Raw genomic sequence first — 54,843 nt, forward strand, 5'->3', positions numbered from 1 at the left:
CCCGTGCGGGTCGCGGTGCTCGACGATACGTGCGGCAACCTCGTGCAGCTCATGCAGATGAAGTGACGCGTTGTCCACGAGGAGCCGCTCGGGTTCGTTTCAGTCGCGCCGGTCGATCATTTTGTGGGGCGTCATGATGGCGTGAAAGGGCGCAGGCACGACATCGGCGGAGTCGACCAAGAAAGTTTGTGTAGACTCGTGCTCGTTCAATGGAGCCAACATCATGCAACTTCTTGACCACGTGTCCATCGGCGTTCCGGATATCGACCAGGCCCGCCCCTTCTACGACGGTGTCATGGCCGCGCTGGGCGCGACCAAGGTTTATGACCGCGGCACCGCGCTCGGTTACGGCGAACGTTGCAGTGCCACCGACACCGCATCGACCTTTCTGGCGATTTATCTGGATCCCGCCGAAGTCGGGACGAGCAAGCGACACTGGTGCTTCAAGGCGGCTTCCCGCCAGCAGGTGCATGCATTTTTCGAGGCGGGGCTGTCCGCGGGCGGGCGGCCCGACGGCGACCCCGGCTTGAGGCCGCACTATCACGCCGACTACTACGCGGCCTTTGTCGTCGATCCGGCCGGCAACCGGATCGAAGCCGTGTGCCACGCTGCGCCAGCGGCGCACGAGCGGCCGTGACGACACTCGCCGACGACTGATCGCCCGCGGCACGGTGTCGTGCCGTCGAGTCGCGGACAAGCGCGCCGCCGGTCGCGTTTGCCGCGCGCGCGGCTCAATCGAAGTACGTCAGCCCCATCGCGCCCTTCACCTCGGCCAGCGTCGCGCCGGCCACCTCGCGCGCATGCATCGTGCCGCGCTTCAGGATCGCCATCACCTCCGCCTTGTCCGCTTCCAATTCGCGACGGCGCGCACGGATCGGCTCGATCAGTGCCTGCAGCCGCTCGTTCAGCACGCGCTTGACGACGCTGTCGCCGAGGCCGCCACGGCGATAGTGCGCCTTCAGTTCGTCGACTTTCTGCACGTCGGGCTCGAACGCGTCGAGGAACGTGAACACGACGTTGCCCTCGACCTGACCGGGATCGTTCACGCGCAGGTGGTTCGGATCCGTGTACATGTCCTTCACCGCTTGCGCGATTTCGTCGGGCGTCGAGCCGAGCGTGATCGCGTTGCCGAGCGACTTGCTCATCTTCGCCTTGCCGTCGATGCCCGGCAGCCGCGTGACCGCCGACAGCACGGCCTCGCATTCCACCAGCACGGGCTTGTCGACCGTCGCGTTGAAGCGGCGCACGAGTTCGTTGGTCTGCTCGATCATCGGCAGCTGGTCGTCGCCGACCGGCACGTGCGTCGCCTTGAACGCGGTGATGTCGGCAGCCTGGCTGACGGGGTAGGTCAGGAAGCCGGCCGGAATGTCGCGCTCGAAGCCGCGCAGGCGGATCTCTTCCTTGATGGTCGGATTGCGCTCGAGGCGCGCGACCGTCACGAGGTTGAGCAGGTATTGCGACAGCTCGGCGAGCTCGGGCACCTGCGACTGGACGACGATCGTCGAGATCGCCGGATCGATGCCGACGGCCAGGTAGTCGAGCGCGACCTCGATCACGTTCTCGGTGACGCGCTGGCTGCGGCCCATGTTGTCGGTCAGCGCCTGCGTGTCGGCGAGCAGCAGGAACTGCGTCGCTTCGTGCTGCATCTGCACGCGAGCGCGCAGCGAGCCGATGTAATGGCCAAGATGCAGCGGGCCGGTCGTGCGGTCGCCGGTGAGAATGATCGGTCGGGTCGGGTGCGTCATGGTGTGGATTGGCTCCGGGTTATCGAAGCCACCAGCCATGACGTGAGCGCAGAAACGACAATGCCGCCATGGCTGGCGGCATCACGTTCGGGACATGCAAAAGGAAACGGGCCGCCTGGGTCAGGCGCGCCACCAGCAATGCACGTTCGGCGAGGCAGGTTTGGTTTCCATTGCGCGAGTATAGCGTAGCGGCGGCGAGCCGTGCGTCAGCGCACGACCGATTCCAGCGCGAGGCGCGCGACTTCGGCGGACGGCCATAGCAGGTATAGCAGGCCGACCATCAGCAGCAGCGCGCAGACGCGCACCGCCGGCGTACGGTCGATCTCGCTCAGGGTGCGGATGTGCTGTTTCAGTTTCTTCATGCTTGCAGGCGCAACGTGCGCCACTTCAACGGTTGCTGCAACGGGGCCGGGTGGGGCGGCGCCGGGGGCTACGGGTTCAACGAGGGGCCGGGCGGGCGCGGTACGGAGTTCGCGCGAAGTTCGCGTGCGGACAGATAAAGGGCTCGATCATGAGGCCGATGGCGCATTGCATGAGGCGAGGCGACGCGCATGCTACCAGTTCGGGAGAGCGCATACCGTCAAGAATTGTCCGGCAACGGGCGGGTGGAGGCGCAGTTGCGCGTTGAGGTAAGGGGAATAGTCAATAAAATCAAAGGTCTGGTTTATCGATTTTCGCCGTGATTTCGTGCCGCATGATGTCAGGCGTGAAATTTCTCGGGTGCAAGTGGAACGGCGTTCGGTTCGACGGCAACACGTGGCATTCGGTGCAAGTGCTGGACTGCACGGGAAGCACGGTCGAAGCGCATGGACTCAAGGGGCTGGACGTGGATTTCACAGGCAGCTATTTCGAGCATCTGGCATTCGAGGACACGGAAATCAACGGCGGGCATTGACTCGAGCGCGTGACCTTACGGCCTCCCGCCGGAATGCGCGACGCGAACATCGGGCAGGCGTCGCACCCCCCAGCTTTTTTCTCGTCAACAACCACAAAAAACATCATTTCGCCCACGCGGGCCTGTCAGCAGAATGTCTCCATTCCCACTCGCGCAACGACACGAGCGTCGCAGCGAGCCGCACTTCAAGGAGACAGCCGTGGCAGTGGAAACAACCTCAATCGATACGCTGGTCGTCGGAGCCGGCCAGGCCGGCGTGGCCATGAGCGAGCACCTGGGCAAGCTCGGCGTGCCGCATCTCGTGCTGGAGCGCGACCGCATCGCCGAGCGCTGGCGCACCGGGCGCTGGGATTCGCTGGTCGCGAACGGCCCCGCGTGGCACGACCGTTTTCCGGGGCTCGAATTCGACGGCCTCGATCCCGATGCGTTCGCATCGAAGGACCAGGTCGCCGATTATTTCGAAGCCTATGCGCGCAAGTTCAATGCGCCGATCCGCACCGGCGTCGAAGTGAAGAACGTCGTGCGCAACACGGGCAAGCCGGGTTTCATCGTCGACACCTCGGACGGCACGATCGAGGCGAACCGCGTGGTCGTCGCGACGGGCCCGTTCCAGCGCCCGGTCATCCCGCCGATCGCGCCGGACGATGCCGGCCTCATGCAAATCCACTCGGCCGATTATCGCAACCCGGCGCAGTTGCCCGACGGCGCGGTGCTGGTGGTCGGCGCGGGTTCGTCGGGCGTGCAGATCGCCGACGAGCTGCAGCGCGCGGGCCGGCAGGTCTATCTGTCGGTCGGCCCGCATGACCGCCCGCCGCGCGCGTATCGCGGCCGTGACTTCTGCTGGTGGCTCGGCGTGCTCGGCGAATGGGACAAGGAAGTCGCGACGCCCGGACGCGAACACGTGACGATCGCGGTGAGCGGCGCGCGCGGAGGCCACACGGTCGATTTCCGCGCCCTCGCGCACCAGGGCGTGACGCTGGTGGGGCTGACGAAGGCATTCGACGGCGGCGTCGCGGTGTTCGAGCGCGATCTCGCGATCAATCTCGCCCGCGGCGACGAGAACTACCTGGCGCTGCTCGATGCGGCCGACGCGTATGCGGCGCGCAACGGCCTCGACCTGCCCGAAGAACCTGAAGCCCGCCGCATCCTGCCGAATCCGGATTGCGTCACGCGGCCGATCCTCGCGCTCGACCTCGCCGGTGCCGGTGTCACGTCGATCGTCTGGGCGACGGGCTACGCGGTCGACTACGGCTGGCTGAAGGTCGACGCGTTCGCCGCGAACGGCAAGCCGCAGCACCAGCGCGGCGTGTCGAAGGAGCCGGGGATCTATTTCCTCGGTCTGCCGTGGCTGTCGCGGCGCGGCTCCAGCTTCATCTGGGGCGTGTGGCACGACGCGAAACACATCGCCGACCACATCGTCACGCAGCGCAAGTACCTCGACTATCACGACGCGTCGCAACGCCGCGCGCAAACGCGCACCGGGCACGACGACACGTCGCATGCGGGGCAGGCCGATGCGCGCCCGCTGGTCGACGCGATCGGCTGATACGCGCTCGCGGCACGTGCCGCGCCCGGCAATGCGCCCGGACGCGGCGACCCCGCTACAACCGGAACCCGCCGCGACCGCTCCCGGCGCGGCGGGCGAACCCACCGTCATTCGAAGGACCTCGATGAGCCAGCCTACCCACACCCGTATCCGCATGTTCAATACGAAGGATACCTACCCGAACCAGACGCTCGACAACGACCTGTGCCAGGCCGTGCGCGCCGGCAACACCGTCTACGTGCGCGGCCAGGTCGGCACCGATTTCGACGGCAACCTGATCGGCCTCGGCGATCCGCGCGCGCAGGCCGAGCAGGCAATGAAGAACGTGAAGCAGTTGCTGGAGGAAGCCGGCAGCGACATCACGCACATCGTGAAGACGACGACCTACCTGATCGACCCGCGCTATCGCGAGCCCGTGTATCAGGAAGTCGGCAAGTGGCTGAAAGGCGTCTACCCGATTTCGACGGGACTCGTCGTCTCGGCGCTCGGTCAGCCGCAGTGGCTGATGGAGATCGACGTGATCGCGGTGATCCCGGACAACTGGCAACCGAACCGCGCATAGGAGGCGACATGACTTTCTCCATCGTCGGGCGCTGTCCGGAAACGGGGCAGCTCGGGATCGCGATCAGCTCGTCGAGCATCGCGGTGGGCGCGCGCTGCCCGTGGGTGCGCGCGGGCGTCGGCGCGGTCGCCACGCAGAACGTCACGCTGCCGGCGCTCGGCCCGCAGATCCTCGACCTGATCGAGCACCGGCAGCTCGCGCCGGCGGCCGCGCTCGACCGCGCGCTCAGCGCGAACGGCTGGAGCCAATATCGGCAGGTCACGGTGATCGACGGACAGGGGCAGACCGCGTGCTTCACCGGCAAGGAAGCGCTCGGCACGCACCATGCGGTTGAGGGCGAGCAATGCGTGGCGGCCGGCAACCTGCTGGCCGCGCCGGGCGTGATCGACGCGATGGCGCGTGCGTTCGAGCAGTCGCCCGGGCTGCTGGCCGACCGCTTGCTGGCCGCGATGCACGCGGCGATCGCGGCGGGCGGCGAGGCCGGACCGGTGCATTCGGCGGCACTGAAGGTGGTCGGCGATGTGACCTGGCCGATCGTCGACCTGCGCGTCGACTGGGCCGATGCCGATCCGATCGGGCAACTGGATGCGCTGTGGCAAGCGTATCGCCCGCAGATGCAGGATTACCAGACACGCGCGCTGAACCCGACGGCCGCGCCGAGCTACGGAGTGCCGGGCGATGAGTGACACGTCGAGCCGGGCATTGCTCGAACGGTTGATCGGCTTCGCGACGGTCAGCCGCGATTCGAATCTCGCGATGATCGAATTCATCCGCCATTACCTCGACGGCCTCGGCGTCCCGAGCGAGCTGTTCTATAACGCGGAACGCACGAAGGCGAGCCTGTACGCGACGATCGGGCCGCGCGATCGCGGCGGCATCGCGCTGTCGGGCCATACCGACGTGGTGCCGGTCGACGGGCAGGCGTGGACGGTCGAGCCGTTCCGGCTGACCGAGCGCGACGGCCGGCTGTACGGGCGCGGCACGGCCGACATGAAGGGCTTCATCGCGTCGGTGCTCGCGGCCGTGCCGGCGTTCGTCGCGCGGCCGCTGAGCCTGCCGGTGCATCTCGCGTTTTCGTATGACGAGGAAGTCGGCTGTCTCGGTGTGCGGCCGATGCTCGATGCGCTGGCCGTGCGCGAGCACCGGCCGCGCCTGTGCCTGATCGGCGAGCCGACCGAACTGAAGCCGGTGCTCGGTCACAAGGGCAAGCTCGCGATGCGCTGCCACGTGAAGGGCGCCGCGTGTCACTCGGCATACGCGCCGCTCGGCGTCAACGCGATCGATTACGCGGCGAAGCTGATCGGCCGGCTCGGCGAGATCGGCGCGGCGCTCGCGCGGCCCGAGCATCACGACAGCCGCTTCGATCCGCCGTTCTCGACCGTGCAGGCCGGGTTGATCAAGGGCGGCCGCGCGCTGAACATCGTGCCGGCCGAATGCGAATTCGATTTCGAAGTGCGGGCGCTGCCGGCGTTCGACGCACATGACGTGCCGAGAAAGCTGCAGGATTATACGGAATCCGAACTGTTGCCGAAGATGCGCGCGGTGCAACCCGATACCGATATCCGACTGCAACCGCTCGGTGCGTATCCGGGGCTCGCGACGTCGCCGGACAGCGAGGCCGCGCGGCTGCTCGCGATGCTGAGCGGCTCCGACGCATTCGGCACGGTCGCGTTCGGCACCGAGGGCGGGCTGTTCGGGCAGGCCGGCATTCCGACCGTTGTGTGCGGGCCGGGCAGCATGGACCAGGGGCACAAGCCCGACGAGTTCGTCGCGGTCGAGCAACTGAACGGATGCGACGCGATGCTGGGCCGTCTCGCGGCGTATCTCGCTTCGGATGACTGATCAGGCTGCGGAGCCGCATGCCGCATCTCGCACGCCGCCGCTTCGCGGCGCGTGCGGTTTCCTTGTTGCTATCGCGCCGATTCCGCGACGATCTGCGCCAGCCGCTCGCGGCAGAACTCAACGAACGACTGCGCCTGCTTCGTCAGCTGACCGCGCTTCAGCCGCGCGCTCACGAGCCCCGACGGGCTCACCGTTTCGCTGAGGGCGATCGTCACGACGCGCCGGCCGTCGTACGTGTATTCGGAGTGCGGCCGCGTGACGAGCAGCGAGAAGCCGAATCCCTGGCCGACCATGCCGCGCACCATTTCGATCGACGGCGACGCGAACACGATGTTCGGCGTGAGCCCGAGCTCGCGAAACAGGCTGACGAAGTATGTGCGGCTCGGCAGCACGTCGAGGAGAATCATCGGCTCGACGCTGAGGTCGTGCAGCGATACGTGCGACTGGCCCGCGAACCGGTGGTTCTCCGGCAGCAGCACGTATGGCTGCTGCGGCGGCATCAGCGGCTCGGTTTCGATCGTGCCGTCGAGATCGTGGTCGTAAAGGAACGCGAGATCGAAGGTGCCGGCCGTCAGGCCCTGCACGAGCTCCTGCTGGTCGCCGTCGCGCAGCCGGATGTTGACGCCCGGATAGCGTTCCCGAAAGCCCGCGATCAATTGCGGCAGGTAGAGCGGCGCGACGGTCTCGAAGCAGCCGATGTCGATCTGCCCGGTGATCACGTCGTTGTCGGCGAGCGCGTTCTGTTCGAATTCGTGCGCGATGCGCAGCAGTTCCTGCGCCTTCCGGTAGAAACGCGTGCCGGATGGCGTCAGCGACACGCCCTGCGCGTGATGACGGATGAACAGCTTCACGCCGAAGCTCTCCTCGAGCCCCTTGATCGCGCTGGAGATCGACGGCTGCGCGATGAAGAGCTGGCGCGACGCCTCGGCGACGCTGCCGGATTCCACCGTCGTCACGAAATATTTCAGTTGCCGCAAAGTGTAGTGAGCCACAGGCACCTCTGATACTCGGCCCCGGCGCACATGCGTCGCCGGAGCGCGTAATCGGTCCATCGTTTCGGGTAGCACCTTACCTGAAGAAAATCGGCGCCGACATTTCCGCTGCAGAGCTTTTTCGTATGTCTCGGAAATATTTTTAGTATTTTCCGGGCGCCGCATGCGTGGCGCACCATCGTCTCCAATCCGGATCGCGACAAAAGCGCGCATGCGCGCGGCGAACTGCCGCCAGCGTATCCGGACCCGATTGCAGGCGCACGCTTCGGCGCGCGCCGGCTGACACGGCACGCGCGCATCGCCGCGCAGGACAGGAGACTTCGCCATGACGACCGCGGACCGCAACGCGTCCCCCATGATAGAGAAACACACGATCGGCTACGTGCCGCCCGCAGAACGCCACGGCAAGGTGCGCGACCTGTTCACGCTCTGGTTCGGCGGCAACATCGCGCCGCTGCCGATCGTGACCGGCGCGCTCGGCGTGCAGCTCTTTCACCTGAACCTGATGTGGGCGATCGTCGCGATCGTCGTCGGCCAGGCGGTCGGCGGCGTGCTGATGGCGCTGCATTCGGCGCAGGGGCCGCAGATGGGCATCCCGCAGATGATCCAGAGCCGCGCGCAGTTCGGCTCGTGGGGGGCGCTGCTGGTCACGGTGATCGCGGCGGTGATGTACGTCGGCTTCTTCGCATCGAACATCGTGCTGGCCGGCAAGTCGGTGCACGGCATTGCGTCGTCGGTGCCGGTGCCCGTCGGCATCGTGATCGGCGCGGTGGGATCCGGGCTGATCGGGATCGTCGGTTACCGATTCATCCACATCCTGAACCGGATCGGCACGTGGGTGCTCGGCATCGGCATCGTGGTCGGCTTCTGGATGATCCTGTCGCACGTGAGCACCGCCGATTTCCTCACGCGCGGCGGCTTCGACTTCGCCGGGTGGCTGGCGACGGTGTCGCTGTCCGCGTTGTGGCAGATCGCGTTCGCGCCGTACGTGTCTGACTATTCGCGTTACCTGCCGGAGGACGTCGGCGTCGCGTCGACGTTCTGGGCGACCTATCTCGGCTGCACGATCGGCTCGACGCTCGCGTTCATCTTCGGCGCGGTCGCGGTGCTCGCGGTGCCGGCCGGTGCGGACACGATGGATGCGGTCAAGCAGGCGACCGGCCCGCTCGGCCCGCTGATGCTGGTGTTGTTCCTGCTGAGCGTGATCAGCCACAACGCGCTGAACCTTTACGGCGCAGTGCTCGCCGTCATCACGTCGGTGCAGACCTTCGCGTACAAGTGGATTCCGACCGCGAAGACGCGCGCGGTGGTGTCGGTGGTGATCTTCATCGCATGCTGCTACGCGGCGATCGGCGCGTCGACGAACTTCGTCGGCAATCTCGTCGATCTCGTGCTCGCGCTGCTCGTCGTGCTGGTGCCATGGACGGCGATCAACCTGATCGACTTCTACGTGATCCACAAGGGCAAGTACGACATCCAGTCGATCTTCATGGCGGACGGCGGCGTATACGGCCGCTTCAATCCGCAGGCGTTGCTCGCGTATGCGATCGGGATCGCCGTGCAGATTCCGTTCATGAACACGCCGATGTATGCGGGCCCGATTCCCGCGCATCTCGGCGGCGCCGACCTGTCGTGGCTCGTCGGGCTGGTGCTGACGTCGCCGCTGTACTACTGGCTCGCGACCCGCGACAGCGCGTACCGGCGCCGCCAGACGGGCGCGCAGCTGCCGTCGTCGGCGGCGCGGTAAACGGATCGTCTCTCGACGTGACGAAAGGAAGCGGCCGCCGCATCGGATGCGACGCGGCGGCCGGGAGAGGGGGAAGAGGGGCGGCGAGCCGGTTCAGGCGCGCGGCATGTCGTACCGGACGTCGCAATCTCGCCCGCGCCGCGAATCACACACCCACGGAACGCGCGACCCGCACCGGCACCGACTTGTACGACGGCGTGCCGCTTTCCTTGTCGATGTAGTCGAGCGGCACGAGCACGTTCGCTTCCGGGTAATACGCGCCGACCGACCCCGGCGCGATGTCGTACTCGATCGCGGTGATCTTCTCGAGACGCAGCGTGCGGCCGGATGCGGTGATCGTCTCGACGTCGACGAGGTCGCCGTGTTCGAGCCCGTACTTCGCGAGATCGGCCGCGTTCATGAACAGCACGTCGCGCCGCCCGAACACACCGCGATAGCGGTCGTCGAGCCCGTAGATCGTCGTGTTGTACTGATCGTGGCTGCGCAGCGTGATCAGCCGCAGCACCTGCTCGGCGCCGAGCACGTTGGCGTCTTCCTTCACGCCCTTGTAGACCGAGAATGTCGCCTTGCCGGTCGGCGTGGGCCACACGCGCTCGGTGGGCGGCAGCGGCAGGCGGAAGCCGCCCGGCGTGCGGATCCGTTCGTTGAACGCCTCGAAGCCGGGCACCGTGCGATCGATCAGGTCGCGGATGCGGTCGTAGTCGGCGATCAGGTCGAGCCATGCGACCTTGCTGTTCGGCAGCGTCGCATGCGCGATTCCGGCGACGATGGCGGGCTCCGAGCGCAACTGGTCGGACGCCGGCTTGAGCTTGCCGGCCGATGCATGGACCATCGACATCGAATCCTCGACGGTGATCGACTGCCGGCCGCTCGCCTGCATGTCGAGCTCGGTGCGGCCGAGCACGGGCAGGACGTAGGTTTCCTTTGCCACCAGCAGATGCGAGCGGTTCAGCTTCGTGCCGAGATGCACGCTCAGATCGAGCTTCGCCATCGCGGGGAACGACAGCTCGGGATCGGGCAGCGCGACCGCGAAGTTGCCGCCGAGGCACAGCAGCGCCTTGGCCTGGCCGTCGATCATGGCCTGCATCGCCTGCACCGCGTCGTGCCCGTGATGCGCGGGCGGCTTGAAGCCGCACACGTCCTCGATCTTCTGCAGGAATTCGGCCGATGGCTTCTCGGTGATGCCGACGGTGCGATTGCCCTGCACGTTGGAGTGGCCGCGCAGCGGGCATATGCCTGCACCGGGCTTGCCGAAGTTGCCGCGCATCAGCAGCAGGTCGGCGATCAGGCGCACGGTCGCGGTGCCCTTGTTGTGCTGCGTGACGCCCATCCCGTACGTGACGATCGTCGCGTTCGACTTCGCGTAGGCGAGCGCGACCTGTTCGAGCTGCGCCTGGCTCAGGCCGCTCGCGCGCTCGATGTCGCCCCACGACGTCGCCTGCAGGTCGGCGGAGAACGCGTCGAAGCCGTCGGTGTGCTGCGCGATGAAGTCGCGGTCGAGCACGTCGCCGCGCTCGGTCTCGAGCCGCAGCAGCGCCTTCATGATGCCTTTCAGCGCGGCGGCGTCGCCGCCCGCGTCGACCTGATAGTACGTCGAAGCGATGCGTGTCGAGCCGAACGACGCCATCTCGATCATGTCCTGCGGATCCGCGAAGCGTTCGAGCGCGCGCTCGCGCAGCGGATTGAACACGATGATCGGCACGTTGCGGCGCGAGCACTCGTGCAGCGTGCCCATCATGCGCGGGTGGTTCGTGCCGGGGTTGTGGCCGATGGAGATGATCAGCTCGCAGTGGTCGAAATCCTCCAGCGACACCGTGCCCTTGCCGATCCCGATCGACTGCGGCAGGCCGACGCTGGTCGGCTCGTGGCACATGTTCGAGCAGTCGGGGAAATTGTTGGTGCCGAGCTCGCGCGCGAAGAGCTGATACAGGTACGCGGCTTCGTTTGACGCGCGGCCCGACGTATAGAACTCGACCTGCTCGGGCGGCAACGCGCGCAGCACCTCGCCGATGCGCGCGAATGCGTCGTCCCATTCGACTGCGCGGAACGTGTCGGTCACGCGATCGTAGACGAGCGGATGCGTGAGCCGGCCCTCGTTCTCCAGCTCGTAGTCTGACAGTCGCAGCAGCGACGACACCGTGTTCGCCGCGAAGAACTCGGGCGTCACGCGCTTGGTCGTCGCTTCCCACGTGACGGCCTTCGCGCCGTTCTCGCAGAACTGGAACGTCGACTTGTGTTCCTTGTCGGGCCATGCGCAGCCGGGGCAGTCGAAACCGTCGGGCTGATTCGTCCGCATCAGCACGATCGGCGCCTCGATGGTTTCCATCTGCGTGCGCACGGCATCGGCTGTCGCGCGAAGCGCGCCCCAACCGCCGGCGGGTCCATCGTACTTTCTGATGCCCGACACTTCGCGTCGATTTGTCATGTGACTCTCCATGAGCCGGACCCGCTGCAGGGTGGCTCGGGTTGCGCCGCGTCGCGGCATGGGGCGGTCCCGTCCCGCGGACGGAGCCGGTCATGCGGGCCCGTGCATCCGGGCCCGTCGGGTTTCAGTGCGCGTCCATCCTCGCACCGGACGACGTCTTGCCGAATGCCTTCGCGACCGGTCGCGTTCGACGCCAGCAACGCCGGCGCTTCGCGGAGCCCGCGGCATTGCTTCGACTGCGTTCAAAATAGCGAATCGGCCCGGGGCCTCCAAGACACAGTTCCGCATCGGCGCGGCCGCGAATTGCACCCTCACATGCATGTGCTCGGGAGATGCAAGGAGTACAGACGAGCGCGCACGCGGGTGCGGCGTGCGGGATACGAAAAGGTGGCGGCGAAGCGGCGTCAGTCGGAGAGCGTCATCGCAAGTCGCTGTCGTGCGATCTGCTTCACGGCGGATGACAGGGCTGCATCCTGCAGATCGTTGGCCCAGACGGAGAATGAATCCTCGATCAGGTTGCGGGTGTCGGGCGGCAGCTCGGCCAGCATCAGCGCCACCACGGTGAAGAGCACGGCGGTGTCGCCGGCGTGGCGGCTCGCGTTCGCGTCGACGGCCTGCTTCAGGCTGTCGACCGACGCTTGCAGCGCCTGTAATGCGTCATTCGATTCGCTCATTTCACGCCTCCATTCAGGATGGTGCGGCGACGACGAACGTACGGCCGGCAACGCGGCCGGTGCACGCGATGCCCGGCAGGCATCGCGCGCGGGCGGGACGTCAGGTCGCCGCGGTGGCCTGCGGCGCCACGGCCACCGATGCCTCGCTCGTCAGCATCAGGAACGTGAACGTTTCGCGCAGGTACAGGCGAACGACCGTGTCGGTGTGACTCGTGTAGCCGATCGACACGTCTTCGCCGAGGTGCAGTTCATAGTCGCCGCCGCGGGTGGACAGCACGCAGCCGCCGCTGATCGCCGGCGCCCAGATGATCTCGCCGCTGACGATGCGCTTGATGTGGCCGAGGACCGGGTAGCCCTGGTCGCGCGCTTCGCTCAGCGCCGTATAGGCGTCCGAACCGAGCACGACCGAGTACGGGCCGTCGACGCCGGCGAGCCGCAATGCTTCCAGCGCATCGCTGATGGCGTCCGGGTACGCGCCGACGTCGGCCGGCAGCGTGAGCTTGCGGTTCGACGTGCCTTCGCGGATGCCGACGATGTCCGCGGCCAGGTAGCCGTCGAAGATTGCGCCGTCTTCCGCGAATGCGAGCCGTTGCGCGGCGTCCTTCGCCGGCTGCCAGTCGGCGTCGCGCGCGCCGCGCTCGACGCTGTCGATCGCATCGCGACTCAATTCGAACGGCACCGTGAGCTCGACGATCGTACGCACTTCGCGTAACCGTGCGCTCACCTGCTCGCGCGGCGCGGCGACCTCGCGCAGATGCCCGGTGCCGACGGCCGACAGCGCGGGGCCGGCCGGGCCCTCGACGTCGACCACGCGGCGCCCGGCCACCGAGCGCTTGAAGGTGCGTGCCACTTCCTCCTCGATCTGTTCCCAGGCGGCGGCGGAAACGGGCGCGAGTTCGCGGTGCAGGTTATTCATGGGCTTTGGCTCCTTTCAGCGATCCGATGTTCAGCGAGCCGTCACGGCGCGACTCGGGGGAGGTGGGGGCCGGCTGCGAGGGGGCAGCGGCGTCGGCGGCCGGTGCGGCGCGATCGGCGAGCGCTTCGAGCAGGTCGGCCGACGGCACGAAGAACAGCGAGCCGGTGACCGCGCGGCTGTAGTCGAGCAGCCGGTCGTAGTTGCCGGGCGGGCGGCCGACGAACATGTTCTCGAGCATCTGTTCGATCGGCGCCGGCGAGCGCGCGTAGCCGATGAAATAGGTGCCGAATTCGCCGTAGCCGGGGCGCCCGAACGGCATGTTGTCGCGCAGGATCTTCACTTCCTTGCCGTCTTCGTCGAGCGTGGTCAGCGAGCTGTGCGAACACGACGGTTTCACGTCCGGCGCGAGCTCGATGTCGGACAGCTTGGTGCGCCCGATGATGCGCTCCTGCGTCTCGACCGCGAGCGCGTTCCAGCCGGCCATGTCGTGCAGGTACTTCTGCACGATCACGTAGCTGCCGCCCGCGAATGCCGAATCCTCGTCGCCGATCACCGTGAAGTCGACCGCCTCGCGGCCTTCCGGGTTCTCTGTGCCGTCGACGAAACCGATCATCGCGCGCTGGTCGAAGTTGCGGAAGCCGTGCACCTCGTCGACGACCGTGACCGCGTCGCCGAGCGCGCCGAGCAGTTGGGTGGCGAGTTCGAAGCACAGATCCATCGCCTCGGCGCGGATGTGCAGCAGGATGTCGCCCGGCGTCGCGACCGCGACACGCTGGCCGGCGCCGAATTCGCGGAACGGATGCAGCGACGCGGGGCGCGGATCGCCGAACAGCGCATCCCATGCGTCGGCGCCGAAGCCGCACACGCAGGACAGGTTGCCGCCCGGCACGCGCTTGCCGACCGAGCGCACGAGCGCGGCGATGTCGCCGCACCACGCGCGGATCGTGTCGGCGCGGTCGGGGCCCGGGTTGACGGTTGCGACGAGGAAGATCGCGCTGCGCGTGATCGGACTGTGAACGGCCTGGGAGAGCGGGGGAAGGGTTTGCATCGCGGCCTGCCGGTCAGTCATGTCGGGACGGACGGGCCGCGAATGCCGCGGCGCGCGAAGACGAACGGTTGGACTGTGTCATGCGACTGTTCTCTTTGTGACATGCGGATGAAGGACGTTCGTTGCGCATGCGTCGCGCAACGGGCCACGGCGGCGGCCTGCCGCCCGGGCGCAACGGGTGGCAGGGGTGGCCGCGCATTCGCCCGGCGCGTGACCTTGCCGCACCGCGTGACGGCGTCGAGCATGCAATCTAGCAGCTTCGGCGGGTCTTTGGAACACGTATCGGCGAACTGTCATTCGAATGGATTGATCGGGGTCCGATTTCGCGCAGCGGGCGTGCAGCTGTACTCCTGAAGCGCGCGGCGCTGTGCTCTTGAGCGGGCGTGGCGCGTGCAGTAGATTGGATTCGCTCCGCCCGCCGACGAGAACCATCATGATGAACCTTCTGGAAGAGACGCGTATTTTCGGTGCAGTGATCGAGCATGGCGGGGTGGCCGGCGCGGCGTCCAGCCTGATGCTCAGCAACGCGCAGGTGAACGCGCGGCTCGATCGCCTCGAACGGTATCCCGGCTACCGGTTGTCGCCGGACCGCACGGGCGACGAGATGCCTGCGTCGCGTTCCATGAGTGCTATCGCCCGGATAGATGCGTGCGCAACCGTTCATCCTCGCGAAACCATCCGCCGTGTCGATGGAGTATCGATCGCGGCGCCTAAGCCATTGCACGGGTCATCGTTTTGAATACGTCCACTGTTTCCGCCGATACGGCCGCCGAGCGCATCCGCCGCCGCTTCGGACACTTCCTCCATGCGGCCGAGCTGGCCGGGCTGATCGTGATCGGTCTCGCGACCGCTTTCGCGATGACGCAGGAAGCGTGGAAGGTTGTGCTCGCGGGCGAGGTGTCGCTGACCGACCTGCTGTTGATGTTCCTGTATCTCGAAGTGCTCGCGATGGACGTGCGTTACCTGCGGCTCGGCCGGCTGCCGGTGCGCTTTCCGCTGTTCATCGCGATGACGTCGCTTGCGCGCGACCTGATCCTGCGCGGCGCCACCGACAGCCCCGAGCGAATGCTGATGACCACGTTCGGAATCGTGCTGCTCGCGGTAGGCGTACTGATCCTCAGTTTCGGTCAGCATCGTTTTCCGGCGGAAGTCGACGATGTCGAGGAAGATGCGCACACGCGTCGGTAACGCCGCCCGCGTGCGCGTGGCCGGCGCCGTCGGCGAAGAACGAAGGATTCCACATCGATAGCAGTGTCATCGTTGAAATGGCCGCAGCCGGCAAGCTCGCCGTGTCCGGCCCGCCCGGGATGCTCGCCAGGCCGCACGCCGTACACGGCATGCGGATTGCTTCGCCCGCTTGACACCCGCGCACGCGTATCCAGCGTGTTGCGCCGCAACGTCGATGACGTTCCGCGCCGGTTGCGGATCGCGTACGAGCGGTGGTTCGCGTTTGCGTGCGCCGCGGGGTCGTCCGCCCCTGCTCTTTTCAGGAAGGACGCCGATAATGGGATCGTTACCTCAGCCGGGAGCCGCGCCATGTCCGGAAGCGACGCATCGTCTTCACGCCCCGATCTTGCGCAGGGCATTTCGCTCGATGACATCGCCGACGGCGCGATGATCGAGGGCCAGGTCGGCGACGACGCGGTGCTGCTGGTGCGCCGCGCCGACGCCCTGTTTGCCGTGGGCGCGCAATGCCCTCACTACGGCGCACCGCTGGCCGATGGGCTGCTGGTCGGCGACACGATTCGCTGCCCGTGGCATCACGCGGCGTTCTGCCTGCGCACCGGCGAACGGCTGCGTGCGCCGGCGCTCGACGGCCTGACATGCTGGCGCGTCGAACGTCGAGACGGCCGCGCGGTCGTGCTCGGCGCGCAGCCTGCCGCGTCGCCGCCCGTGTCGAATGCGCCCGGATTGCCCGAATCGGTGGTGATTGTCGGCGGTGGGGCGGCCGCGATCTCGGCGGCCGTGACGCTGCGGCAGGAAGGCTATCCGTACGCGATCACGCTGCTGAGCGCGGACAGCGAGCCGCCGTACGATCGACCGAACCTCTCGAAGGACTATCTGGCCGGCACGGCCGAAGCCGACTGGTTGCCGCTGCGCGGCGCGTCGTTCTATACCGACCAGCGCATCGACGTGCGCTGCGGCACGCGCGTCGCGCGGATCGACCCCGCGCAACACGCGGTCGAACTCGCGGACGGCAGCCGCGTCGGCTACGGCGCGCTGCTGCTCGCCACCGGTGCCGAGCCGAACCGTCTGAGCGTACCGGGCGCCGATCTTCCGCACGTGTGCGTGCTGCGTTCGCGTGCCGATTGCGATGCGCTGATCGGCAAGCTGAAGGCCGCGCGGCGCTGCGTCGTGGTCGGCGCGAGCTTCATCGGCCTCGAAGCGGCCGCCGCGCTGCGCACGCGCGGGCTCGACGTAGACGTGGTCGCGCCCGATGCGCGGCCGATGGCGCGCGTGCTCGGCGACGCGCTCGGCGATACGATCCGCGCGCTGCACGAGTCGCACGGCGTGGCGTTCCATCTCGGCGCGACGCCCGCGCAGATCGCGTCGGATCGCGTCACGCTGTCGAACGGCGACGTGCTGCCGGCGGATGTCGTGCTGGTCGGCATCGGCGTGCATCCGAACGTCACGCTTGCGCAGGACGCGGGGCTGGCCGTCGATCGCGGCGTGACGGTCGACCGTTTCCTGCAGACGAGCGCGCCGGACATCTACGCGGCCGGCGACATCGCGCGCTGGCCCGATCCGCTGACGGGCGAACGCATTCGCGTCGAGCACTGGGTCGTCGCGGAGCGACAGGGGATCGTCGCGGCGCGCAACATGCTCGGCCGGCAGCAGCCGTTCGACGCCGTGCCGTTCTTCTGGAGCCAGCACTACGACCTGACGGTGCGCTATGTCGGACACGCGGAGCAATGGGATCGCGTCGAGATCGACGGCGACCTGCGCGCGCACGACGGTTCGGTGACGTACTGGCACGGCAACGCACGGCTCGCGGTCGCGACGATCGGCCGCGATCTCGATTGCCTGCGCGCGGAAGCGGCGCTCGAGCAGCAGGGCGCGACGCACGCGTGAGCGGGCTGGCGACCGTGCGTTGACGGATGCACGCTACGGTCAACGCGTTGCGTATGCAACGGTCGTTGCAGCGTCGCGACAAGCGCGGAGGCCGGCGTACCGCGACTCCCGTTGCGCCATCGACGCGTTCGCGACGACGAACCAAAACGCGAACCGCCCGGTGTTCCCCTCGCCGACGGGCGCGCGCCTTGCTCGAACAGCGCGACGGTATCCACACCGTTTCCGCTTTCGACAAGGAGGGCCTGACATGAAAGCAGTCGTATTTCACGGCATCGGCGATATTCGCATCGATACGGTACCCGACCCGGAAGTCGCCGACGTGACCGATGCGGTCGTGCGCCTCACGGCCAGCGCGATCTGCGGCACCGACCTGCACATGGTGCGCGGCACGCTCGGCGGGATGAAGCCGGGCACGATCCTCGGCCATGAGGGCGTCGGCATCGTCGAGACGGTCGGGCGCGACGTCCGCAACCTGAAGCGTGGCGATCGCGTGCTGATTCCATCGACGATCGCGTGCGGCAGCTGCGTGTACTGCCGCGCGGGCTACACCGCGCAATGCGACGTCGCGAACCCGGGCGGGCCGCGCGCGGGCACCGCGTTCTACGGCGGACCGGCCGACACGGGGCCGTTCGACGGGCTGCAGGCCGAATACGCGCGCACGCCGCTCGCGAACGCGAGCCTGATCCGGCTGCCCGACGCGATCGACGACGACCGCGCGATCCTGATGTCCGACATTTTCCCGACCGGCTACTTCGGCGCGCAGCTCGCGGAGGTCAAGCCGGGCGACACGGTGGCCGTATTCGGCGCCGGGCCGGTCGGTCAGTTCGCGATCGCGAGCGCGAAGCTGATGGGCGCCGGGCGCGTGATCGCGATCGACCGCATCGCGTCGCGGCTCGAGATGGCATGCGCGCAAGGCGCCGAGACCATCGACTTCTCCGAGGAGGACCCGGTCGACACGGTGCTGCGGCTCACCGGCGGGATCGGTGTCGATCGTGCGATCGACGCGGTCGGCGTCGACGCGATGCGCGCGACGCACGGCCTGGCCACCGCCGATCGCGACGCGGCGCGCGCGTTCGATGCGGAAGTCGACGCCGTCGCACCGCGCCGCAAGCCGGACGGCCGCTACTGGATACCCGGCGACGGGCCGTCGCAGGTGCTGCAATGGGCGGTGCGCGTGGTCGCGAAGGCCGGCACGGTCGCGATCATCGGCGTGTATCCGCCGCAGGCGCGCGTGTTCCCGGTCGGCGAGGCGATGAACCGGAACCTGACGATCAAGATGGGCAACTGCAATCACCGGACCATCACGCCGCGGCTGATCGAGCTCGTGCGCAGCGGGGCGTTCGACCCGGCGTCCGTGCTGACACGCTGCGAGCCGCTGACGAACGCGATCGACGCGTATCGCGCGTTCGACGTGCGCGAGCCTGGCTGGATGAAGGTGAAGCTGACGCCATGACGATGCGAACCGGAAGGAGGAGGGCAGTGATGAACGAGATCGACGATCGCTACGACAACTGCATGGCCGCATGCGACGCGTGCGCGCATGCGTGCGACGCATGTATCGCGGGATGCCTGGCGGAACCCGAGGCGCACACCCTGACCGCCTGCATCGCGCTCGACATCGAGTGCGCGCAGCTGTGCCGCCTTGCATCGGGCGCGATGGCGCGCGCCAGCGTGCTCGCGCCCCAGGTGTGTGCGCTTTGCGCGCTTGCATGCGATCTGTGTGCGGCCGAATGCCTGCAGCACGCGCACGACCATTGCCGGCGCTGCGCGCTGGCATGCGATACCTGCGCCGCGATGTGCCGCGCGATGGCCTGAACGGTCAGCGCGTGTCGTGAACCTGGCGGGCGACGCGCTGCAGCAGCGCGTCGAGCACCGCCATCTCGACGGGCTTGACGAGGTGATCGTCGAAGCCCGCGCTCGCGGTGCGTGCGAGGTCGGCCGGGCTCGCATGGCCGGACAACGCGACGCAGGTCGTGTCGGCCAGCACGTCGATCGCGCGCAGTTCGTGCAGCAGCGTGAAGCCGTCGACGTCGGGCATCGAGAGATCGACGAGCATCAGGTGCGGAACGACCTCGCTCGCGAGCGCCAGCGCGTCGCTCGCGTTGTACGCGACGTGCGGCGCGTGACCCTTGACCTGCAGCAGCACGGCGAGCGTGTCGGCGGAGTCGCGGTTGTCGTCGACGATGACGATGCGCAGCGGCGCACCGGCCGGCTGTTCGGCTGCGCGCGGTGCGGGCGCGTCGCCGGGCGCCGCGCGCGTCGCGTGCTCGATCGGCAGCCGCACCGTGAACGTCGCGCCATGGCCGGGGCCGCTGCTTTCAGCGGCGATCATCCCGCCGTGCAGCTCGACGAACGACCGGCAGATCGCGAGGCCGAGCCCGAAGCCGTCCGACGGGCGCCGGCCCGACGCGCCTTCCTGTTCGAACAGGTCGAAGATCGATTCGAGCGCGCCCGGCGCGATGCCGACACCGTGATCGGTTACGCGGATCGCGACGGTCGGCCCTTCGGCGCGCGCGCAGACGTCGATGCGCCCGCCCTGCGGCGAGAATTTCGACGCGTTGTCGAGCAGGTTGTGCAGCACCTGGACGAGCCGCGCCACATCGCCGCGCACCACCAGCGGATCGGCCGGCAGGTCGACGCGAATGTGCTGCTCGCGCACGGCCAGCTTCGGCTGGATGCTTTCCACGCCGCGGCAGACGAGGTCGCGCACGGTCACCGGCGCGTCGTCGAGTTCGACCTTGCCGGCGGTGATGCGCCCGACGTCGAGCAGATCGTCGACCAGCCGCGTCAACTGTCCGACCTGGCGGTGCACGGCGTCGCGGCATTGCGCGAGCGCGGGCGCCGGATCGGGCAGGCTCTGCAGCACGCCGACAGAATGGCGCAGCGGCGCGAGATGGTTGCGCAATTCGTGCGCGAGCATCGCGATGAACACGCTGAGCCGGTGCGTCGACACTTCGAGCTCGGCGAGCCGCTTGCGCTCGGTCATGTCGCGCGTGATCTTGATGAAGCCGGCCAGCTGGCCCGCATGGTCGCGCACGGCCGTGATCGTCACGCTGGCCCAGAACAGCGAACCGTCCTTGCGCACGCGCCAGCCTTCGTCCTCGAAGCGACCGTGCGCGACGGCTTCCCGGAGCGCGAATGCGGGCCGCCCGGCGGCGATCGCGTCGGGCGGATAGAAGCGCGAGAAATGGTGGCCGACGATGTCGGCCGTGCGATAGCCCTTGATGCGCTCGGCGCCCGCGTTCCACGTCGCGACGTTGCCATGCGTGTCGAGCATGAACACCGCGTAGTCGGTGATCGCACCGACGACGGTCTCGAAGCGAAACTCGGCGAAGCGGTGCAGCAGATCGCGCGCGTCGTTGTGTCCGAGCGGCGGGGGCGGATCGGAAATGGTGTCGTTTGTCTTCATCGTCACGGCAAGTCGGATGCGGGCGGAAGAACGCCGCCCCGCCGCAGCCGGCCCGGCCGGCGGCGGCCATTCAAATCGGATTGACACGCCCGAAAGCATAAGGGAGGTCAATTCACCTGATCAATGGGGGCGCATGGCCTGTGCCGCGCGGCGCGCGCGGTGCGAAATCCTGCCGGCGGACGGCCGGGCGGCGGCGGTGCGGCATGGCGATTGCATCGCCGTCCGGTCCGCACGCCGCGACGGGACGGGCGCGAGAGCCCCGGCCGGGAGCGGTGCGACGCTTTGCGGCTACACGAGGGCATCGACATGAACAGCACACTGAACCCCGACAACGAACCGGCCGGCCCGGACGACGACAACGCGCGGCGCGGGCGCGACGGCCGCGCCCTGGGGCCGAGCGACTCGTCCGACAGCGGCAGCGACACGGCGGGCGCGCGGCGCCATCCGTTCGACGTCGATTCGCCGCTCGACGAACACGCGCTGGAGCGCGGCGACGCGGCCCTCGATAGCGATACGGACCGCGCGGGCACCGGCGAGCGCGCGTCCGCGGATGGCGACGCGGGGCTCGAGGAAGGCGCCGACATCGAGCCGGATCGCACGGAACGGCTGAGCGAGCCCGGCGGCGTCGACGATCCGGACGCGCCTGAGGAACCCGGCACGGGCGACGTATAGGGTCGTTGCACGGCGACCGGCCGCGCAAAATCTGCAATCCCGTTGCAGATAGGGAGGCCCGGCAAGGGACATTCGGCGACGAGTGACCGGTCAGCGTCGCCCGTCCGTGGGCATCGGGCGCGAGATACGGCGATCACGGCGTGGACCGGACTATTGACGTCGGCGCGCCGCCTCTGCGCGACCGCCGGCCACGCGGCACGTGACTTGCAACCGGTTGACCGACGCGCGCCGCGACGCGACATGGGGCCGCGCGCGGCACAGCCGCGAACAAGGAGGGACACGATGCAACGACGATATCCCGGACGGCAAGCCGAACGGAGCGGCCCGCCCGACTGGCAGGAGCGCAGCGCACGCGCGTACCGGGACACCGGCGAGCGCGATCTGCGCGGCGACGAATCCCGACGGCAGGATGCCGACTACGAATCCGCGTACCGGCGCTTCGCGAGCGAGGACGTCGGCCCGGAAGACTGGGGCAGCGAATGGAGCGAGCGCTCGGCACGCTCGTCGGCCGAACAGCGCGGTGCAAGCGGTGACTGGCGCGACGCCCCGGACGGCGCGCGCGATCCGGCATGGGAAGCCGAACGCGGCTATGGCGACCGAGGCCGTCGCCCGGAAGACGGCAACGGTCGTCCCCGCCGCTACGGCGGCGACCAGCAGGGGTTCCGTGGCCATCACCGGATGGCCTGGTATGGCGGCGAGCGCGATTACGATTCTCGCGATCCGTCGCGCTTCGGCAGCGATGCGCAACGCGACACCATGCGCCACCGTCGCGGCCCGAAAGGCTATACGCGCTCGGACGAGCGGATTCGCGAGGACGTTTGCGAGCGACTCGCGCATGCGCTCGACATCGACGTGAGCGACGTTTCCGTGCAGGTGCGCGACGGCCGCGTCGAACTCGACGGGACCGTGCCGTCGCGCTGGATGAGGCACGACATCGAGGACATCGCCGATAGCTGCATGTGCGTGCGCGACGTCGAAAATCGTGTGCGCGTGCAACGCAACAACGGCGACCACGATACGGGCATGGTGCTGCATCCGTCCCAGCGCACGGTCACGCCGACGCAGCCCGCGGTGCGCGAGCCGGAACCGGGCAGCGGTGCCGGCCGCGATCGCGACACGCGCCGTTAAAGCGCCGTTGACCGCCGATACGAGGATGATTCAACCGCGGACACAGGCATCGCGCGCATGACGACCGGCACTGACGACCGGCCACGTGACGATCGCGACGCACGCGGCCTTCGCGTGCGCTTCGCGCCGAACGCGCCGAACGAAGTGGGCGACATGGCTTTCGTGCAGGGCACGCAGCACACGGCCGCATCGTTTACGGTGCGCACGTTCGGCCATCTGCACAGGCTCGGGCGCGCGCTTTCATTCGCGGCACGATGACGATCGATGATCTCGTGCTGATCAACGCGTACATCATTCGGATCAACCTGCCGCTGAACGCGCTCGGCTTCGTGTTCCGCGACGCTCCGTGCGCTCGCGTTTTCCTCTGGAGATATCCATGCCGAACCTTCCGAACCCGGCGACATCCGAAGCCCTGACCGAGCGTCGCGCCGGTAGCGCGTTCGCCAGTCGCCAGGCCGCGGTCGCGGCCGTCGAACTGCTGTTGCCGACGTTGTCGGCCGCGCTGGAGAGCGACTTCGTCGGCGACAGCGGTTGCCTGCACATCGTCATCATGGATCCGGCGCTCGGGCCGCGCGACGCGGCGTTCGAGGACGCGATCCTCTATGAGTTCTCGCTGCCCGACCCGAAGGACTGGGACGCCGACTATCGCGCCTATGCGCGCGCGAAGGCGCGACTGTCGTGGGAAACCGGCCGCGACGGCCACGTCGTGCAGGCGCTGGAGCCGTACCGGCTGCGCGCGGGCGACACGAACCTGTGGGGCGGCGTCGCGCAGCACGGGATCGTGGTCGGCGTGTCGGGCGCGCAGCCGTGGTTCGACGAGGCGTTCGCGGGCTGCATCGCGCACTGCCTGCGCGCGCTCGCGAAGCACCGCGCGCAGGCGACGCCGGACGGGCTCGCGATCTGAGCGCCGCAGGCCGCGCCGGTTTTTACAGCAGCTTATAAAAAAGCCCGTCGGCGGGCGCGGCGGCCCGATGCGGCGCGGGCGTGCGCAGTCTGGCACGGTTCTCGCTGTACCTCCTGCACCGGCGCTTGTCGCGGCAAGCGTCACGGCCACGATTCTTCGAACACTCGCAGGAGGTGCATGTTGAACGCGACTCACGATCCAGCCCGAACGCCGCTCGCCGGCCGCACCGCGCTCGTGACGGGCGGCGGCCGCGGCCTGGGCGAAGCCATCTGCGAGGAACTCGCGCAACATGGCGCGCACGTGATCGTCGCCGATCTCGACGGCGATCGCGCGGCGGCCGTCGCGCAGCGCCTCGAGCGGCATGGCGGCCAGGCGGTCGGAAGGCCGCTCGACGTGCGTGACGAGGCGTCGGTGCTGCAGGTCGTGCACGACGCGCGCGAGGCGCTCGGCGATCTCGACGTGATCGTCAACAACGCGGCGATCGACGTGACCGCGCCGATCGACGACGTCAGCGTCGCCGCCTGGCAACAGGTGCTGTTGACCAACCTGTTCGGCCCGTACCTGATGTGCCACGCGGTCGTGCCGATGATGAAGGCGCGCGGCGCGGGGCACATCGTCAACATCGCGTCCACCGCATCGAAACGCGCATGGCCGAATGCGTCCGCGTATCACGCGACGAAGTGGGGGCTGCTCGGGCTGTCGCATGCGCTGCATGCGGAGTTGCGGCCGGCCGGCGTGAGCGTGTCCGCGATCGTCGCGGGCGGGATGCGCACGCCGTTCCTGCTCGACCGCTTCCCCGACATCGACGAGGACACGCTCCAGCCGCCGGAGCACGTCGCGGCCGCCGTGCGTTTCGTGCTGACGCAGCCGCCGGGCACCGTCGTGCCGGAACTGATGGTGTTGCCGATGAAGGAGACGTCATGGCCCTGAGGCGTGAGCGACGGCTGCCCGGCGCGGTGCTGCTCGACAAGGACGGCACGTTGCTGGAGAACGTCCCGTACAACGTCGACCCCGCGCGGATGCGGCTCGCGCCGGGCGCCGCGCGCGCGTTGCGCACGCTCGGCGCGACGGGCATGCCGATCGCGGTCGTGTCGAACCAGCCGGGCGTCGCGCTCGGCTACTTTGACGAATCGAAGCTTGGCGCGGTCCGTCAGCGTCTCGCCGAATTGTTCGAAGCGAACGGCGCGACGCTGGCGGATTTTTTTTATTGCCCGCATCACCCGGCCGGCAGCGTGCCGCGCTACACGTGCGACTGCGTCTGCCGCAAGCCGCGCCCCGCGATGGTGCGCCGCGCGATCGCCACGTTCGGCGCGGTCGCGGAATGGAGCTGGATGATCGGCGACATTCTCGACGACGTCGAGGCCGGCCGCGCCGCGCGCTGCAACACGATACTCGTCGACTGCGGCAACGAGACCGAATGGCGGCTCGATGCCGCGCGCACGCCGCACCATGTGGTCGACCGTCTCGATCTCGCCGCCGACATCGTCGTATGCGAGGCCGTGCGCCGTCACGGCTCGTGGGTGCGGCGATGAGCGCCGCCTGGGAGCGCGCCCGACGCATCCTGTGCGTGCGGCTCGACAGCCTCGGCGACGTGCTGATGACGACGCCCGCACTGCGCGCGCTGAAGGAGAGCGGGCACGGCCGCCGGCTCACGCTGCTGACGTCGCGTACCGGCGCCGCGCTGACGAAACATCTGCCGATGGTCGACGACGTGTGGACGTATGACGCGCCATGGGTCAAGCATCCGGACGCGCACGGCGATCCGGTGACCGATCTCGACATGATCGACCGGCTGCTGGCCGGCCGCTTCGACGCGGCGGTGATCTTCACCGTGTACAGCCAGAGCCCGCTGCCCGCCGCGATGATGTGCTGGCTCGCCGGCATCCCGCTGAGGCTCGCGCATTGCCGCGAGAATCCGTACGAACTACTGACCGATCGCGTGCCCGAAACCGAGCCGGATTCCCATGTGCGCCACGAGGTCGCGCGCCAGCTTGCGCTGGTGCGCGCCGTCGGCGCGAAAACCTCCGACTGGCGGATGGCGTTCGAGCCGGGCGATGCGGCGCGACGCGCGTTGCACCAGCGGTTGCGCGCCGCGTTGCAGCGGATCGGCGGTCCGCGCCGGCCGGGCCCGTCGCGCGCGCGCTGGCTGGTCGTGCATCCGGGCGCGAGCGCGGCGTCGCGCCGCTGGCCCGCCGAGCGCTTCGGCGCCGCGGCCGCGCGGCTTGCGCCGCTGTTCGACGGCATCGCGGTGACAGGCAGCGCCGACGAGCGTGAGCTCGTCGATGCCGTGTGCGAACGCGCGGGACCGCGCGCCGTGGCGCTCGCGGGCACGCTGCCGCTCGGCGAACTCGGCGCGCTGATCGAGACGGCGGACCTGCTGCTGTCGAACAACAGCGGCCCGGTGCACCTCGCGGCCGCGCTCGGCACGCCGGTCGTCGACCTGTACGCGCTGACCAATCCGCAGCACACGCCATGGCGCGTGCCGCACCGCGCGTTGAACGTCGACGTGCCGTGCCGCAACTGCTACCGCAGCGTATGCGACCAGCCCGGCCATCCGTGCCTGCTCGGCGTGAGCGTCGACGACGTCGTTGAGGCGACCCACGCGCTGTTGCGCGGCAGCGCGCGCCATGCGCAACGCGCGGCCGCGCTGGCCGCCGTGCGCGGTGCCGAGCCGGCTGCGGCGAACGCGTCGAACGTGATTCCGTTCGCGCATGTCACCACGAGGAACTGACGCATGCCCGCTCCGACCTATACGCTCGGCATCAACGCCGCCTTTCACGACAGCGCCGCCTGCCTCGTGCGCGACGGCATGGTGATCGCGGCGGCCGAGGAAGAACGCTTCACGCACGTGAAGCACGCGAAGCGGCCGGTGCCGTTCTCGACGTGGGAGCTGCCGTATCACGCGATCGATTACTGTCTCGCGGAAGCGGACATCGCGCTCGCGGATGTCGACCACGTCGCGTATTCGTACGATCCGTGGCTCGAGCTCGATCGTCACGGCACCGAGACGGCGCTCACGCTGCCGCTTGCGCCGTCCGCGCATGCGCCGCGCGCCGACGGCGTGTCGCCGTGGCATCCGTTGTTCCTGTCGTCGATCGTGAACGCGCCGCGTCAGCTCGCCGGCGGCGCGCCACACCACCTGCAGCGACGGTTTCGCGGCGTCGCGCACGACGGGCCGTTCCGCTGGCACTTCATCGAGCATCATCTCGCGCACGAGGCCAGCGCGTTTCTCGCGGCGCCGTACGAGCATTGCGCGGTGATGACGATGGACGGGCGCGGCGAACGCGCGACGACGAGTTACGGCGCGTTCGACGGCCAGTCGTACCGGCGGCTCGGTCAGGTCAATCTGCCGCATTCGCTCGGCCTGCTGTACGAGCGCGTGACGCGCTACCTCGGCTTCCTGCATTCGTCCGACGAGTACAAGGTGATGGCGCTCGCGTCGTACGGCAAGCCGGTGTTCGCCGACGAGATGCGCAAGCTGGTGAGCTACCGCGGCGACGGACGCTACGAGATCGTCGATGCCGATCTCGTCGCGCTGTTCGGCGCATCGCGTGCACGCGGCGGACCGATCGAGCCGCATCATTGCGACATCGCGCACGCGCTGCAACTGGTGCTCGAGGAGACGACGCTGCAGGCGGTCGACTGGCTCGCCGCCGAGACCGGCGAACGGCAGCTCGCGATGGCGGGCGGCGTCGCGCTGAATTGCGTGATGAACGCGAAGATTCGCGATCACGGCCCGTTCGACGACGTGTGGGTGCAACCGGCCGCCGGCGACGCGGGCACCGCGCTCGGCGCCGCACTGTGGACCGACTTCCGGATGCGCGGGATGCGCGGCGAGTGGCGGATGGATCACGCGTATCTCGGGCCGTCGTACAGCGACGACGCGATCGAGGCCTTTCTGACGGACGCGCAACTGCCGTATCGGCGGCTCGCGGACGTCGCCGCCCAGACCGCCGCGCTGCTCGCGGCGAACCGTGTGATCGGCTGGTTCCAGGGCCGCATGGAATTCGGCCCGCGCGCGCTCGGCGCCCGCTCGATTCTCGCGTCGCCGATCGATCCGAACATGCAGCGCAAGCTGAACCGGATCAAGGATCGCGAGGACTTCCGGCCGGTCGCGCCGGTCGTGCTCGAAAGCAAGGCGCATCAGTGGTTCAACGGCGGCCGGCGCATGCCGCTGCGTGCGCCGTTCATGCTGTTCGTGTACGACGTTGCGCCGGGGGCGGAAGCGACGATTCCGGCGGTGCGCCACATCGACGGCACCGCGCGCGTGCAGACCGTCGATGAAGACCAGCATCCGCTGCTGCATGCGCTGTTGACCGAGTTCGACGCGCTGACCGGCGTGCCGGTGCTCGTCAACACGTCGTTCAACACGCGCGGCGAGCCGATCGTCTGTTCGCCGCGCGACGCGATCGAGTGCTTCTGGACTTCACCGCTCGACGCGCTCGTGATCGGCTCGTTCCTGCTGGAGAAGCCGAGATGAACATGCGCGACGTGCAACTGCCGCCGGTCGTGTCGGTCGTCGTGCCGACGTATCGGCGGCCCGACCTGCTCGAGCGCTGCCTTGAAGCGCTGTGCGTGCAGGTGTTCGATCCGACCACCTACGAGATCGTCGTCGTCGACGACGACCCGGCCGGCAGCGCATGGGAGACCGTCGACGCATGTCGCGCACGCGTGAACGACGTGCCGGTGATCCGGTACATGACCGCGCCCGATACGCAGGGGCCGGCGGGCGCGCGCAATATCGGCTGGCGCAGCGCGCGCGGCGCACTGATCGCGTTCACCGACGACGACACGATTCCCGATCCGACCTGGCTGCGTCATGGCGCGGCCGCGCTGCTGGCCGAACCGGCGGCGGTGGCCGCGGCGGGGCGGATCGACGTGCCGCTGCGCGCGCGTCCGACCGACTACGAGCGCGACGCGGCCGGCCTCGCGCATGCGGAATTCGCGACGGCGAACTGTTTCGTGCGGCGCACGGCGCTCGAGTGCGTCGGCGGGTTCGACGAGCGCTTCACGCGTGCATGGCGCGAAGACGCCGACCTGATGTTCGCGCTGCGCGAGCACGCGGGACCGATCGTCGGCGTCGACGCCGCGCGGATCGTGCATCCGGTGCGCCCCGCACGCTGGGGCGCGAGCATCGGCCAGCAATCGAAGGTGTATTTCGACGCGCTGCTGTACAAGAAGCATCGCGCGACCTACCGGCGTCATATCCGTGCGATGCCGCCTTGGAATTACTACGCGGCCGTGCTGTTCGTGCTCGGCGCGATCGGCTGCTTCGCGGCCGGATGGCGCGCGCCGGGCATTGCGTGCGCGGTGGCCTGGGCCGTGATCACGGCCGCGTTCTGCGTAAAGCGGCTGCGCGGCACGCGGCTCACGCCGTCGCATGTTGCCGAGATGATCGTCACGTCGATCGCGATTCCGCCCGTGTCGTTGTATTGGCGCGTGCGCGGCGCACTTCACTTCCGGGTGTTTTTCCTATGATGCTCGAATCCGCTTCATCGTCCGGCCCGGCACGCATCGCGGTATTCCGTGCGCTGCAGCTCGGAGACATGCTGTGCGCGGTGCCGGCGCTGCGCGCGCTGCGGCGCGGCGAGCCGCACGCGCGCATCACGCTGATCGGCTTGCCGTGGGCGCGCGAGTTCGCGTCGCGCTTCTCCGATTACGTCGACAACTTCATCGCGTTTCCCGGTGCGCCGGGCCTGGGCGAGCAGCCGGACGCCGATCCGGCCGCGCGCGAGGCGTTCGTCGCGGAATGCCGTGCGCGCGACTTCGATCTGGCGATCCAGTTGCACGGCAGCGGCGCGCAGACCAACGCGATCGTCGCGTCGCTCGGCGCGACGCGCACCGCCGGCTTCGTGCCGCCCGACGGCGGCACGACCGCGCTCGACTGCTCGGTCGTCTGGCGCGACGGCGAACCCGAGGTCACGCGCTACCTGGCGCTGACGCGCAAGCTCGGTTATCCGGACTGGGGCGATTACCTGGAATTTCCGCTCGGCGGCCTCGACTACGCGCTATGGCATGTGCTGTGCGACGAACATGCGCTCGATGCGAGCCGCTACGTGATCGTTCATCCGGGCGCGCGGATGGCGTCGCGGCGCTGGCCCGTCGAGCGCTTCGCGAGCGTGGCACGGCAGCTCGCGGACGACGGCTGGCAGATCGTGCTGACCGGCACGCGCGCGGAACTTGCGCTGGCCGGTGCGTTCGTCGAACATCTCGCGCGGCCGTGCGTGAACCTGTGCGGGCGCACGCCGCTCGGCGCGCTGGCCGCGCTGATCGGCCGCGCGCGTCTCGTGCTGTGCAACGACACGGGCGTGTCGCATGTCGCGGCGGCGTTCGGCACGCCGAGCATCGTCGTCGCCTGCGGCAGCGATACGGGACGCTGGGCGCCGCTCGACGCGGAACGCCATCGCGTGCTCGCGAACTATCCGGCCTGCCGGCCGTGCATGTTCGACACGTGCCCGTACGGGCACGAGTGCGCGACGGCGATCGGCGTCGACGACGTGATGGAACGAGCGGGCGAACTGCTCGCGGAGGAGAGACGTCATGTCACGTAAGCGGTTGCGCGTGCTCACCTGGCACGTGCATGGCAACTATCTGTATTACCTGTCGCAGGCGCCGCACGATTTCTACATCGTGACGAAGCCGCAGCATCCGCCCGGTTACGCGGGGCGGGTCGGGCACCTGCCGTGGGGCGACAACGTGTATGAGGTGCCCGTCGAGTGCGTGCGCGACACCGAGTTCGACTGCGTGCTGTACCAGCATCACAATCACTACGCGCACGACCGGTTGTGGCTCCTGAGCGACGCGCAGCGTGCGTTGCCGGCGCTGTTCGTCGAACACGATCCGCCGCGCGAGCATCCGACCGACACGCTGCACCCGGTGCAGGACCCGAACGTATTGCTGGTGCACGTGACGCCGTTCAACGCACTGATGTGGGACAGCGGCGTCACGCCGACGCGCGTGATCGAACATGGCGTGCTGATTCCGGACGGCGTCGAGTATCGGGGCACGCTGCCGAAGGGCGTGACGGTCGTGAACAACATCGCGCGGCGCGGGCGGCGTCTCGGCGCGGACCTGTTCGAGTCCGTGCGTCACAGCGTGCCGCTCGATCTGGTCGGCATGGGCTCGACCGCGCTCGGCGGCATCGGCGAGGTGCCGAATCCGGCGCTGCCGCAGTTCCTGTCGCACTACCGGTTCTTCTTCAATCCGATCCGCTACACGAGCCTCGGGCTCGCGGTGATCGAGGCGATGATGATCGGGCTGCCGATCGTTGCGCTCGCAACGACGGAGATGGCGCAGCTCGTCAAGAGCGGCAGCAACGGCGTCGCCGATACGCGGCCGGCGGTATTGATCGACGCGATGCGCATGCTGATCCGCGATCCGGATCTCGCGCGCGAGTGGGGCGCGGCCGCGAAGCGCGATGCGTGCGAGCGGTTCGGGATCGAGCGGTTCGTGCGTGAGTGGGATAGCGCGTTGTGCGACGTCGCGTCGTGAGCGGTTCAGCCGCCGGGGCGGTGCGCTTACGGGTTCGTTGCATTCGGTGGCGTGCCCGCGCTCGCGGTGCCGCCGGCGCCACTTGTACCACTTGCACCACTTGCGCTGCTCGTGCCCGACGCCGGCGCTGCCGCGCCGTTCGCCGCGTTGCGCTCGTGTTCGGACAATAGCGCGAGGCGGTTGTACAGCGTCTTCAGGCTGATGCCGAGGGCCTTCGCGGTGCGCGGCTTGTCGCCGTTGAAATGACGCAGCGACGCGACGATGAAGCGCTGCTGCGTATGCGCGAGCGTCGTGCCGATATGCAGCGTCATCGCGTTGTGCCGGACTTCGTCGCGCGGCAGTTGCCGGCGCGGCAACTGCAGTTCGATCTGTTCGTCCGCGAGGATGAACGCGCGCTCCAGCGCGTTGCGCAGCTCGCGCACGTTGCCGGGCCACGTGTACGCGCGCAGCGCCTTCATCGCCTGCATCGACAGCCGCTTGCGCGTGCGGTGCCGGGCGTTCAGCCGGTCGACGATCTGCAGCGCGATGTCGCCGACGTCGTCCTCGCGCTGCCGCAGCGCGGGCACGTGCAGCGCGATCGTCGCGATCCGGTAGAAGAGATCCTCGCGCAGCCGGCCGCTGCGCACGGCCTCCACGGGGTCGTGATGGGTGGCCGCGACGATCCGCACGTCAAGCGGAATCGCTTCGTGACCGCCGACGCGCATGATCGTGTTCGACTCGAGCGTGCGCAGCAATTTCACCTGCAATTCCGCCGGCATTTCCGCGATTTCGTCGAGAAACAGCGTCCCGCCGCGCGCGGCTTCGAACATGCCCACATGTTGTGCAACGGCGCCGGTGAAGCTGCCTTTTTCATGTCCGAACAAATGGGATTCCGCGATGTCCTTCGGGATCGCGCCGCAATTGACGGGGACGAACGGCCCGCGCCGGCGCGGGCTCATGTCGTGGATGAGCCGCGCGACGATGTCCTTGCCGGCGCCGCTTTCGCCGACCACCAGCACGCTGACGCGCGTAGCGGCGACGCGCGATACCTTCAGCAGCAGATTCTGGATCGTTTGCGAGCGGCCGAACAATCGCGTGCCGTCATCGTCGGATTTCGACATGAGTGATATCGCGTTGGGAAGTATTGACCGAAATCGTCGAGGGCTGGATGAAAAAATGACCGTCACGCGTCGTTTTTTTCATGTGGAGATCATACCTTTTATGCTGGAATTGCCGGATTGAATCTGGCAATGCCACCGTGGTCGAGGGATAGATTTATTCGATGAGCGGCGAACGCGCGACGTGCTTCTTCTATACTGCTAAGCACTCGTTTGTCATTGCAGGACAGCTAGTCTGCTCATTCGTGTGCAATGCGGACGTGGCGCCAGAGGGCGGCGTCGTACCCCGCATCGCATGACCGCCGCGGTTTCGGCGATCTTGGCGCCCGAGCCGCACCACCAAGGAGCTTCGATGCCTTATGTCCTGATCGTCGAAGACGATGCCGATACGCGCACGATGCTCGCGACGCTCGCACAGGCGCAGCAACTCGCCTGCGACACGGCCGCGACGCTCGAAGAAGCGCGCACGCTCGTTTCAACGCATACCCCCGATCTCGTGCTGTGCGATCTCGTGCTGCCGGACGGCAACGGGATGGATCTGTTCGACGCATTGCCCAAGCACGCGCATTGCGAAATGGTGCTGACCACCGGTCACGCAAGCCTCGAAACCGCGATCGACGCATTGCGGCGCGGTGCGACCGACTATCTGGTGAAACCGCTCAACATGCAGCGGCTGAACAGCATCTTCGCGCGCGTGCCGCGCACCACCGCCCTGCACGAGGAAATCGCCGAACTGCGCTCCGAGCTGAAGCGTCTCGGCCGCTTCGGCCGGATGCTCGGCAGCTCGCCCGCGATGCAGGCCGTCTACGATGCGATCGGCCGCGTCGCGCGAACCGAAGCGTCGGTGCTGCTCACCGGCGAGTCGGGCACGGGCAAGGAGCTCGCCGCGCAGACGGTTCACGATTTGAGCTTGCGCCGACGCGGCCCGTTCCTCGCGGTGAACTGCGGCGCGATCGCGGCGAACCTCGTCGAGAGCGAGATGTTCGGCCACGACCGCGGCAGCTTTACCGGCGCCGAGCGGCAGCACAAGGGCTTCTTCGAACGCGCGGACGGCGGCACGCTGTTCCTCGACGAAATCACCGAGATGCCGGTCGAATCGCAGGTCAAGCTGCTGCGCGTGCTGGAAACCGGGCGGCTCACGCGGCTCGGCTCGACGCGCGAGATCGACGTCGACGTGCGCATCGTCGCGGCCACCAACCGCGATCCGGAAGGTGCGATGGCGGACGGCAAGCTGCGGCCCGACCTCTATCACCGGATCAACGTGTTTCCGATTCCGCTGCCGTCGCTGAGCGAGCGCGGCGACGACATCCCGATGCTCGCCGATGCGTTCCTGCAGCGCTACAACGAGGAAAGCGGCCGCAACCTGCGCTTCGCGCCCGCCGCGCGCGAAGCGCTGAAGACTTACGCGTGGCCCGGCAACGTGCGCGAGCTGCGCAACTTCGTGCAGCGCGCGAGCATCTTCAGCGACGCGGACGTGATCGACACGCTGCCGCCGCCGATCATGGAAGAACTGTCGAACATGGTCGACTCGAACGAGGAGCGCGTGACGGTGCCGTTCGGCACGCCGCTCGAGGAAGTCGACCGCAAGCTGATTCTCGGCACGATCGCGCAATGCGGCGGCGTGAAGGCGCAGGCGGCGGAGGTGCTCGACGTCAGCCTGAAGACGATCTACAACCGGCTCGCGCAACTGGAAGACGAAGTGGAGAAACCGGATTCCTGATGTCGTGCCCGACAGGCTCATGCGCGCGCGCCCGCACGGCGGCGCGCATCGTCGTCGAGGCGGCGACGCATGCGCTCGACATGCGGCGGCAGCGCGCGCCGCTCGCGCAAGATCCACGGCACGCCCGCGAACGCGGGCGCGATGCCGCGTTCGCGCCACAGGAGCGGCAGCATGCGCAACGTATGCGCGAGCGCCGCGCCGGCCGGCCACCTGAGCCACGCGGTCCATACCGCGTTGCGTGCGGCGACGCTCGCGCGCGCGTGCACGTCGCGTTGCATCGAAGGGTGATGATGAACCGTCAGATGCGGTGCATAGACGAGCCACGCGCCCGCGCGATACAGGTCGAGCGCGAGCAGCGCTTCCTCGCCGCCGAGGAAGTAGCGCGGGTGATATCCGCCCGCGGCGAGGAACGCGTCGCGCCGGAACGCGGTCGCACCGGCCAGCAGCCCGAGGATCGGCCGGCCCGGCAGCGCGACGGGCGCATCGAGCGGGCTGTCGGCCATCAGCCGGCAGGTCGGGTCCTCGCGCTGCTCCGGCCCGACGAGCACGCGCGCGGTGACGGCCGCGACGTGCGGATACGCATCGAGCAGGTTCGCTGCTTCGGCGAGCGAGCCGGGCGCCCACCAGGTGTCGTCGTCGCAGAACGCGACGTGGCGCGTGCGCGCGACGGCCGCGCCGAGGTTGCGGCCGGACGCGCCGAGATTGACCGGCGCATGCACCAGCGTCGCGTGCGGAAAGCGGTTGCGTACGAGCGCCGCGGTTGCGTCGTCCGATCCGTTGTCGACGACGACGATCGCCGGCCGGTCGGGCAGGCTGGAGAGTCGTGCGAGCGTGCGCGCGAGTTCCGTCGGGCGCCGCCAGGTCAGCACGACCGCGGTCACGCGCGCTTCGCGTGGCGGCAGCACGACATGCGCGGGCGTTATGTGGACGAGCCGTCGCATTCGAGCCGCCAGTATGTTTCGGGTTCCTGGAGATCGGCACGCATATGAGGCTCGAACAGCGCAATCTGGCTCGCATACGCGTCCACGGCGGCGGCCTTTGCTGCCGCGCCGTCCATGCGGCTGCCGGTCGGCGCGCCGACCGGATGGCCGGTCCAGCCGCGTTCGCGCCAGCCGATCACGCGCCTGGCCATCAGCCCGTCGATCCGCCGGTATGGCACGTCCTCGTAGAAGCGCCACATGCGCGATGCATCGCCCGTCCGACCGTCGTCGCGCAGCAGCGTCAGCATGGCCTGCTGCACCTGCACGTGATCGCGATGGAACAGGCCGGCCGGCGCGAGCACGCCGAAGCCCGGGTGCGCGTCGATGGCCGCGGCCACGCGCGCGGCGATCGCCGTCGACGCGGCCGGCATGCCGTACTGGTCGTCGAGGAAATCGAGCCACACCGCCTGCGCGTCGAGCGTCTCGAGCGCGCGGCGATCCTCGTCGCGGCGCGCGCGCATGGCTTCGTCCGCCGTGCGGAAACCCGCGCGCCGGTCCCACGGCGGCGCGGCCGTCCCGCGGGCCGGTATCCCCGCGAAGACCGTGACGACGACCGAGCCGGGCGACTGCGCGAGCAACTGCCCGCAACTGAAGACGGCGTCGTCGAGATGCGGCGAGATGGCGAGCCAGCGTGTCGGAATGGTCATGGCGTGAGGGTCTCCCGGGTCGGCGTAAGCGGCCGAGCATGTGACGTGCCCGTCCGTTCACGCGTGGCCCGCCGCCGCCGGTGCGCCGGCAGGAGCGTGTCCGATGATTGATTTTGCACGGCCGCCGGCCGGAAATTACGCCACCGCCGTGATGCTCGTCGCGATCGCGACCGTGCTGCAGGCGCTGGCGATCCGCTTCGGCGGCGTCAACCTGTCGCTCGTCCTGTATTACCCGATGCTGGCTGGCGCCGCGTGGGCGACGTCGTTCCTGTTCGGGATCGCGTCGACCGCGGCGAGCGGGCTGCTGGTCTGGACGCTGTTCCTGTCCGATCCCGGCGCGTATACCGAACCGTTGCCGGCCCGCCTCGTGCGGCTCGGCATCTTCTTGCTAGTCGGCGCGCTGGTGTGCGCGGTCGCGGCGATGCTGCGCCACGCGCGCCTCACGAACGAGCTCGCGCGCCAGCGGGAAGCCGACGCGCGGCGGCAGCTCGATGCCGTGCTGCAGGCGCTGCCGCACGGCGTGATCGCGACCGATGCGAAAGGCCGGGTGACTTACCTGAATGCGGCGGCGGCCGAACTGGCCGGCTGCGACCTGGACGAGGCGGCAGGTCGACCCGTGCGCGACGTGCTGCGCGAGTTCGATCACGACGGCCGGCGCGTGCAGACGACGCCGCTCGACCGTGCGCTCGGCGGCGCGCATGCGTTGTCCGACCGGCACTGGCTGCACGGCGCCGACGACAGCCGGCCGGTGCCGATCGTCGAGGCGGCGTCGCCGATCGCCGATGCGGACGGCAACATCGACGGCGCGGTGCTGCTGTTGCGCGATGGCGGCATGGCGCGCGTGCTCGCCGACAAGTCGCGGCTGCAGCTCGCGGTCGTCGAGGCATCGCCGGACGCGATCGTCGGGATCGACGGCCATGGCCGGATCGTGAGCTGGAACCCGGCCGCGCAGCGGATCTTCGGGTACGCCGAGGACGACGCGTGCGGGCGGCCGCTCGAAGCGCTGATCGCGATGCGCTGGCTGGCGCGCAACCCGCTGGCCGCGACGTTCGACGCGTTGCGCGAACCGGTCGGCCCGCGCGAGCTGCTGTGCGTGCGCCGCGACGGCCGGCGCTTTCGCGCGACGGTATCCGCATGCCCGGTGAAAGGCGACGCGCGCAGCTGCGTCGCGCTGTCGCTGACGCTGCGCGAGACCGGCGCGCAGCGCCGCCGCGACCTGCGCGCGCACCGTTCGCTGCAAGGCGCGCGCGACGCGCGCGATCAGGCCGACACGTCGAACCGTCTGAAGGACGAACTGCTTGCGACCGTATCGCACGAACTGCGCACGCCGCTGAACGTGATCTACGGCTGGGTCGAGGTGCTGCGCAATTCGCGCGACGACGCATTGCAGCAGCAGGCGATCGACGCGATCGACCGCAGCGCGCGTTCGCTCACGCGCATGGTCGGCGACATCCTCGACGCATCGTCGCTCGCGACCGGCAAGCTGCGGATCGAAGCGATGCCGGTGGACGTGGTGCGGCTGTTCGCCGATGCGACGAACGCATTCCAGACGGCCGCGTCGTCGGCCGGCATCGCGCTCGGATTCGACTGCGCCGCGCCGGCATGCGTGGTGTCGGGCGACGCCGAGCGCTTGCGGCAAATGCTGTCGAATCTCGTGTCGAACGCGCTGAAGTTCACGCCGGCGGGCGGTGCGGTGACGGTCACGCTGTCGCGCGACGCCGCGCACGCGACGCTGACCGTCTCCGACGACGGGCAAGGCATCGCGCCGGAGTTCATCCCGTACGTGTTCGACATGTTCCGCCGCGCGGACGATTCGCCCGCGTCGTCGCGGCGCGGGCTCGGGCTCGGCCTGTCGATCGTGCGGCATATCGCCGAGCTGCACGGCGGCACGGTTCGCGTCGAAAGCGCGGGCCGCGATCGCGGCGCCACGTTCACCGTGACGTTGCCGGCCGGCTGGCAGCCGGTGGGGGCAATGGCGTGGGGCGTCGCGCAGCACGACGGGCTGCTCGATCCGCTGATGCTCGACTCGCAGCGCATCCTGATCGTCGACGACGACGCCACCACGCGCGCGAGCCTGACCGCCGCGCTGAGCACGCTCGGCGCGACCGTCGCCATCGCGTCGTCGGGCCGCGACGCGCTTGCGATCGTCGCGGACGTGAAGCCGACCGTCGTGCTGTCCGATCTCGCGATGTCCGACGGCGACGGCTTCTGGCTGCTCGACGCGTTGCGCAGCGGCGCCGCGGACGGCGGCACCTCGCCCGATATGCGCGTGCTCGCCGTGACCGCGCACGCCGGCCTCGCCGACGAGCGCCGCGCGCTCGAAGCGGGCTTCGACGGCTATCTGTGCAAGCCCGTCGACGTTCGCGAGCTGGCGCACAAGATCGCGCGCGTGACGACGCCCGACCGCTGACGTGCGACGGGCACCGGCCGTCGCGCGTCACGCCGTCCCGCTCAGGTCGCCGTCGGCCGGTTCCGTGTGCTGATCTGCGCGAGCATGTGCGATGCGATCTGCGTGCTGCGCACGAGATCGCCCGGCGTGTGATGCACGACCTGCCGATGGATGAAATACCGCGCGGTATGCGCGAGCCCGCTCGCGAGCGGTGTCGTCGCGCGCCAGCCGAGGCGCCGGCGTGCGGCGTCGAGATCGGGCCGCCGCTGGCGCGGATCGTCGGACGGCAGCGGACAGAACTCGATCGCGACCGTCGTGCCGACGATCCTCACGACCTCGCGCGCGATGTCGATCATCGCGATCTCGTCGTCGCTGCCGAGGTTCACGGGCTCGCATGCGTCGCCCGGTTCATCCATCAACCGGACCAGCGCATCGACCATGTCGTCGACATAGCAGAACGAGCGCGTCTGCTTGCCGTCGCCGTAGACGGTCAGCGGCTCGCCGGCCAGCGCCTGTGTGATGAAGTTGGAGACGACGCGCCCGTCGGCCGGATGCATGCGCGGGCCGTATGTGTTGAAGATCCGCGCGATCCGGACGTCGACGCCGTACTGGCGGTGATAGTCCATGAACAGCGTTTCCGCGCAGCGCTTGCCTTCGTCGTAGCACGCGCGCACGCCGATCGGGTTCACGCGGCCGCAGTAGCGCTCGTCCTGCGGATGCACGTCGGGGTCGCCGTACACTTCGCTCGTCGACGCCTGCAGGATGCGCGCCTTCACGCGCTTCGCGAGGCCGAGCAGGTTGATCGCGCCATGCACGCTGGTCTTGGTCGTCTGCACCGGGTCGCGCTGATAGTGCACGGGCGATGCCGGGCATGCGAGGTTGTAGATTTCGTCGACCTCGACGTATAGCGGAAACGTCACGTCGTGCCGCATCAGCTCGAAGTTCGGCGCATCGAGCAGGTGCGCGATGTTGTCCTTCGTCCCGGTGTAGAAATTGTCGACGCACAGCACGTCGTGTCCGGCCGTCACGAGGCGCTCGCAGAGATGCGAACCGAGAAACCCGGCGCCGCCGGTGACGAGCACCCGTTTGCGATCGTAGCCCTTCATCATGCGTTCTCCTTGCGGTTCGCGAGTACGCCCGGCGTGGTCGCGACGGGCGTTCGGCGACTGCTGGCCGCCGTGCCGGCGCGTTGCGGATGCGCGACGTCGCGGTAGATGTCGACGAGGCGGTCGGTCACGCCGCGCCACGTATAGAAGCGGTGCGCGCGCAGATAACCGGCCCGGCCGAGCGCATCGCACAGGTCCGGTCGTGCGCGCAGCTGCACGAGACGCTCGGCGAGCGCGGCCGGATCGCGCGGCGGCACCAGGTAGCCGGTCACGCCGTCGTCCACCGTCGTGCGGATGCCGCCGACGTCGCTGCCGATCACCGGCGCGGCACATGCCATCGCCTCGACCGGCGTGATGCCGAACGGCTCGTACCACGGCGTCGTCACGAAAACGTCCGCCGCGCTGTAGTACAGGTGCAGCGTGTCGCGCTCGCGCCGGCCCACGAAGGTCACGTGCTCCGCGATGCCGGTGTCGCGCGCGAGCGCGGCAAGGCGTGCGAGTTCCGGATCGCGCGCCGGGTCGGGCGTCGCCTGGCTGCCGCCGACGATGTAGAGCCGCGTCGGCCGGTTCGGGTCACGCGGCATTCGCGCGAGCGCGTCGATCACGGTGTCGATTCCCTTGCGCGGCACCAGCCGCCCGAGCTGCAGCACGACGAATGCATCGTGCGGCCAGCCGAGCCGCGCACGCGCGTCGACACGCGGCACGGGCCGGAATTCCCGCGCATCGAATCCGCAGGGCACGATCTCGATGCGCGCGGCATCGGCGCGGTAGTGCGTGGTGAGGTCGAGCGCATCCTGCGGGCACTCGGCGATCAGCCGGTCCGCGCGGCGCGCGAGCGTGTCCTCGATCGTGAAGCGTTCGTCGGGGAAGCCGTCGGCCGCGCCCTGATGGAGCCGGCGCACGCGGCCGAGCGCATGGAACGTCATGACGAGCGGAATCCCGAGACGCTTCTTCACGCGCAGCGCGGCCTCGCCCGACATGAAGAAGTTCGCATGCATCACATCGACCGGGTCGGGCTCGCGCCGCATGCGTGCCGTCATGTAGTCCGCGAACGCGCCCATGTAAGGCAGCAGCCGCTCCTTCGGGATATCGGCGGGCGGCCCGACCGGCACGTGGATCACCCGCATGCGCGGACCGATCCGCACGACTTCCGGCAGGTGCGGATTGTCGCAGCGCGTGTAGACGTCGACGTCGAGGCCGCGCTCCGCCAACTGCTTCGCGACGTTCGCGACGTAGATGTTCTGCCCGCCCGCATCCACGCCGCCGATCACCCCCAGCGGCGACGCATGTTCACTGATCAACGCAATTCTTTGCATGGTGTTGCTCCCGAGGTCGGGGCCGCGCCGGCGAGCCCCGTTGCGTCCCTCTCCGGCAATCGCCATACCCGGCACTTCGCGGGGCGCGTGCCCCGCCCATGTGCCGCAAAAATTACAACGCGTTGGATGAAAGGGCGTCCGATCAGCGTGCCGCGCGTGCACGCGGCGTGTTGCGCGCGGCACGCGATTTGCGCCACCCGGATGTCCGCCGGCCATGCCGGCATCACACGACAGGAGGTCACGATGAAGATATTCCCGCTGCAAGCCCGCGCTCCGCGATTCCGCCGTCGCGCGGCGAAGCGTCTCGGCATGGCGGTCGCGATCGCCGCGGCCACCGCCTGTATCGCCGTCGCGCCGAACGTGTTCGCCGCCGGAGACGACAGTGGATCGTCATCCTCATCCATGTCGTCGTCGACGCATTCGAGCACCGGCACGAAGATCCGCGACGCGACCATCACGACCAAGGCGAAAGCCGAGCTGGTCGGCACGAACGGCCTGTCGGCCGGCGACATTCACGTGAAGACGCGCCACGGCGTCGTGATGCTGACCGGCAGCGTGCCGGACGACCAGCAGCGCATGCAGGCCGCCAGCGTCGTCAAGCAGATCGACGGCGTGCAGGACGTGCGCAACCAGTTGACCATCCGCCCGAAATAACCTCGGCCCCGTAGAAGGAGTCCAGTGATGAACTGCATGCTCAAACCGGTCGGCGAGCAGACGATCGTGATCACGGGCGCCACGAGCGGCATCGGCCTCGTCACGGCGCGCAAGGCGGCACGGCGCGGTGCGAAGCTGGTGCTGTTCGCGCGCAACGAGAACGCGCTGAACACGCTCTGCGAGGAAATCCGCCAGCACGGCGGCCTCGCGGTGCCGGTCGCCGGCGACGTCGGCATTCTCGAGGACGTGCAACGCGCGGCCGCGATGGCGGCCGACACCTATGGCGGCTTCGATACGTGGGTCAACAACGCGGGCGTGTCGATCTTCGGCACGGCGGCGTCGGTGCCCCTCGAGGATCAGCGCCGGCTGTTCGACACCAACTACTGGGGTGTCGTGCACGGCTCGCTGGTCGCGTCGGATCATTTCCGGCGCAAGAGCGATTTCCACGGCGGCGCGATCATCAACATGGGCAGCGAGGCGTCCGATGCGCCGGTGCCGCTGCAAAGCGCGTATGCGGCGTCGAAGCACGCGGTCAAGGGCTTCACCGATTCGCTGCGTCTCGAGATCGAGTCGGATCACCTGCCCGTGTCCGTCACGCTCATCAAGCCGGCCGCGATCGACACGATGTTCGTGATGCACGCGAAGAACTACATGAACGTCGAGGCGAAGCTGCCGCCGCCGATCTACGACCCGGACCTCGTCGCCGACGCGATCCTGTTCGCCGCCGCGCACCCGCGCCGCGCGCTGTTCGTCGGCGGCGCCGCGAAGCTGACGTCGGCCAGCGCGTATCACGCGCCGCGCCTGTTCGATCGCGTCGCGGCCACGCTGTTCTCGCGCGGCCAGCGCACGGTGCGCCCCGCGCGCCCGCGCGACGACAACGCGTTGTACGAGTCCCGCCACGCGCTGCACGAGCGCGAAGGAATGGAAGGGCCCGTGCTGCGCGGCTGTGCGTACAACGCTGTGGTGCAGCAGCCGAAGGTCGCGGGCGCGGTCGCGCTCGGCGCGGCGGCGCTGGTGGTCGCCGCGCTGGCACGCGCGCGGCGCGCGTCGTCGTAATCGCGTTCCTTTCCGGTTCCCCGTTTCTCATTCGAAGGAGGTTTCCATGTCATCCCGACAACATACGGGCCACGAATACAGCCATTCTCGCGCGCACGAAGGCGAGCGCACGCAGCAGGATCACGACAAGGGCGGCCACCAGACGGGGCACGGCAAGGCGCCGAGCCCCGTCGACGTGCAGAAGGCGCTGAAGGGGATGGACTATCCGGCGAGCAAGGCGGACGTCGTCCAGTGCGCGGAGCGGTCGCATGCCGATCCGCGCGTGCTCGACATGCTCAGGCAGATTCCCGATCGCGAATACGGCACGCCGGCATCGGTGTCGAAGGAGCTCGGGCGGCTGATGTGAGCGCCGCCACGTCGCGTCGCGCATGCCGTCGCGTGCGCGGCGCCTTACGGTCACGAGGAGCACGAACATGGCGATGATCGTCGCAGGACGCTTCACGACGTTCGATGAAGCGGAAGGTGGCGCGCGCCACCTTTACGAGCGCGCGTTCGGCCCGGACGACGTGTCGATCTTCTTCCTGAACCCAGGCGGCCAGCACGCGCGCTTTCCGATCGGCGGCGACGTGTATGCCGATACGGCCGCGAAGCCGGGCGGTCGCGGCGCGATGGTCGGCGCGCTGCGCGGGCTGCTGATCGGCGCGATCGTCGGGCTGATCGTCTATGCGCTCGGCGTGCATTACTGGTTCGTGCCGGCCGCCGGCGCGCTCGCCGGTGCGTATCTCGGCGCGTTCGGCGGCGCGCTCGGACGGATGCGCGGCGAGCAGGCCGAAGGCAAGGGCACGCTTGCGCATACCGAAACCGGCGTGATCCTGGCCGCGCGCGTGACGGCGACGACCGCGGCCGCCGCGGAAGACGTGCTGCGCGCGACCGGCGCGCAGTCGATCGAGCGCGTCGAAGGCGACTGGCAGGACGGCGAGTGGCGCGACTTCGATCCGGTGCGCCGGCCGGATGGCACCACGCAGGGCAGTCCGCGCTGAACGAGTCGTTTCCGCAGGCGCGTGCCACTCGGCGTGCGGCCACGCGGTACACGGCACGCCGTTTGCGATGCCTTCGCGACACCCGTTCAAGGAGGAAACCATGACCACCGCCAGGACACCGCCGCCGCAGACGCAGACGCAACAGCCGGGCCGCGAGCGGGAGATGCATCCGAAGCCGCACGACGAAGCGGCCGATTACGTCGGCAGCGGCAAGCTGGCCGGCAAGGTCGCGCTCGTGACGGGCGGCGACAGCGGGATCGGCCGCGCGGTCGCGATCGGTTTCGCGAAGGAGGGCGCGGATGTCGCGATCGTCTACCTGAACGAATCGGACGATGCCGCGCACACGAAGCGCCTGATCGAGCAGGCGGGGCGGCGCTGCGAGGCGATCGCATGCGACGTCGGCGACCGCCGGCAGGCGCGCGACGCCGTCGCGCGCACGGTCGAGCGGCTGGGGCGGCTCGACGTGCTCGTCAACAACGCGGGCGAACAGCATCCGCAGCCGGGCATCGAGGACGTGACCGAGGAACAGCTCGAGCGCACGTTCCGCACGAACGTGTACGGAATGATGTTCTGCACGCAGGCCGCGTTGCCGCACATGAAGGCGGGCGGCCGCATCGTCAATACGGCGTCGGTGACCGCGTATCACGGCAGCCCGAAGCTGCCCGACTACTCGGCGACCAAGGGCGCGATCGTCGCGTTCACGCGCTCGCTCTCGATCGAGCTGGCCGAGCGCGACATTCGCGTGAATGCCGTGGCCCCCGGCCCGATCTGGACGCCGTTGATTCCGTCGACTTTCACCGCCGAACAAGTATCGAAGTTCGGCACGAACGTGCCGCTCAAGCGGCCGGGGCAACCGGACGAGCTGATCGGCTGCTACGTGCTGCTCGCGTCCGAAGGCGCGAGCTACATGACGGGACAGACCTTGCATCCGAACGGCGGCTCGATCGTCGGCGGGTGACGATGCTGTCCACACCAGGAGAAAGCGCATGAAACAACCCAACTGGACGATCGCGGCGCTCGCCGCGGGCGTGCTCGCTGTGTCGGGATTCGCGCGTGCACAGATGCCGAGCGAGCCGCCCGCATCGAATTCGCATGTGCCGGGCGGCGTGATCAACCCGACGTCGGGGGCCGGGGCGGGCGATGCCGGCATCGCGAAGGCGCCGCAGGGCGTCGATGCGGAATTCGTCGACAAGGCCGCGCTGGCCGGCAAGGCCGAAGTGCAGGCGGGCCAGCTCGCGCTGCAGCAGGCGCAGTCCGCGGACGTGCGCGCGTTCGCGAAACGGATGGTGACCGACCACGGCAAGGCGAGCATGAAGCTCGACGAGATCGCCGCGCGCAAGGGCATGAAACCGCAGGTCGACCAGATCCAGGATCCGGACGTCGAGGCGCTGCGCGGCAAGCGCGGGCACGACTTCGACACCGCCTATGTCGCCGCGGTCGGCCCGGACGCGCACAAGAAGGCGGTCGCGCTGTTCGAAGACGAGGCGCGCGACGGCAAGGACACGCAACTGCGTGCGTTCGCGACATCCACGCTGCCGACGCTCAGGCATCACCTGAGCATGGCGGAGGCGCTCCAGCGCAAGGTGGGCGCGCAGTAACGCGCGCCCGTTTCAACCCCAGGGCCGCGCGGGCGGCCCGTTTTTTCGGAGAAGCAGTCATGGCCCAACGGCAATCGAAGCATGCAGGCATCCTCGAACTGCTCTGCCAGGCATACGAGACCGAGCTTGGCGGCGCGAAGATCTACGAGGCCGCGCTCCAGTGCGCGACCGACGAGGACTTGCACAAGGAATGGGAGAAGTATCACCGCGAGACGATGCATCACCAGGACGTGCTGCGCCAGGTATTCGACACGCTCGGCCTCGATCCGGATACGAAGTCGCCGGGCCGCGCCGCCGTGGAGGCGACCGGCAAGTCGCTCGTCCAGGTGATCGAGCAGGCGAGGAAGCAGGCCGACCCGGCGGTCGCGCAGGTCGTCGCGGCCGAATGCGTGGTGCTGGCCGAAACCAAGGATCACCTGAACTGGGAGCTGATCGGCTACGCGGCCGACCAGTTGCGCGACGGCGACGCGGCGAAGGCGCTGAAGGCCGCGCACGATGAAGTCGAGGCGGACGAGGACCATCACCTGTATCACACCCGTGGCTGGGCGCGCGAGATGTGGATCGACTCGATGGGCTTCAAGGCGGTGCTGCCGCCGCCTGAGGAAGTGAAGAAGGTCGAATCGGCGGCCGATGCGGCGCGTGCCGAAAAGTCGCGCGGCAAGATGATGTAACCCTGCCTCTCGGGCAACCGGGCCGCGCCGCTCGCGCGGCCGCCCGGCTGTCCGATATCGTTGCTTCGCCGTTCCGGTCCTTCCTCCATGGTTGAACGGTTGCGAACGCAACCACACCACGGTTCCGGTCAGGTCAGCATGTCCACGACCATCACGACCACCGACCCCGCCATCAGCACGACCGCCAGCCACCCGAACGCCTTCGACGCGATGCCGCTGCCCGGCTGGCCGGCCGCATCGCGCCGCCGCGACAACAGCATCACGAGCACCAGCATCGGCACCGCCGCGACGCCGTTGAGCACCGCGCTCCAGTAAAGCGCCTTGATCGGATCGACGGGACTGAAACAGATCGCGATGCCGACGAGCACGCAAGCCGCCAGCACCGCATAGAATGCCGGCGCGCGCCGCACCGGCTCGTTCAGGCCTTCCCGAAAGCGCCACGCCTCCGCGCAGCCGTACGCGGCGCTGCCCGCGAACGCGGGAATCGCGAGCAGCCCGCAGCCGACGATGCCGAACGCGAACACGACGAACGCCGCTTCGCCGGCGATCGGGCGCAGCGCCTCGGCAGCCTGCGCGGTGGAGCCGATGTCATGCCTGCCGTTCGTGAAGAACACGGCCGCGCCGATCACCATGATGCAGAACGATACCGCGTTGGTCACGATCATCCCGGTCCAGGTGTCGAACGTTATGCGACGCTCGGTCTCGCGGCGCGCGCCGGGTGCGCATGCGGTGTCGCCGTTGCGGCGCTCGGCCTGGGTTTCCTCGACTTCGAGCGCGGCCTGCCACACGAACAGGTACGGGCTCAGCGTCGTGCCGAGCACCGCGACCGCCGTCGTCGCATAGTCGTGCGTGAACGCGATGTGCGGCAGCACGATCGCCTGCAGCAGGCTGCGCCAGTCGATGTGCACGAAGCCGAGTTCGAGCACGTACGCGAGCAGGCCGAGCGTCATCCATTTGAGCCAGCGCGCGTAGCGTTCGTAGGAAAGCAGGACCTGCAGCGCGAGCGATGCGATGCCGTAGACGGGCGCATACCAGTAGCTGCGGCCGCCGACGACGAGCGCGGTCGCGTCGCCCATCGCGGCGAGGTCGGCGCCGACGTTCACGACGTTGACGATCACGACCGTCACGATCAGGGCCTTGGCGAGGCGGCTGGAGAACTGCTCGCGGATGGCCGCCACGAGGCCTTCGCGGTTGGCGCGCCCGATGAATGCCGACGCGAGCTGCACGGCCACCATCATCGGCAGCGTGATCACGGTCATCCACAGCATGTGGAAGCCGAACTGGCTGCCGGCCTGCGCATAGACGGCGACGTTGCTCGGGTCGGCGTCGGACGCGCCCGCGAGCAGGCCGGGGCCGAGCCGTCGGTACCACGGCCGGGCGGGGGATGCGGCGCTCGCGGGGTCGCGCACCGCGTCGTCGCCGCGCAGGTCGCTCATTCGGCGTCTCCCGGTGCGCCGCGCGCGAGGCGCGCCGCGGTGCGCAGCGCGTCCACGAGCGTCCGGTATGCGTGCTCGCGCGAATCGGCGCCGCGCGTGCGCAGCACGTAGGACGGGTGATAGGTCGCGACGACGAGACAGCCGTCGGGCGAGCGCACCGGCTTGCGCGTGCGCTCGAGCGTTGCTTCGTTGTCCTGCAGCACCGCGCGCAATGCCGTCGCGCCGAGCGCGACGACCACGCGCGGGCGCATCGCATCGAGTTCGCGTTCGAGCCAGTAGCGGCACGCGACGACCTCGCGTTGCGCGGGCGTCTTGTGCAGCCTTCGTTTGCCGCGCGGCTCCCATTTGAAGTGCTTGACCGCGTTGGTCAGATAGACGGACGTGCGCTCGATCCCGGCCTCGTCGAGCGCGCGGTCGAGCATGCGGCCCGCCGCGCCGACGAACGGGATGCCCGCGCGGTCTTCCTGGTCGCCCGGCTGCTCGCCGACCAGCATGATGCGCGCATCGGCAGGCCCCGCGCCGGGCACCGGCTGCGTCGCATGTTCCCACAGTCCGCAGCGGCGGCAGGCGTCGAGCGTGGCCGGCGCATCGTCGTCGGCGGCGATCGAAACCGCCGCGCGCTTTGCGGGGGCTTGGCGCGTCATGGGGTGCTTCCTGCACCCATCTGCGCCGCGCGCGCGTCGACGTGCGCGCGACGGCGGACGGCAAGCGGGGGGAAGATCCGGGCGAGTCGGAACATCGGCGGCTCCCATATCGATGCTGTGCAGTGCGTGCAGCAACCGGCATGCCGCATGCAGTCGACATGCATGCGCAGTTTGCGTCGGGACGGCATCCGGCTACAGGCGAGAGCCGCCGCGGGCGATCGAGCGTGGCCGATCGGGGCCTTACACGGCGCTTGTAAAACGGTATCGGACGTCGTCCTGCCGCGCGCATTCGCCCGCCGCACGCGGCATGCCGGCGCGCCCGGAGCGTCGCGGTCGGGCATGTCCCGGCTGGGTGTGCTTCTCCGAATCGTGCACAATACGCGGCATTCGAGATGCGGAGACCGGACCCGTGGGAATCAACTTCGATTTGACCGACTTGCAGGCGTTTCGCGCGGTGGTGGAGCTGGGAAGCTTCCGCAAGGCCGCCGAGGCGATCAGCATTTCGCAGCCCGCGTTGAGTCGCCGGATCGACAAACTGGAGGAAGCGCTTGGCGTGCGTCTGTTCGAGCGCACGACGCGCAGCGTCACGCTGACGACGGTCGGCCGCGTGTTCGCGCCGAGCGCCGAGCAACTGCTGGACGATCTCGACGTCGCGCTGCTCGGCATCCGCGACGTTTCGTCGAGCCGCCTCGGTCACGTGACGATCGCGTGCGTGCCGTCGGTGGCCTACTATTTCCTGCCGAACGTGATCGCCAGCTATCATCGCCGCTTTCCGCGCATCAGGGTCAAGCTGCTGGATGCGAGCGCGAACGAGGTGCTGAGCGCCGTCATCAGCGGAGAGGCCGATTTCGGCGTGAGCTTCATGGGCAGCCAGGAGTCCGAGGTCGAGTTCAAGCTGCTGCTGCAGGAGCGATTCGTTGCCGCGTGCCGGCGCGATCATCCGCTCGCGCGCAAGAAGCGCGTGACCTGGAACGAGCTTTACGAATACGAGTACGTGTCCGTGGACAAGACGTCCGGCAACCGCCTGTTGCTCGACCAGGCACTGACGAGCGTCGCGCCGCGCGCGCCGAGCGTGTGCGAGACGCGCCACGTGACGACCATGCTCGGGCTGGTCGAAGCGGGGCTCGGCGTCGCCGCGGTGCCGTCGATGGCGATGCCGGGACACGACCATCCGCTGCTCACGAGCGTGCCCCTCGTCGAACCTTCGGTCAAGCGCCGGGTGGGCATCGTGAAACGGCGCGGACGCCCGCTGACGCCCGCCGCGGAGGAATTTCACCGGGCGGTCATCGACGCCAGGCGCGGCGGTGCGCCGCGCAGCGATGCATCGAAGTAATGCTCGTGACGAATACGACCGGAACATCGAGGAAGACCGCAGCATGAGGCTGGCAAGATCGCTTCGTTCGCTTTACGTGCAGGTTCTGCTGGCGATGGCGCTCGGCGTGAGCGTCGGCCATTTCTGGCCGTCGGCCGGCGCGGCGCTCAAACCGCTCAGCGATGCATTCGTCGGTCTCGTGCGAATGATGATCGCGCCGATCGTGTTCTGCACGATCGTCTCCGGCATCACGTCGCTGGCGAACGGGCAGGCCATCGGACGCACGATCGTCCGCGCGCTGGTGCTGTTCTATCTGCTGACCGCCGCCGCGCTCGTATTCGGGCTCGTCACGGCGTTCGTGCTGCGGCCCGGCGCCGGCATGCACGTCGACGTGCGCCATCTCGACGCGAGCGTCCTGGCGCAATACGCGCAGCATGCGCAACCGCGCGGCCTCGTCGCGTTCGCGCTGAGCGTGATCCCGGATACGATGCTCGGCGCGTTCCAGCAGGGCGAGGTGCTGCCCGTGCTGCTGCTGTCGCTGCTGTTCGGTTTTTCGCTGAACGCGTATCCGCAGGCCGGGCGGCCCGTGCTGGCGCTGATCGACGGCGTCGCGCAGATCGTGTTTCGCGTGCTCGCGATGATCATGCGGCTCGCCCCGCTCGGCGCATTCGGCGCGATGGCCTTCACGGTGGGGCGCTTCGGCATCGGCTCGGTCGGCTCGCTCGCGTGGCTGATGGCGTCGTTCTACGTGGCCTGCGCGCTGTTCGTCGCGCTGGTGCTCGCGCCGCTCGCGCGATTGCACGGTTTCGCGTTGTGGCGGCTGTTGCGCTACATCCGCGAGGAGTTGCTGATCGTCCTCGCAACTTCGTCGACGGAGCCGGTATTGCCGCGGCTGATCGTCAAGCTGGAGTCGCTCGGTTGCGACAAGGGCGTCGTGGGGCTCGTGCTGCCGGCCGGTTACTCGTTCAACCTGGACGGCACCGCGATCTATCTGACGCTCGCCGCGTTGTTCATCGCCCAGGCGTGCGATGTGCCGCTTTCCGCGCCGCAGATCGCCGCGATGCTGGCCGTCATGCTGCTGACGTCGAAGGGCGCGGCCGGCGTGTCCGGCAGCGGGCTCGTCGCGCTCGTCGCGACGCTCGCCGTGATGCCCGACCTGCCGGTTGCGGGCGTCGCGCTTCTGGTCGGCATCGATCGTTTCATGTCCGAGGCGCGTGCGCTGACGAGCGTGATCAGCAACGCGTGCGCGGTGATCTTCGTTTCGATGCGGGAAGGGGCGTGCGATCGCGCGCGTCTCGCGCGGATGCTGAACGGGACCGGACCGGCTGGCCCGAATGGCGCCGATGACGCGGAGGCCGGCGCCGGGCCCGACGGGAAGGCGGTCTGACGCGCACCTTCCCGTCGGTCGTGCTCAGTGTGCGGAGACGGAATCCAGCCCGGTGGATTTCACTTCGGCCTGCACGTCGGGCGATGCGAGATAGTCGAGAAGGGCCTTCGCTTCCTGCGGGTGCTGCGCGCCGACGGGGATGCCGGCCGCGAAGCGCGTGACCGACTGCAGCGATTCGGGAATCTTCCCGACGAAGGTCGCGCCCTTCACGGGCAGCAGTTCGCTCACCTGCTGAAAGCCGATGTCGTAGTCGCCGTTCGCGACCACGGATGCGACCGGGATCCGCGGGATCATGGCCGCCTTCGATTTCACCTGGTCCTCGATGCCGAGCTTTTTGAACAACTCGCGCTCGATGTAGACGCCGCTCGCGCTGTCCGAGTAGGCGATCGACTTCGCATGCAGCAGAACCTGCTTGAGGCCTTCGGCCGTGCTGATGTCGGGTTTCGCCGCGCCGTCGCGCACGACCATGCCGATGCGCGAATCGGCCAGCTCGACGCGCGATCCGGCGATGACCTTGCCTTGCTTGATCAGATCGTCGAGCGCATAGCCGACCATGATCACGACGTCCGCCGGCTCGCCGCGCGCGAGCCGGTTCGGAATCGCTTCAGGCGACTTGCCCATCGACGGGCCGAGCGCGGTTTCGAGCGTGTTGCCCGAGCGGGACGCGAACTGCGGGCCGAGCAGCTTGTAGGCGGCGGTGAAGCCGCCCGAGCTCATCACGTGCAGGTCGGCGGCCTGCACGTTCGCGGCGACCGCCGAGGTGGCGACGAGCGCGATCGCGCAGAGTTTCAGGAGCAGGTTCTTCATGGTCATGGTCTTGGACGTGTGGAGTCGGGACGGGTCGTTCGGCGCGAGGCTTCAGTGCGCCGGCGTCAGCGTGGCCGTCTGCCGCCGATACAGGGCGAACGTCGCGAGCAGCGCGCACACCGCGGCGAGGCTCATCCAGTAGCCGGGCGCGGCCTTGTCGCCGGTCATGTGAATGAGCGCCGTCGAGATGGCTGGCGTAAAGCCGCCGAACACGGCCGTGGCGAGGCTGTAGGCGAGCGAGAAACCCGCCACGCGCACCTCGACGGGCATCACTTCCGTCAGGGCGACGACCATCGCACCGTTGTAGGTCCCGTACATGAACGACAGCCACAGAAGCACGAGCAGCATGTTGACGAACGACGGCGCATGGGCGAGCAGGGACAGTGCCGGGTACGCGGTGGCGATCGCGAGCAGCGTCATGCCGACGAGCAGCGGCCGGCGGCCGATGCGATCGGACAGGGCGCCGCCGATCGGCAGCCACACGAAGTTCGACACGCCGACGCACAGCGTGACGAGCAGGCTGTCGGCCGTGCTCAGGTGCAGGACCGTCTTGCCGAAGGTCGGCGCGTAGACCGTGATGAGGTAGAAGCTCGTGGTGGTCATCGCGACCAGCATCATGCCGGCGATCACGACGCCCCAGTTCCGCGCCAGCGTCCCGAACACTTCCTTCATGCCCGGACGATGCTTGCGGGCCTTGAACGCCTGCGTTTCCTCGAGGTTGCGGCGCAGCATGAAGATGAACGGCACGATCATGCAGCCGACGAAGAACGGCACGCGCCAGCCCCACGAGGCGATGGCCGACGTGCTCAGCCATTGATTGAGCGCGAAGCCGAGGCCGGCCGCGACGACGATCGCGACCTGCTGGCTGGCGGACTGCCAGCTCGTGTAGAAGCCCTTGCGGCCGGGCGTGGCCATCTCGGCGAGATAGACCGACACGCCGCCGAGCTCGGCGCCCGCCGAAAAGCCCTGCAGCAGGCGCCCGACCAGCACGAGCACGGGCGCGAGCAGGCCGATCGTCGCGTAGCCCGGCACGAACGCGATCAGGATCGTGCCGCTCGCCATGATCGCCAGCGTGACGATCAGGCCCTTGCGGCGGCCCACGTCGTCGATGTACGCACCCAGCACGATCGCGCCCAGCGGCCGCATCAGGAAGCCGGCGCCGAAGACGGCGAAGGTCATCATCAGCGACGCGAACTCGCTCGCGGCGGGAAAGAATACGGCGGAGATCTGGGTTGCGTAGAAGCCGAACAGGAAGAAGTCGAACTGCTCGAGGAAGTTGCCGGCCGTCACGCGGAATACCGCGGCGGCCTTCGACCGTGCGGTCGGAAGGCTGGGCGAGGGGTGCATCAGGGTGTCTCCAGGAAATCGGGAAGAATGCGCCGGGGGAGCGGTCGATTGTCGTTTCGGCAATATTCGCCCGGAGACGGACAAACGATAAGTGCGATTTTTGGAAGGATTGATGTTGTATGGTTATCAATCGGGCGGCGCGCCACGTCGGTCGCACGCACGGCCGGCGGCCGGCGACGCCGGCCTCGGTGGATCGGGCTGGCTCCGGGATCCGTCGAAAAGCCAAAAAAAGCCCCGCATTCGCGGGGCCTGTCGCCTGAACCACCGGCAAATCACGAACGGTCAGTGCCGCCCGCGCGTGCGAGGATCGTTCAGTTCCTCGGTCGGATCAGTGAGCCCGAGCTCGTCGCCCGCGCTCCAGTACGGCGCGCTGCCGTAGAACTCGTGCAGCGGCTCGGCCCATTGCGGGTCGGCCATCGCCGGCCAGTGATCCTTGTCGAAGCCCGGCGCGTTGCGGATCCGCTCCGACGACACCGACAGCAGGAAACACTTGCGTTCGGTATCGAGCGTGAGCGCGCTCCACGGGATCGCGAGCAGCTTGTCGCCGATGCCGAGCACGCCGCCGCTCGACAGCACGGCGTACGCGACGCGGCCCGAGCGCACGTCGAGCATGATGTCCTTGATCTTGCCGACGTCGTCGCCGTCGGTCGTGTAGACCTTGTCGCCTTCCAGCGTGTCGGCCGCCATCACGTCGGGGCCCGGGCCGGCCGCCGTCGCGGCGCCCTTGCCGATGATGCGCGTCTGTCCTCGATCGGAAGTCTGCATGGTTGTCCTCCTGGTTGCGTGGAGCGCGACCGTGCCCGGGATGGGCCCTGCGGGTCGCGCGGGGTTGTCGGGCGGGGCGGGGATCGCCCCGTCACGTACGCTTCGGTTGCGACACGCCTTCGAGCGTGTTCGCGACGTCGTCGCGCGCGGGGCCGGCCGTGCGTGTCGCGATGTCCGCGAGCGACAGCATGCCGACGAGGCGCTTGTCGTGATCGACGACGGGCAGGCGGCGCAGTTGCGCGTCGGCCATGTAGTGCTGGATCTCGTCCAGCGAATCGTCCTCGAAACACCATTCGATCGGGCCCGACGCAACTTCGTGGATCCGCGTCTCCGGCGGCTTGCCGGCCGAGATCGCGCGCACCGCGAGGTCGCGGTCCGTGACCATGCCGATCAGCCGGTTGTTGTCGCACACGGGCAGCGCGCCGATGTCGTAGCGCTCCATCAGTTGCGCCGCATGACGGATCGAGTCGGTCGGCGCGATGCGCACGACGTCCTGCGACATGATTTCGTTGACGCGATGCATGAAGTCCTCCTTGCAGGTTTGAGTCCGGGCCGTACGAGTCAGCAAGCGGCGTGCCGTTCGGCACGCGTGTTCGTCGAATCGCCGACGGTCATTCGTCGCGGCGCTTGGCCGGGTCCTGCCACGGGCCGTCGTCGTGCGTGCCCGGCGGCGTGTCGGGCTCGATGCGCGTGACGCCGCCGGTCGCCGGCGGATCGCTCGCGGGGAACGTGTCCTCCAGCTGCTTGTCGATATGCCGCTCGGAGTGGCGCGTTTTCGTGTGGTCCTGGTCCTTCAGCGGCGGCGACGGATCGGGATGCGGTTCGTGCGTCGGCGCGTCGCGGCCGGAACGGGTCGAATCCTTCATGGCATGCCTCCGTGTCGGTGACGTCGAGGCGCACATCGCGCAACGGCCGTGCCCGCTGCATCGCGACGGCACGCGACTTGCCATGTCGGTAGCAACGACGACGACACGCGGCGCCACGCGCCGCATGCACACGCACATCGAACGGGAGGGCACGATGACGATTCCGAAACGGCGGCCGGGAGTGCGCTATGAAGTCAACGTCTGCGGCGGAGGGTTCGAGTCGGTGAAGAGCCACTTCATCACGTGGAAACAGGAGCCGCTGATTTACCGGCCCGATCGCCGCATGTTCGAAGGCAAGGCCGACGTGCGGCCGCTCGACGAGACCTTCGGCTCGACCGAGCCGGCGCGCTTCGCGCTGCAGCGCGCGTGCGAGCCGGCCGATTCGTATGCGCTCGCCGCGCGGGTGCGCGACGACGACCACGAGTTGTGGCTCGTGATGGCCGCGTACGACGGGTAACGCGATGGCCTTGAAAGAATTGCAGCGCGTGGTGTAGCGAATGCACGTCGCGCCGGGCGGCGGGTTGCATGTCCGCTTGCGGGTCGGCGCGTCGACAAGCGAAAAGCGGCATGAATGACCGGCACGCGGCTTGCGGCCATCGAGTGCGTAGCGCATCGAGCTGCGAACGTGCCGCAATCCGATGCCGTCACGACAGCACAACGAACGCATGCCCATGAACCGAGATGTCGTCCGAAATCCCGCTCAGTCGCTGCATCGGCCCGAGCCGGTGATTCCCGACGTCGAGCCCGACCCCGAACCGCCCCCGCCGGACGACCTGCCGCCCGGCACGCCCGAGCCGTATCACGATCCGGAAGGCGATCCGCCGGAGCGGCCGCCACCGGAACGCGAGCCGCCGACGCGGGAGCCGCCGATCCACGCGCCGCCGACGGGCGTGCCGCCGGTGGCGTTCACCCGATTCAAGGAGGGGCCACGATGAGCATTCGCGTGAAACCCGGCATGCTGCGCGACGTGGCCGAGACGCTCGGCCGCCATTTCGAG

Annotated in this window: 59 protein-coding genes (2 of these 59 running past the window's edge); 39 read left to right on the top strand and 20 right to left on the bottom strand. The window is 68.7% G+C overall.

Annotated features, from left to right (window positions below):
* Positions 1-66 carry the final stretch of a VOC family protein gene (locus WS46_RS29785; RefSeq protein WP_059537183.1) on the top strand. 321 nt of this gene lie to the left of the window's left edge, so only the last 66 of its 387 coding nucleotides appear in the window; the start codon falls outside the window, past its left edge; the stop codon is at positions 64-66.
* A 157-nt stretch (positions 67-223) separates the two neighbouring features.
* Positions 224-637, top strand: coding sequence for a VOC family protein (locus WS46_RS29790; protein ID WP_059692822.1), 414 nt, complete (start codon positions 224-226; stop codon positions 635-637).
* 94 nt (positions 638-731) lie between these two features.
* Here WS46_RS29790 and trpS read toward each other — a convergent pair whose 3' ends face one another.
* Together trpS and WS46_RS36180 are read right to left on the bottom strand one after the other, a co-directional pair.
* Positions 732-1,745, bottom strand: a complete 1,014-nt coding sequence (gene trpS, locus WS46_RS29795) for a tryptophan--tRNA ligase (RefSeq protein ID WP_059692824.1) — start codon at positions 1,743-1,745, stop codon at positions 732-734.
* A 206-nt stretch (positions 1,746-1,951) separates the two neighbouring features.
* Positions 1,952-2,107: a hypothetical protein gene (locus WS46_RS36180; protein WP_175910122.1), complete on the bottom strand. Its 156-nt coding sequence runs from the start codon at positions 2,105-2,107 to the stop codon at positions 1,952-1,954.
* 344 nt (positions 2,108-2,451) lie between these two features.
* On the opposite strand from WS46_RS36180, the gene WS46_RS29800 reads away from it, so the two are divergent.
* The 5 genes from WS46_RS29800 to argE all read left to right on the top strand — a co-directional run bounded on the left by WS46_RS29800 (position 2,452) and on the right by argE (position 6,590).
* Positions 2,452-2,640 carry a hypothetical protein gene (locus WS46_RS29800; RefSeq protein WP_257130078.1) on the top strand — a complete coding sequence of 63 codons (189 nt, stop codon included), beginning with the start codon at positions 2,452-2,454 and terminating at the stop codon, positions 2,638-2,640.
* 199 nt (positions 2,641-2,839) lie between these two features.
* The gene (locus tag WS46_RS29805) at positions 2,840-4,186 is read left to right on the top strand and encodes an NAD(P)/FAD-dependent oxidoreductase (protein WP_059692826.1); all 1,347 of its coding nucleotides are present in this window, start codon (positions 2,840-2,842) and stop codon (positions 4,184-4,186) included.
* 124 nt (positions 4,187-4,310) lie between these two features.
* Positions 4,311-4,748, top strand: coding sequence for a RidA family protein (locus tag WS46_RS29810; RefSeq protein ID WP_012337533.1), 438 nt, complete (start codon positions 4,311-4,313; stop codon positions 4,746-4,748).
* 8 nt (positions 4,749-4,756) lie between these two features.
* Positions 4,757-5,434: a DUF1028 domain-containing protein gene (locus tag WS46_RS29815; protein WP_059692828.1), complete on the top strand. Its 678-nt coding sequence runs from the start codon at positions 4,757-4,759 to the stop codon at positions 5,432-5,434.
* The gene (gene argE, locus WS46_RS29820) at positions 5,427-6,590 is read left to right on the top strand and encodes an acetylornithine deacetylase (RefSeq protein ID WP_059692830.1); all 1,164 of its coding nucleotides are present in this window, start codon (positions 5,427-5,429) and stop codon (positions 6,588-6,590) included. The genes WS46_RS29815 and argE overlap by 8 nt, the downstream gene beginning before the upstream one ends.
* A 68-nt stretch (positions 6,591-6,658) precedes the next feature.
* On the opposite strand, the gene WS46_RS29825 is transcribed toward argE, so the two are convergent.
* Entirely contained in the window at positions 6,659-7,582 is a 924-nt protein-coding gene (locus WS46_RS29825; protein ID WP_059537143.1) for a LysR family transcriptional regulator, read from the bottom strand.
* A 325-nt stretch (positions 7,583-7,907) separates the two neighbouring features.
* On the opposite strand from WS46_RS29825, the gene WS46_RS29830 reads away from it, so the two are divergent.
* The gene (locus WS46_RS29830; RefSeq protein WP_059692832.1) at positions 7,908-9,329 is read left to right on the top strand and encodes a cytosine permease; all 1,422 of its coding nucleotides are present in this window, start codon (positions 7,908-7,910) and stop codon (positions 9,327-9,329) included.
* A gap of 145 nt (positions 9,330-9,474) precedes the next feature.
* Here WS46_RS29830 and WS46_RS29835 read toward each other — a convergent pair whose 3' ends face one another.
* The 4 genes from WS46_RS29835 to WS46_RS29850 all read right to left on the bottom strand — a co-directional run bounded on the left by WS46_RS29835 (position 9,475) and on the right by WS46_RS29850 (position 14,413).
* On the bottom strand, positions 9,475-11,754 hold the full coding sequence (locus WS46_RS29835) for an FdhF/YdeP family oxidoreductase (RefSeq protein ID WP_059692834.1): 2,280 nt from the start codon (positions 11,752-11,754) through the stop codon (positions 9,475-9,477).
* A gap of 404 nt (positions 11,755-12,158) precedes the next feature.
* Positions 12,159-12,428 carry a hypothetical protein gene (locus WS46_RS29840; protein ID WP_059537134.1) on the bottom strand — a complete coding sequence of 90 codons (270 nt, stop codon included), beginning with the start codon at positions 12,426-12,428 and terminating at the stop codon, positions 12,159-12,161.
* Positions 12,429-12,528: 100 nt separating this feature from the next.
* Positions 12,529-13,344, bottom strand: coding sequence for a family 1 encapsulin nanocompartment shell protein (locus WS46_RS29845; protein ID WP_059692836.1), 816 nt, complete (start codon positions 13,342-13,344; stop codon positions 12,529-12,531).
* Complete coding sequence (locus tag WS46_RS29850) at positions 13,337-14,413, bottom strand: Dyp-type peroxidase (protein WP_059692838.1); 1,077 nt, start codon at positions 14,411-14,413, stop codon at positions 13,337-13,339. Before WS46_RS29850 ends, WS46_RS29845 begins: the two co-directional genes overlap by 8 nt.
* 412 nt (positions 14,414-14,825) lie before the next feature.
* On the opposite strand from WS46_RS29850, the gene WS46_RS29855 reads away from it, so the two are divergent.
* The 5 genes from WS46_RS29855 to WS46_RS29875 all read left to right on the top strand — a co-directional run bounded on the left by WS46_RS29855 (position 14,826) and on the right by WS46_RS29875 (position 19,279).
* Positions 14,826-15,131, top strand: a complete 306-nt coding sequence (locus WS46_RS29855; protein WP_059692841.1) for a LysR family transcriptional regulator — start codon at positions 14,826-14,828, stop codon at positions 15,129-15,131.
* Positions 15,128-15,580, top strand: a complete 453-nt coding sequence (locus WS46_RS29860) for a phosphate-starvation-inducible protein PsiE (RefSeq protein WP_059537117.1) — start codon at positions 15,128-15,130, stop codon at positions 15,578-15,580. Before WS46_RS29855 ends, WS46_RS29860 begins: the two co-directional genes overlap by 4 nt.
* Before the next feature lie 348 nt (positions 15,581-15,928).
* The gene (locus tag WS46_RS29865) at positions 15,929-17,464 is read left to right on the top strand and encodes an FAD-dependent oxidoreductase (RefSeq protein ID WP_059692843.1); all 1,536 of its coding nucleotides are present in this window, start codon (positions 15,929-15,931) and stop codon (positions 17,462-17,464) included.
* A gap of 247 nt (positions 17,465-17,711) precedes the next feature.
* Positions 17,712-18,917, top strand: a complete 1,206-nt coding sequence (locus WS46_RS29870; protein WP_059692847.1) for a zinc-dependent alcohol dehydrogenase — start codon at positions 17,712-17,714, stop codon at positions 18,915-18,917.
* A gap of 29 nt (positions 18,918-18,946) precedes the next feature.
* Positions 18,947-19,279, top strand: coding sequence for a four-helix bundle copper-binding protein (locus WS46_RS29875; RefSeq protein WP_059537105.1), 333 nt, complete (start codon positions 18,947-18,949; stop codon positions 19,277-19,279).
* Positions 19,280-19,283: 4 nt separating this feature from the next.
* Here WS46_RS29875 and WS46_RS29880 read toward each other — a convergent pair whose 3' ends face one another.
* The gene (locus tag WS46_RS29880; protein WP_059692849.1) at positions 19,284-20,873 is read right to left on the bottom strand and encodes an ATP-binding protein; all 1,590 of its coding nucleotides are present in this window, start codon (positions 20,871-20,873) and stop codon (positions 19,284-19,286) included.
* Between the two features lie 306 nt (positions 20,874-21,179).
* On the opposite strand from WS46_RS29880, the gene WS46_RS29885 reads away from it, so the two are divergent.
* From WS46_RS29885 to WS46_RS29935, 11 genes are all read left to right on the top strand, one after another.
* The gene (locus WS46_RS29885) at positions 21,180-21,545 is read left to right on the top strand and encodes a hypothetical protein (protein ID WP_059692850.1); all 366 of its coding nucleotides are present in this window, start codon (positions 21,180-21,182) and stop codon (positions 21,543-21,545) included.
* 282 nt (positions 21,546-21,827) lie between these two features.
* The gene (locus WS46_RS29890) at positions 21,828-22,673 is read left to right on the top strand and encodes a BON domain-containing protein (RefSeq protein WP_059692852.1); all 846 of its coding nucleotides are present in this window, start codon (positions 21,828-21,830) and stop codon (positions 22,671-22,673) included.
* A 57-nt stretch (positions 22,674-22,730) separates the two neighbouring features.
* The gene (locus WS46_RS36185) at positions 22,731-22,931 is read left to right on the top strand and encodes a hypothetical protein (protein WP_059692855.1); all 201 of its coding nucleotides are present in this window, start codon (positions 22,731-22,733) and stop codon (positions 22,929-22,931) included.
* 118 nt (positions 22,932-23,049) lie between these two features.
* The gene (locus WS46_RS29900) at positions 23,050-23,577 is read left to right on the top strand and encodes a hypothetical protein (protein WP_059692858.1); all 528 of its coding nucleotides are present in this window, start codon (positions 23,050-23,052) and stop codon (positions 23,575-23,577) included.
* 177 nt (positions 23,578-23,754) lie between these two features.
* The gene (locus WS46_RS29905) at positions 23,755-24,507 is read left to right on the top strand and encodes an SDR family oxidoreductase (RefSeq protein WP_156441481.1); all 753 of its coding nucleotides are present in this window, start codon (positions 23,755-23,757) and stop codon (positions 24,505-24,507) included.
* Positions 24,498-25,109 carry an HAD-IIIA family hydrolase gene (locus WS46_RS29910; protein ID WP_059692860.1) on the top strand — a complete coding sequence of 204 codons (612 nt, stop codon included), beginning with the start codon at positions 24,498-24,500 and terminating at the stop codon, positions 25,107-25,109. Before WS46_RS29905 ends, WS46_RS29910 begins: the two co-directional genes overlap by 10 nt.
* Positions 25,106-26,308, top strand: coding sequence for a glycosyltransferase family 9 protein (locus tag WS46_RS29915; RefSeq protein WP_059693177.1), 1,203 nt, complete (start codon positions 25,106-25,108; stop codon positions 26,306-26,308). Before WS46_RS29910 ends, WS46_RS29915 begins: the two co-directional genes overlap by 4 nt.
* 3 nt (positions 26,309-26,311) lie before the next feature.
* Positions 26,312-28,057: a carbamoyltransferase C-terminal domain-containing protein gene (locus tag WS46_RS29920; protein ID WP_059692863.1), complete on the top strand. Its 1,746-nt coding sequence runs from the start codon at positions 26,312-26,314 to the stop codon at positions 28,055-28,057.
* Positions 28,054-29,055 carry a glycosyltransferase family 2 protein gene (locus WS46_RS29925; protein WP_059537079.1) on the top strand — a complete coding sequence of 334 codons (1,002 nt, stop codon included), beginning with the start codon at positions 28,054-28,056 and terminating at the stop codon, positions 29,053-29,055. The genes WS46_RS29920 and WS46_RS29925 overlap by 4 nt, the downstream gene beginning before the upstream one ends.
* The gene (locus WS46_RS29930; protein WP_059692865.1) at positions 29,052-30,128 is read left to right on the top strand and encodes a glycosyltransferase family 9 protein; all 1,077 of its coding nucleotides are present in this window, start codon (positions 29,052-29,054) and stop codon (positions 30,126-30,128) included. The genes WS46_RS29925 and WS46_RS29930 overlap by 4 nt, the downstream gene beginning before the upstream one ends.
* Positions 30,118-31,068 (top strand): glycosyltransferase, encoded by a 951-nt coding sequence (locus WS46_RS29935; RefSeq protein ID WP_059692868.1) that lies wholly within the window; start codon positions 30,118-30,120, stop codon positions 31,066-31,068. The genes WS46_RS29930 and WS46_RS29935 overlap by 11 nt, the downstream gene beginning before the upstream one ends.
* 26 nt (positions 31,069-31,094) lie before the next feature.
* Here WS46_RS29935 and WS46_RS29940 read toward each other — a convergent pair whose 3' ends face one another.
* Positions 31,095-32,168, bottom strand: a complete 1,074-nt coding sequence (locus WS46_RS29940; protein WP_059692871.1) for a sigma-54-dependent Fis family transcriptional regulator — start codon at positions 32,166-32,168, stop codon at positions 31,095-31,097.
* Between WS46_RS29940 and WS46_RS36630 the strand changes: the two genes are divergently transcribed.
* Positions 32,167-32,289 carry a hypothetical protein gene (locus tag WS46_RS36630; protein ID WP_257130079.1) on the top strand — a complete coding sequence of 41 codons (123 nt, stop codon included), beginning with the start codon at positions 32,167-32,169 and terminating at the stop codon, positions 32,287-32,289. The genes WS46_RS29940 and WS46_RS36630 overlap by 2 nt on opposite strands.
* A gap of 228 nt (positions 32,290-32,517) precedes the next feature.
* Positions 32,518-33,885, top strand: a complete 1,368-nt coding sequence (locus WS46_RS29945; RefSeq protein ID WP_059693179.1) for a sigma-54 dependent transcriptional regulator — start codon at positions 32,518-32,520, stop codon at positions 33,883-33,885.
* 17 nt (positions 33,886-33,902) lie between these two features.
* Here the strand turns inward: WS46_RS29945 and WS46_RS29950 are convergent, their stop codons facing one another.
* Entirely contained in the window at positions 33,903-34,826 is a 924-nt protein-coding gene (locus WS46_RS29950; protein ID WP_059692874.1) for a glycosyltransferase family 2 protein, read from the bottom strand.
* Positions 34,805-35,512 carry a PIG-L family deacetylase gene (locus WS46_RS29955; RefSeq protein WP_059692876.1) on the bottom strand — a complete coding sequence of 236 codons (708 nt, stop codon included), beginning with the start codon at positions 35,510-35,512 and terminating at the stop codon, positions 34,805-34,807. Before WS46_RS29955 ends, WS46_RS29950 begins: the two co-directional genes overlap by 22 nt.
* 103 nt (positions 35,513-35,615) lie before the next feature.
* Here WS46_RS29955 and WS46_RS29960 point away from each other — a divergent pair, with 103 nt between their 5' ends.
* Entirely contained in the window at positions 35,616-37,922 is a 2,307-nt protein-coding gene (locus tag WS46_RS29960; RefSeq protein ID WP_059692879.1) for an ATP-binding protein, read from the top strand.
* Between the two features lie 41 nt (positions 37,923-37,963).
* Here the strand turns inward: WS46_RS29960 and WS46_RS29965 are convergent, their stop codons facing one another.
* Together WS46_RS29965 and WS46_RS29970 are read right to left on the bottom strand one after the other, a co-directional pair.
* Positions 37,964-39,007: a UDP-glucuronic acid decarboxylase family protein gene (locus WS46_RS29965; protein ID WP_059537429.1), complete on the bottom strand. Its 1,044-nt coding sequence runs from the start codon at positions 39,005-39,007 to the stop codon at positions 37,964-37,966.
* Positions 39,007-40,323, bottom strand: a complete 1,317-nt coding sequence (locus WS46_RS29970) for a glycosyltransferase family 1 protein (protein WP_059692882.1) — start codon at positions 40,321-40,323, stop codon at positions 39,007-39,009. The genes WS46_RS29965 and WS46_RS29970 overlap by 1 nt, the downstream gene beginning before the upstream one ends.
* Positions 40,324-40,566: 243 nt before the next feature.
* Here WS46_RS29970 and WS46_RS29975 point away from each other — a divergent pair, with 243 nt between their 5' ends.
* The 7 genes from WS46_RS29975 (at position 40,567) to WS46_RS30005 (ending at position 45,282) form a co-directional block, all read left to right on the top strand.
* Entirely contained in the window at positions 40,567-40,977 is a 411-nt protein-coding gene (locus WS46_RS29975) for a BON domain-containing protein (RefSeq protein ID WP_059693181.1), read from the top strand.
* Positions 40,978-41,004: 27 nt separating this feature from the next.
* Positions 41,005-42,033: an SDR family oxidoreductase gene (locus WS46_RS29980; protein ID WP_059692884.1), complete on the top strand. Its 1,029-nt coding sequence runs from the start codon at positions 41,005-41,007 to the stop codon at positions 42,031-42,033.
* Positions 42,034-42,079: 46 nt separating this feature from the next.
* Positions 42,080-42,379, top strand: coding sequence for a DUF2795 domain-containing protein (locus WS46_RS29985; RefSeq protein WP_059692887.1), 300 nt, complete (start codon positions 42,080-42,082; stop codon positions 42,377-42,379).
* A gap of 67 nt (positions 42,380-42,446) precedes the next feature.
* Positions 42,447-43,013, top strand: coding sequence for a hypothetical protein (locus WS46_RS29990; RefSeq protein ID WP_059511596.1), 567 nt, complete (start codon positions 42,447-42,449; stop codon positions 43,011-43,013).
* A gap of 100 nt (positions 43,014-43,113) precedes the next feature.
* Positions 43,114-43,971: an SDR family oxidoreductase gene (locus WS46_RS29995; protein ID WP_059692890.1), complete on the top strand. Its 858-nt coding sequence runs from the start codon at positions 43,114-43,116 to the stop codon at positions 43,969-43,971.
* A gap of 28 nt (positions 43,972-43,999) precedes the next feature.
* Positions 44,000-44,611 carry a DUF4142 domain-containing protein gene (locus tag WS46_RS30000; protein ID WP_059537035.1) on the top strand — a complete coding sequence of 204 codons (612 nt, stop codon included), beginning with the start codon at positions 44,000-44,002 and terminating at the stop codon, positions 44,609-44,611.
* A gap of 59 nt (positions 44,612-44,670) precedes the next feature.
* Complete coding sequence (locus WS46_RS30005; protein WP_059537032.1) at positions 44,671-45,282, top strand: hypothetical protein; 612 nt, start codon at positions 44,671-44,673, stop codon at positions 45,280-45,282.
* 128 nt (positions 45,283-45,410) lie between these two features.
* Here the strand turns inward: WS46_RS30005 and WS46_RS30010 are convergent, their stop codons facing one another.
* Together WS46_RS30010 and WS46_RS30015 are read right to left on the bottom strand one after the other, a co-directional pair.
* Positions 45,411-46,718: an NRAMP family divalent metal transporter gene (locus WS46_RS30010; RefSeq protein WP_059537027.1), complete on the bottom strand. Its 1,308-nt coding sequence runs from the start codon at positions 46,716-46,718 to the stop codon at positions 45,411-45,413.
* A complete protein-coding gene (locus WS46_RS30015) occupies positions 46,715-47,362 on the bottom strand; it encodes a UdgX family uracil-DNA binding protein (RefSeq protein ID WP_059692892.1) in 648 nt (215 codons plus the stop codon). Before WS46_RS30015 ends, WS46_RS30010 begins: the two co-directional genes overlap by 4 nt.
* Before the next feature lie 409 nt (positions 47,363-47,771).
* Between WS46_RS30015 and WS46_RS30020 the strand changes: the two genes are divergently transcribed.
* Both WS46_RS30020 and dctA read left to right on the top strand, forming a co-directional pair.
* Positions 47,772-48,695 (top strand): LysR family transcriptional regulator, encoded by a 924-nt coding sequence (locus tag WS46_RS30020; RefSeq protein ID WP_059692894.1) that lies wholly within the window; start codon positions 47,772-47,774, stop codon positions 48,693-48,695.
* Between the two features lie 43 nt (positions 48,696-48,738).
* On the top strand, positions 48,739-50,061 hold the full coding sequence (gene dctA, locus WS46_RS30025; protein ID WP_059692897.1) for a C4-dicarboxylate transporter DctA: 1,323 nt from the start codon (positions 48,739-48,741) through the stop codon (positions 50,059-50,061).
* A 24-nt stretch (positions 50,062-50,085) separates the two neighbouring features.
* Here the strand turns inward: dctA and WS46_RS30030 are convergent, their stop codons facing one another.
* The 5 genes from WS46_RS30030 to WS46_RS30050 form a co-directional block, all read right to left on the bottom strand.
* A complete protein-coding gene (locus WS46_RS30030; protein ID WP_059692899.1) occupies positions 50,086-50,868 on the bottom strand; it encodes a substrate-binding domain-containing protein in 783 nt (260 codons plus the stop codon).
* A 51-nt stretch (positions 50,869-50,919) separates the two neighbouring features.
* Entirely contained in the window at positions 50,920-52,215 is a 1,296-nt protein-coding gene (locus WS46_RS30035; protein WP_059692901.1) for an MFS transporter, read from the bottom strand.
* Positions 52,216-52,497: 282 nt separating this feature from the next.
* On the bottom strand, positions 52,498-52,980 hold the full coding sequence (locus WS46_RS30040; protein ID WP_059537005.1) for a PRC-barrel domain-containing protein: 483 nt from the start codon (positions 52,978-52,980) through the stop codon (positions 52,498-52,500).
* A gap of 91 nt (positions 52,981-53,071) precedes the next feature.
* Positions 53,072-53,503: a CBS domain-containing protein gene (locus WS46_RS30045; RefSeq protein WP_059537001.1), complete on the bottom strand. Its 432-nt coding sequence runs from the start codon at positions 53,501-53,503 to the stop codon at positions 53,072-53,074.
* Positions 53,504-53,591: 88 nt separating this feature from the next.
* Entirely contained in the window at positions 53,592-53,846 is a 255-nt protein-coding gene (locus WS46_RS30050; RefSeq protein ID WP_059536998.1) for a hypothetical protein, read from the bottom strand.
* Positions 53,847-54,000: 154 nt separating this feature from the next.
* Here WS46_RS30050 and WS46_RS30055 point away from each other — a divergent pair, with 154 nt between their 5' ends.
* The 3 genes from WS46_RS30055 to WS46_RS30065 all read left to right on the top strand — a co-directional run.
* The gene (locus WS46_RS30055; protein WP_059537426.1) at positions 54,001-54,303 is read left to right on the top strand and encodes a hypothetical protein; all 303 of its coding nucleotides are present in this window, start codon (positions 54,001-54,003) and stop codon (positions 54,301-54,303) included.
* Positions 54,304-54,511: 208 nt separating this feature from the next.
* Complete coding sequence (locus tag WS46_RS30060) at positions 54,512-54,781, top strand: hypothetical protein (protein ID WP_082725428.1); 270 nt, start codon at positions 54,512-54,514, stop codon at positions 54,779-54,781.
* Positions 54,778-54,843: the start of a hypothetical protein gene (locus WS46_RS30065; RefSeq protein ID WP_059536992.1), read on the top strand. Its footprint extends 246 nt past the window's final position; 66 of the gene's 312 nt are visible here — the first part of the coding sequence; its start codon is at positions 54,778-54,780; the stop codon falls past the right edge of the window. Before WS46_RS30060 ends, WS46_RS30065 begins: the two co-directional genes overlap by 4 nt.

The organism is Burkholderia sp. RF4-BP95 (assembly GCF_001521985.1).
Classification (GTDB): domain Bacteria; phylum Pseudomonadota; class Gammaproteobacteria; order Burkholderiales; family Burkholderiaceae; genus Burkholderia; species Burkholderia diffusa.

Bases quoted from the DNA above. Each gene is read 5' to 3' on its own strand.
- WS46_RS29790 (WP_059692822.1), top strand. From the start codon at position 224: ATGCAACTTCTTGACCACGTGTCCATCGGCGTTCCGGATATCGACCAG.
- trpS (WP_059692824.1), bottom strand. From the start codon at position 1,745: ATGACGCACCCGACCCGACCGATCATTCTCACCGGCGACCGCACGACC.
- WS46_RS36180 (WP_175910122.1), bottom strand. From the start codon at position 2,107: ATGAAGAAACTGAAACAGCACATCCGCACCCTGAGCGAGATCGACCGT.
- WS46_RS29810 (WP_012337533.1), top strand. From the start codon at position 4,311: ATGAGCCAGCCTACCCACACCCGTATCCGCATGTTCAATACGAAGGAT.
- WS46_RS29815 (WP_059692828.1), top strand. From the start codon at position 4,757: ATGACTTTCTCCATCGTCGGGCGCTGTCCGGAAACGGGGCAGCTCGGG.
- argE (WP_059692830.1), top strand. From the start codon at position 5,427: ATGAGTGACACGTCGAGCCGGGCATTGCTCGAACGGTTGATCGGCTTC.
- WS46_RS29830 (WP_059692832.1), top strand. From the start codon at position 7,908: ATGACGACCGCGGACCGCAACGCGTCCCCCATGATAGAGAAACACACG.
- WS46_RS29835 (WP_059692834.1), bottom strand. From the start codon at position 11,754: ATGACAAATCGACGCGAAGTGTCGGGCATCAGAAAGTACGATGGACCC.
- WS46_RS29840 (WP_059537134.1), bottom strand. From the start codon at position 12,428: ATGAGCGAATCGAATGACGCATTACAGGCGCTGCAAGCGTCGGTCGAC.
- WS46_RS29845 (WP_059692836.1), bottom strand. From the start codon at position 13,344: ATGAATAACCTGCACCGCGAACTCGCGCCCGTTTCCGCCGCCGCCTGG.
- WS46_RS29850 (WP_059692838.1), bottom strand. From the start codon at position 14,413: ATGACTGACCGGCAGGCCGCGATGCAAACCCTTCCCCCGCTCTCCCAG.
- WS46_RS29855 (WP_059692841.1), top strand. From the start codon at position 14,826: ATGATGAACCTTCTGGAAGAGACGCGTATTTTCGGTGCAGTGATCGAG.
- WS46_RS29865 (WP_059692843.1), top strand. From the start codon at position 15,929: ATGTCCGGAAGCGACGCATCGTCTTCACGCCCCGATCTTGCGCAGGGC.
- WS46_RS29870 (WP_059692847.1), top strand. From the start codon at position 17,712: ATGAAAGCAGTCGTATTTCACGGCATCGGCGATATTCGCATCGATACG.
- WS46_RS29875 (WP_059537105.1), top strand. From the start codon at position 18,947: ATGAACGAGATCGACGATCGCTACGACAACTGCATGGCCGCATGCGAC.
- WS46_RS29880 (WP_059692849.1), bottom strand. From the start codon at position 20,873: ATGAAGACAAACGACACCATTTCCGATCCGCCCCCGCCGCTCGGACAC.
- WS46_RS29885 (WP_059692850.1), top strand. From the start codon at position 21,180: ATGAACAGCACACTGAACCCCGACAACGAACCGGCCGGCCCGGACGAC.
- WS46_RS29890 (WP_059692852.1), top strand. From the start codon at position 21,828: ATGCAACGACGATATCCCGGACGGCAAGCCGAACGGAGCGGCCCGCCC.
- WS46_RS36185 (WP_059692855.1), top strand. From the start codon at position 22,731: ATGACGACCGGCACTGACGACCGGCCACGTGACGATCGCGACGCACGC.
- WS46_RS29900 (WP_059692858.1), top strand. From the start codon at position 23,050: ATGCCGAACCTTCCGAACCCGGCGACATCCGAAGCCCTGACCGAGCGT.
- WS46_RS29905 (WP_156441481.1), top strand. From the start codon at position 23,755: ATGTTGAACGCGACTCACGATCCAGCCCGAACGCCGCTCGCCGGCCGC.
- WS46_RS29910 (WP_059692860.1), top strand. From the start codon at position 24,498: ATGGCCCTGAGGCGTGAGCGACGGCTGCCCGGCGCGGTGCTGCTCGAC.
- WS46_RS29915 (WP_059693177.1), top strand. From the start codon at position 25,106: ATGAGCGCCGCCTGGGAGCGCGCCCGACGCATCCTGTGCGTGCGGCTC.
- WS46_RS29920 (WP_059692863.1), top strand. From the start codon at position 26,312: ATGCCCGCTCCGACCTATACGCTCGGCATCAACGCCGCCTTTCACGAC.
- WS46_RS29925 (WP_059537079.1), top strand. From the start codon at position 28,054: ATGAACATGCGCGACGTGCAACTGCCGCCGGTCGTGTCGGTCGTCGTG.
- WS46_RS29930 (WP_059692865.1), top strand. From the start codon at position 29,052: ATGATGCTCGAATCCGCTTCATCGTCCGGCCCGGCACGCATCGCGGTA.
- WS46_RS29935 (WP_059692868.1), top strand. From the start codon at position 30,118: ATGTCACGTAAGCGGTTGCGCGTGCTCACCTGGCACGTGCATGGCAAC.
- WS46_RS36630 (WP_257130079.1), top strand. From the start codon at position 32,167: ATGAGTGATATCGCGTTGGGAAGTATTGACCGAAATCGTCGAGGGCTG.
- WS46_RS29940 (WP_059692871.1), bottom strand. From the start codon at position 32,168: ATGTCGAAATCCGACGATGACGGCACGCGATTGTTCGGCCGCTCGCAA.
- WS46_RS29945 (WP_059693179.1), top strand. From the start codon at position 32,518: ATGCCTTATGTCCTGATCGTCGAAGACGATGCCGATACGCGCACGATG.
- WS46_RS29950 (WP_059692874.1), bottom strand. From the start codon at position 34,826: ATGCGACGGCTCGTCCACATAACGCCCGCGCATGTCGTGCTGCCGCCA.
- WS46_RS29955 (WP_059692876.1), bottom strand. From the start codon at position 35,512: ATGACCATTCCGACACGCTGGCTCGCCATCTCGCCGCATCTCGACGAC.
- WS46_RS29960 (WP_059692879.1), top strand. From the start codon at position 35,616: ATGATTGATTTTGCACGGCCGCCGGCCGGAAATTACGCCACCGCCGTG.
- WS46_RS29965 (WP_059537429.1), bottom strand. From the start codon at position 39,007: ATGAAGGGCTACGATCGCAAACGGGTGCTCGTCACCGGCGGCGCCGGG.
- WS46_RS29970 (WP_059692882.1), bottom strand. From the start codon at position 40,323: ATGCAAAGAATTGCGTTGATCAGTGAACATGCGTCGCCGCTGGGGGTG.
- WS46_RS29975 (WP_059693181.1), top strand. From the start codon at position 40,567: ATGAAGATATTCCCGCTGCAAGCCCGCGCTCCGCGATTCCGCCGTCGC.
- WS46_RS29980 (WP_059692884.1), top strand. From the start codon at position 41,005: ATGAACTGCATGCTCAAACCGGTCGGCGAGCAGACGATCGTGATCACG.
- WS46_RS29985 (WP_059692887.1), top strand. From the start codon at position 42,080: ATGTCATCCCGACAACATACGGGCCACGAATACAGCCATTCTCGCGCG.
- WS46_RS29990 (WP_059511596.1), top strand. From the start codon at position 42,447: ATGGCGATGATCGTCGCAGGACGCTTCACGACGTTCGATGAAGCGGAA.
- WS46_RS29995 (WP_059692890.1), top strand. From the start codon at position 43,114: ATGACCACCGCCAGGACACCGCCGCCGCAGACGCAGACGCAACAGCCG.
- WS46_RS30000 (WP_059537035.1), top strand. From the start codon at position 44,000: ATGAAACAACCCAACTGGACGATCGCGGCGCTCGCCGCGGGCGTGCTC.
- WS46_RS30005 (WP_059537032.1), top strand. From the start codon at position 44,671: ATGGCCCAACGGCAATCGAAGCATGCAGGCATCCTCGAACTGCTCTGC.
- WS46_RS30010 (WP_059537027.1), bottom strand. From the start codon at position 46,718: ATGAGCGACCTGCGCGGCGACGACGCGGTGCGCGACCCCGCGAGCGCC.
- WS46_RS30015 (WP_059692892.1), bottom strand. From the start codon at position 47,362: ATGACGCGCCAAGCCCCCGCAAAGCGCGCGGCGGTTTCGATCGCCGCC.
- dctA (WP_059692897.1), top strand. From the start codon at position 48,739: ATGAGGCTGGCAAGATCGCTTCGTTCGCTTTACGTGCAGGTTCTGCTG.
- WS46_RS30030 (WP_059692899.1), bottom strand. From the start codon at position 50,868: ATGAAGAACCTGCTCCTGAAACTCTGCGCGATCGCGCTCGTCGCCACC.
- WS46_RS30035 (WP_059692901.1), bottom strand. From the start codon at position 52,215: ATGCACCCCTCGCCCAGCCTTCCGACCGCACGGTCGAAGGCCGCCGCG.
- WS46_RS30040 (WP_059537005.1), bottom strand. From the start codon at position 52,980: ATGCAGACTTCCGATCGAGGACAGACGCGCATCATCGGCAAGGGCGCC.
- WS46_RS30045 (WP_059537001.1), bottom strand. From the start codon at position 53,503: ATGCATCGCGTCAACGAAATCATGTCGCAGGACGTCGTGCGCATCGCG.
- WS46_RS30050 (WP_059536998.1), bottom strand. From the start codon at position 53,846: ATGAAGGATTCGACCCGTTCCGGCCGCGACGCGCCGACGCACGAACCG.
- WS46_RS30055 (WP_059537426.1), top strand. From the start codon at position 54,001: ATGACGATTCCGAAACGGCGGCCGGGAGTGCGCTATGAAGTCAACGTC.
- WS46_RS30060 (WP_082725428.1), top strand. From the start codon at position 54,512: ATGCCCATGAACCGAGATGTCGTCCGAAATCCCGCTCAGTCGCTGCAT.